Annotated in this window: 55 protein-coding genes and 1 pseudogene (2 of these 56 cut by a window edge); 38 read left to right on the top strand and 18 right to left on the bottom strand. The window is 67.9% G+C overall.

All coding sequences use genetic code 11. From position 1 onward, the window contains the following. The 3 genes from ACFTS5_RS27280 to ACFTS5_RS27270 all read right to left on the bottom strand — a co-directional run. Nucleotides 1-975 carry the 5' portion of a hypothetical protein gene (locus ACFTS5_RS27280; RefSeq protein WP_378636298.1) on the bottom strand. It extends 150 nt beyond the left edge of the window, so the window shows 975 of its 1,125 coding nt (coding positions 1-975); it begins with the start codon at nt 973-975; the stop codon falls past the left edge of the window. Between the two features lie 83 nt (nt 976-1,058). Next, nucleotides 1,059-1,625 (bottom strand): hypothetical protein, encoded by a 567-nt coding sequence (locus ACFTS5_RS27275; protein WP_378636297.1) that lies wholly within the window; start codon nt 1,623-1,625, stop codon nt 1,059-1,061. Nucleotides 1,626-1,654: 29 nt separating this feature from the next. Further along, nucleotides 1,655-2,434: an isoprenyl transferase gene (locus ACFTS5_RS27270; protein ID WP_378636294.1), complete on the bottom strand. Its 780-nt coding sequence runs from the start codon at nt 2,432-2,434 to the stop codon at nt 1,655-1,657. A 248-nt stretch (nt 2,435-2,682) separates the two neighbouring features. Between ACFTS5_RS27270 and ACFTS5_RS27265 the strand changes: the two genes are divergently transcribed. Together ACFTS5_RS27265 and ACFTS5_RS27260 are read left to right on the top strand one after the other, a co-directional pair. Next, entirely contained in the window at nt 2,683-3,348 is a 666-nt protein-coding gene (locus tag ACFTS5_RS27265; RefSeq protein ID WP_378636292.1) for a hemolysin III family protein, read from the top strand. Between the two features lie 115 nt (nt 3,349-3,463). Further along, a complete protein-coding gene (locus ACFTS5_RS27260; RefSeq protein ID WP_378636289.1) occupies nt 3,464-4,945 on the top strand; it encodes an adenylate/guanylate cyclase domain-containing protein in 1,482 nt (493 codons plus the stop codon). Nucleotides 4,946-4,957: 12 nt separating this feature from the next. On the opposite strand, the gene ACFTS5_RS27255 is transcribed toward ACFTS5_RS27260, so the two are convergent. Then, nucleotides 4,958-7,009, bottom strand: a complete 2,052-nt coding sequence (locus ACFTS5_RS27255) for a thioredoxin domain-containing protein (protein WP_378636286.1) — start codon at nt 7,007-7,009, stop codon at nt 4,958-4,960. A 265-nt stretch (nt 7,010-7,274) separates the two neighbouring features. Here ACFTS5_RS27255 and ACFTS5_RS27250 point away from each other — a divergent pair, with 265 nt between their 5' ends. From ACFTS5_RS27250 to ACFTS5_RS27210, 9 genes are all read left to right on the top strand, one after another. Beyond that, nucleotides 7,275-8,486, top strand: a complete 1,212-nt coding sequence (locus ACFTS5_RS27250; protein ID WP_378636359.1) for an MFS transporter — start codon at nt 7,275-7,277, stop codon at nt 8,484-8,486. Nucleotides 8,487-8,491: 5 nt separating this feature from the next. After that, nucleotides 8,492-9,727: an aminotransferase class I/II-fold pyridoxal phosphate-dependent enzyme gene (locus ACFTS5_RS27245; protein WP_378636284.1), complete on the top strand. Its 1,236-nt coding sequence runs from the start codon at nt 8,492-8,494 to the stop codon at nt 9,725-9,727. Continuing rightward, nucleotides 9,724-11,289 carry an acyl-CoA carboxylase subunit beta gene (locus tag ACFTS5_RS27240; RefSeq protein ID WP_378636281.1) on the top strand — a complete coding sequence of 522 codons (1,566 nt, stop codon included), beginning with the start codon at nt 9,724-9,726 and terminating at the stop codon, nt 11,287-11,289. Before ACFTS5_RS27245 ends, ACFTS5_RS27240 begins: the two co-directional genes overlap by 4 nt. Then, on the top strand, nt 11,286-13,283 hold the full coding sequence (locus ACFTS5_RS27235; protein WP_378636279.1) for an acetyl/propionyl/methylcrotonyl-CoA carboxylase subunit alpha: 1,998 nt from the start codon (nt 11,286-11,288) through the stop codon (nt 13,281-13,283). Before ACFTS5_RS27240 ends, ACFTS5_RS27235 begins: the two co-directional genes overlap by 4 nt. Beyond that, entirely contained in the window at nt 13,283-14,920 is a 1,638-nt protein-coding gene (locus ACFTS5_RS27230; protein WP_378636357.1) for an ABC transporter substrate-binding protein, read from the top strand. Before ACFTS5_RS27235 ends, ACFTS5_RS27230 begins: the two co-directional genes overlap by 1 nt. A 6-nt stretch (nt 14,921-14,926) precedes the next feature. After that, nucleotides 14,927-15,931, top strand: coding sequence for an ABC transporter permease (locus ACFTS5_RS27225; RefSeq protein ID WP_378636276.1), 1,005 nt, complete (start codon nt 14,927-14,929; stop codon nt 15,929-15,931). Next, nucleotides 15,928-16,794, top strand: a complete 867-nt coding sequence (locus tag ACFTS5_RS27220; protein WP_378636273.1) for an ABC transporter permease — start codon at nt 15,928-15,930, stop codon at nt 16,792-16,794. The genes ACFTS5_RS27225 and ACFTS5_RS27220 overlap by 4 nt, the downstream gene beginning before the upstream one ends. Further along, nucleotides 16,791-18,497 carry a dipeptide ABC transporter ATP-binding protein gene (locus ACFTS5_RS27215; RefSeq protein ID WP_378636271.1) on the top strand — a complete coding sequence of 569 codons (1,707 nt, stop codon included), beginning with the start codon at nt 16,791-16,793 and terminating at the stop codon, nt 18,495-18,497. Before ACFTS5_RS27220 ends, ACFTS5_RS27215 begins: the two co-directional genes overlap by 4 nt. 70 nt (nt 18,498-18,567) lie before the next feature. Beyond that, entirely contained in the window at nt 18,568-19,353 is a 786-nt protein-coding gene (locus tag ACFTS5_RS27210) for a helix-turn-helix domain-containing protein (RefSeq protein ID WP_378636268.1), read from the top strand. 24 nt (nt 19,354-19,377) lie between these two features. Here the strand turns inward: ACFTS5_RS27210 and ACFTS5_RS27205 are convergent, their stop codons facing one another. Continuing rightward, nucleotides 19,378-19,782, bottom strand: coding sequence for a type II toxin-antitoxin system VapC family toxin (locus ACFTS5_RS27205; protein WP_378636266.1), 405 nt, complete (start codon nt 19,780-19,782; stop codon nt 19,378-19,380). Next, entirely contained in the window at nt 19,779-20,051 is a 273-nt protein-coding gene (locus ACFTS5_RS27200) for a type II toxin-antitoxin system Phd/YefM family antitoxin (protein WP_378636263.1), read from the bottom strand. Before ACFTS5_RS27200 ends, ACFTS5_RS27205 begins: the two co-directional genes overlap by 4 nt. A 192-nt stretch (nt 20,052-20,243) precedes the next feature. Between ACFTS5_RS27200 and ACFTS5_RS27195 the strand changes: the two genes are divergently transcribed. The 8 genes from ACFTS5_RS27195 to ACFTS5_RS27160 all read left to right on the top strand — a co-directional run bounded on the left by ACFTS5_RS27195 (nt 20,244) and on the right by ACFTS5_RS27160 (nt 28,114). Further along, nucleotides 20,244-21,446, top strand: a complete 1,203-nt coding sequence (locus ACFTS5_RS27195; RefSeq protein ID WP_378636261.1) for a transcriptional regulator — start codon at nt 20,244-20,246, stop codon at nt 21,444-21,446. Between the two features lie 87 nt (nt 21,447-21,533). Further along, a complete protein-coding gene (adh, locus tag ACFTS5_RS27190; protein WP_378636258.1) occupies nt 21,534-23,051 on the top strand; it encodes an aldehyde dehydrogenase in 1,518 nt (505 codons plus the stop codon). Then, nucleotides 23,051-23,428: a DUF779 domain-containing protein gene (locus tag ACFTS5_RS27185; RefSeq protein WP_378636257.1), complete on the top strand. Its 378-nt coding sequence runs from the start codon at nt 23,051-23,053 to the stop codon at nt 23,426-23,428. The genes adh and ACFTS5_RS27185 overlap by 1 nt, the downstream gene beginning before the upstream one ends. Before the next feature lie 163 nt (nt 23,429-23,591). Further along, nucleotides 23,592-25,019, top strand: coding sequence for an ethanolamine permease (gene eat, locus ACFTS5_RS27180; protein ID WP_378636254.1), 1,428 nt, complete (start codon nt 23,592-23,594; stop codon nt 25,017-25,019). 46 nt (nt 25,020-25,065) lie between these two features. Further along, nucleotides 25,066-26,478, top strand: a complete 1,413-nt coding sequence (locus tag ACFTS5_RS27175) for an ethanolamine ammonia-lyase subunit EutB (protein WP_378636252.1) — start codon at nt 25,066-25,068, stop codon at nt 26,476-26,478. Nucleotides 26,479-26,537: 59 nt separating this feature from the next. Continuing rightward, nucleotides 26,538-27,374 carry an ethanolamine ammonia-lyase subunit EutC gene (gene eutC, locus ACFTS5_RS27170; RefSeq protein WP_378636249.1) on the top strand — a complete coding sequence of 279 codons (837 nt, stop codon included), beginning with the start codon at nt 26,538-26,540 and terminating at the stop codon, nt 27,372-27,374. A gap of 75 nt (nt 27,375-27,449) precedes the next feature. Continuing rightward, nucleotides 27,450-27,848, top strand: a complete 399-nt coding sequence (locus ACFTS5_RS27165) for an NUDIX domain-containing protein (protein WP_378636247.1) — start codon at nt 27,450-27,452, stop codon at nt 27,846-27,848. A 92-nt stretch (nt 27,849-27,940) separates the two neighbouring features. Next, on the top strand, nt 27,941-28,114 hold the full coding sequence (locus ACFTS5_RS27160) for a hypothetical protein (protein WP_378636244.1): 174 nt from the start codon (nt 27,941-27,943) through the stop codon (nt 28,112-28,114). On the opposite strand, the gene ACFTS5_RS27155 is transcribed toward ACFTS5_RS27160, so the two are convergent. Next, a complete protein-coding gene (locus tag ACFTS5_RS27155; protein WP_378636354.1) occupies nt 28,111-28,356 on the bottom strand; it encodes a hypothetical protein in 246 nt (81 codons plus the stop codon). The two genes, ACFTS5_RS27160 and ACFTS5_RS27155, sit on opposite strands and share 4 nt — an antisense overlap. Beyond that, nucleotides 28,356-29,222, bottom strand: a complete 867-nt coding sequence (mca, locus tag ACFTS5_RS27150) for a mycothiol conjugate amidase Mca (protein WP_378636242.1) — start codon at nt 29,220-29,222, stop codon at nt 28,356-28,358. Before mca ends, ACFTS5_RS27155 begins: the two co-directional genes overlap by 1 nt. Before the next feature lie 120 nt (nt 29,223-29,342). On the opposite strand from mca, the gene ACFTS5_RS27145 reads away from it, so the two are divergent. Continuing rightward, nucleotides 29,343-29,804 carry a DUF4307 domain-containing protein gene (locus tag ACFTS5_RS27145; protein WP_378636239.1) on the top strand — a complete coding sequence of 154 codons (462 nt, stop codon included), beginning with the start codon at nt 29,343-29,345 and terminating at the stop codon, nt 29,802-29,804. A gap of 258 nt (nt 29,805-30,062) precedes the next feature. After that, nucleotides 30,063-30,554 carry a transcription elongation factor GreA gene (gene greA / locus ACFTS5_RS27140; protein ID WP_056813695.1) on the top strand — a complete coding sequence of 164 codons (492 nt, stop codon included), beginning with the start codon at nt 30,063-30,065 and terminating at the stop codon, nt 30,552-30,554. Between the two features lie 91 nt (nt 30,555-30,645). Here the strand turns inward: greA and ACFTS5_RS27135 are convergent, their stop codons facing one another. Then, a complete protein-coding gene (locus ACFTS5_RS27135; RefSeq protein ID WP_378636236.1) occupies nt 30,646-31,788 on the bottom strand; it encodes a cystathionine gamma-synthase in 1,143 nt (380 codons plus the stop codon). A gap of 98 nt (nt 31,789-31,886) precedes the next feature. On the opposite strand from ACFTS5_RS27135, the gene ACFTS5_RS27130 reads away from it, so the two are divergent. Then, complete coding sequence (locus ACFTS5_RS27130) at nt 31,887-33,068, top strand: acyl-CoA dehydrogenase family protein (protein WP_378636234.1); 1,182 nt, start codon at nt 31,887-31,889, stop codon at nt 33,066-33,068. A gap of 1 nt (nt 33,069) precedes the next feature. Here ACFTS5_RS27130 and ACFTS5_RS27125 read toward each other — a convergent pair whose 3' ends face one another. Further along, nucleotides 33,070-33,351 (bottom strand): hypothetical protein, encoded by a 282-nt coding sequence (locus ACFTS5_RS27125; protein ID WP_378636231.1) that lies wholly within the window; start codon nt 33,349-33,351, stop codon nt 33,070-33,072. 157 nt (nt 33,352-33,508) lie between these two features. Next, a pseudogene (locus tag ACFTS5_RS27120) lies at nt 33,509-34,809 on the bottom strand (NtaA/DmoA family FMN-dependent monooxygenase). A gap of 157 nt (nt 34,810-34,966) precedes the next feature. Here ACFTS5_RS27120 and ACFTS5_RS27115 point away from each other — a divergent pair. Continuing rightward, nucleotides 34,967-35,311, top strand: coding sequence for a DUF6401 family natural product biosynthesis protein (locus tag ACFTS5_RS27115; RefSeq protein ID WP_378636229.1), 345 nt, complete (start codon nt 34,967-34,969; stop codon nt 35,309-35,311). Between the two features lie 75 nt (nt 35,312-35,386). Here the strand turns inward: ACFTS5_RS27115 and ACFTS5_RS27110 are convergent, their stop codons facing one another. Beyond that, nucleotides 35,387-36,220 carry a hypothetical protein gene (locus tag ACFTS5_RS27110; protein WP_378636226.1) on the bottom strand — a complete coding sequence of 278 codons (834 nt, stop codon included), beginning with the start codon at nt 36,218-36,220 and terminating at the stop codon, nt 35,387-35,389. A gap of 433 nt (nt 36,221-36,653) precedes the next feature. Here ACFTS5_RS27110 and erm point away from each other — a divergent pair, with 433 nt between their 5' ends. After that, nucleotides 36,654-37,478: an ErmE/ErmH/ErmO/ErmR family 23S rRNA (adenine(2058)-N(6))-methyltransferase gene (gene erm / locus ACFTS5_RS27105; protein WP_378636224.1), complete on the top strand. Its 825-nt coding sequence runs from the start codon at nt 36,654-36,656 to the stop codon at nt 37,476-37,478. 58 nt (nt 37,479-37,536) lie between these two features. Here erm and ACFTS5_RS27100 read toward each other — a convergent pair whose 3' ends face one another. Beyond that, complete coding sequence (locus tag ACFTS5_RS27100) at nt 37,537-38,787, bottom strand: Glu/Leu/Phe/Val dehydrogenase dimerization domain-containing protein (protein ID WP_378636221.1); 1,251 nt, start codon at nt 38,785-38,787, stop codon at nt 37,537-37,539. 150 nt (nt 38,788-38,937) lie between these two features. On the opposite strand from ACFTS5_RS27100, the gene ACFTS5_RS27095 reads away from it, so the two are divergent. Continuing rightward, nucleotides 38,938-39,909, top strand: a complete 972-nt coding sequence (locus tag ACFTS5_RS27095) for a LysR substrate-binding domain-containing protein (protein ID WP_378636219.1) — start codon at nt 38,938-38,940, stop codon at nt 39,907-39,909. Here the strand turns inward: ACFTS5_RS27095 and ACFTS5_RS27090 are convergent. Continuing rightward, complete coding sequence (locus ACFTS5_RS27090; RefSeq protein WP_378636216.1) at nt 39,877-41,259, bottom strand: cystathionine beta-synthase; 1,383 nt, start codon at nt 41,257-41,259, stop codon at nt 39,877-39,879. The two genes, ACFTS5_RS27095 and ACFTS5_RS27090, sit on opposite strands and share 33 nt — an antisense overlap. Nucleotides 41,260-41,372: 113 nt before the next feature. On the opposite strand from ACFTS5_RS27090, the gene ACFTS5_RS27085 reads away from it, so the two are divergent. Then, on the top strand, nt 41,373-42,242 hold the full coding sequence (locus ACFTS5_RS27085) for an SGNH/GDSL hydrolase family protein (RefSeq protein ID WP_378636213.1): 870 nt from the start codon (nt 41,373-41,375) through the stop codon (nt 42,240-42,242). Between the two features lie 61 nt (nt 42,243-42,303). Continuing rightward, nucleotides 42,304-43,524: an acetyl-CoA C-acetyltransferase gene (locus ACFTS5_RS27080; protein ID WP_378636210.1), complete on the top strand. Its 1,221-nt coding sequence runs from the start codon at nt 42,304-42,306 to the stop codon at nt 43,522-43,524. A 61-nt stretch (nt 43,525-43,585) separates the two neighbouring features. Here the strand turns inward: ACFTS5_RS27080 and ACFTS5_RS27075 are convergent, their stop codons facing one another. Continuing rightward, nucleotides 43,586-44,443: a Bax inhibitor-1/YccA family protein gene (locus tag ACFTS5_RS27075; protein WP_378636207.1), complete on the bottom strand. Its 858-nt coding sequence runs from the start codon at nt 44,441-44,443 to the stop codon at nt 43,586-43,588. A 150-nt stretch (nt 44,444-44,593) separates the two neighbouring features. Then, on the bottom strand, nt 44,594-45,742 hold the full coding sequence (locus ACFTS5_RS27070) for a class I SAM-dependent methyltransferase (protein ID WP_378636204.1): 1,149 nt from the start codon (nt 45,740-45,742) through the stop codon (nt 44,594-44,596). Nucleotides 45,743-46,144: 402 nt separating this feature from the next. Between ACFTS5_RS27070 and ACFTS5_RS27065 the strand changes: the two genes are divergently transcribed. The 9 genes from ACFTS5_RS27065 (at nt 46,145) to ACFTS5_RS27025 (ending at nt 51,818) form a co-directional block, all read left to right on the top strand. Beyond that, complete coding sequence (locus ACFTS5_RS27065) at nt 46,145-46,723, top strand: hypothetical protein (RefSeq protein WP_378636201.1); 579 nt, start codon at nt 46,145-46,147, stop codon at nt 46,721-46,723. Nucleotides 46,724-46,771: 48 nt separating this feature from the next. Next, on the top strand, nt 46,772-47,296 hold the full coding sequence (locus tag ACFTS5_RS27060) for a hypothetical protein (protein WP_378636198.1): 525 nt from the start codon (nt 46,772-46,774) through the stop codon (nt 47,294-47,296). A 64-nt stretch (nt 47,297-47,360) separates the two neighbouring features. Beyond that, on the top strand, nt 47,361-47,963 hold the full coding sequence (locus tag ACFTS5_RS27055; RefSeq protein WP_378636195.1) for a DUF305 domain-containing protein: 603 nt from the start codon (nt 47,361-47,363) through the stop codon (nt 47,961-47,963). 155 nt (nt 47,964-48,118) lie between these two features. After that, the gene (locus ACFTS5_RS27050; protein WP_378636192.1) at nt 48,119-48,658 is read left to right on the top strand and encodes a hypothetical protein; all 540 of its coding nucleotides are present in this window, start codon (nt 48,119-48,121) and stop codon (nt 48,656-48,658) included. Between the two features lie 110 nt (nt 48,659-48,768). Beyond that, nucleotides 48,769-50,055 (top strand): serine hydrolase domain-containing protein, encoded by a 1,287-nt coding sequence (locus tag ACFTS5_RS27045; protein WP_378636189.1) that lies wholly within the window; start codon nt 48,769-48,771, stop codon nt 50,053-50,055. A gap of 108 nt (nt 50,056-50,163) precedes the next feature. Beyond that, nucleotides 50,164-50,895, top strand: a complete 732-nt coding sequence (locus ACFTS5_RS27040; protein ID WP_378636186.1) for a GntR family transcriptional regulator — start codon at nt 50,164-50,166, stop codon at nt 50,893-50,895. A gap of 85 nt (nt 50,896-50,980) precedes the next feature. Then, on the top strand, nt 50,981-51,256 hold the full coding sequence (locus ACFTS5_RS27035) for a hypothetical protein (RefSeq protein WP_378636183.1): 276 nt from the start codon (nt 50,981-50,983) through the stop codon (nt 51,254-51,256). A gap of 158 nt (nt 51,257-51,414) precedes the next feature. Then, nucleotides 51,415-51,570, top strand: a complete 156-nt coding sequence (locus tag ACFTS5_RS27030) for a DUF6131 family protein (RefSeq protein ID WP_378636181.1) — start codon at nt 51,415-51,417, stop codon at nt 51,568-51,570. A gap of 35 nt (nt 51,571-51,605) precedes the next feature. Then, nucleotides 51,606-51,818, top strand: coding sequence for a hypothetical protein (locus ACFTS5_RS27025; protein WP_378636178.1), 213 nt, complete (start codon nt 51,606-51,608; stop codon nt 51,816-51,818). Nucleotides 51,819-51,854: 36 nt separating this feature from the next. Here ACFTS5_RS27025 and ACFTS5_RS27020 read toward each other — a convergent pair whose 3' ends face one another. Both ACFTS5_RS27020 and ACFTS5_RS27015 read right to left on the bottom strand, forming a co-directional pair. Continuing rightward, nucleotides 51,855-52,652: an MHYT domain-containing protein gene (locus ACFTS5_RS27020; RefSeq protein ID WP_378636176.1), complete on the bottom strand. Its 798-nt coding sequence runs from the start codon at nt 52,650-52,652 to the stop codon at nt 51,855-51,857. Nucleotides 52,653-52,839: 187 nt separating this feature from the next. Then, a complete protein-coding gene (locus tag ACFTS5_RS27015) occupies nt 52,840-53,286 on the bottom strand; it encodes an SRPBCC family protein (RefSeq protein ID WP_378636173.1) in 447 nt (148 codons plus the stop codon). A gap of 163 nt (nt 53,287-53,449) precedes the next feature. Here ACFTS5_RS27015 and ACFTS5_RS27010 point away from each other — a divergent pair, with 163 nt between their 5' ends. Together ACFTS5_RS27010 and ACFTS5_RS27005 are read left to right on the top strand one after the other, a co-directional pair. Further along, nucleotides 53,450-54,937, top strand: coding sequence for a peptide MFS transporter (locus ACFTS5_RS27010; RefSeq protein WP_378636171.1), 1,488 nt, complete (start codon nt 53,450-53,452; stop codon nt 54,935-54,937). Between the two features lie 51 nt (nt 54,938-54,988). Then, nucleotides 54,989-56,127, top strand: the 5' portion of a protein-coding gene (locus tag ACFTS5_RS27005; protein ID WP_378636168.1) for an APC family permease. 373 nt of this gene lie beyond the right edge of the window; the window shows 1,139 of its 1,512 coding nt (coding positions 1-1,139); the start codon lies at nt 54,989-54,991; its stop codon lies beyond the right edge, outside the window.

Here is a 56,127-nt window from a genome sequence, read left to right as displayed (position 1 = left end):
GTGCGGGAGCATGTCGACCACCGGGTACTCCCCGACCGGCGCCCACCCCTGCGCCGCCGACTGCAACCGGTCGACCATGCTGGGCGCGCCCAGGACATCGGCCCACTTGCGGGTGGCGATCGTGATCGAGCCGTCGGCGGTCCAGCGCGGGCTGTAGGCCGCCGAGCACTCACCCGGCAGCGTGGGCAGGGCCCGGACGCCGTTGGTGGCGGCGTCGATGGTCGCCACATTGCCACTGCCGCAGGTCGCGCTGCGCGCTGTCGCCCCGGCCAGCACGAAGGTGTGCCCATCGGGGCCGGCCGCGGCCGAGAGTCCGGCGTCGATGCCCGGCACGCGACCCAGCGGCAGGATGACATCGGCGCCGATCGCGTAGAGGTGGCTCTTCTCCCACCACAGGCCGCGCGATTCGACCCGGGCCAGCAGCACGAATTCGTCGGTGGCCGCTACCAGCTTGGCCCCGTCCCACGCGCCACCGGTCAGCGGGCTCGGCGAATCCGGCAGGACGATCTCCCGTTCGGCCGCGGCGGGTTCGGCACCGGCCAGGTCCATGCTCATGATCTCGCCCGGCTCCCGCCACCAGCCGACCACCGACCCACGCAGTGCCACCGCGTCGGTGCAGTCACACGGTATGCGCGTCACCGACCGGTCCCGCACCCCCAACGCGACGAGCGTCTTGCTGCTGGTCTCCACCGCGAAGGCGTATCGCCCGTCCCTGGTGAACATCACCGCGGCCGACGAATAGCCGAAACTGCCCGGTGCCCGCACGGTTTCGGCGCCGCGCACCACCGCCAGCTCGGCGTCGGTGCGATAGGCGAACACCGCACCCTTCGCGGCCTGCTCCTCGGCGGGCGTCAGTCGCGGCGGCGCGGGCTGGTCGACCCCACCGCAGCCAGCGACGACCGCCACGGCACCGCACACGGCGCCGAGCACCACGATCCGCGCCCGCCACCCGCTCGCCTTCGTCGCAATTCCCACAGCTCACACCCCTGCAATGTGTCGTCGGGCCCGGTCTCGCGCAGCAGCCTAGCGGGGGGTGGCGCCGGATCGGGTCTACTCCGCTACAACTTCCAGGCCGCGTCGAGCCTGGTCGCCACGTCGATATTGCGGACCGCCGCGATCTCGGGCTTGCGGATCTCCTGTGCGACGTACCGGGCGACGAACCGGCGGATCTCGTGGTCGACGCTGGCCAGCACCCGCAGCAACTCACCGCGCTTGGAGCTGCTGGCGACATTGACCCGCACATCGCCCGGACGCGGCTCGGCGATATCGATGACCACCCGCAACGGGTCGGCGGTGCGCGCGGTGAGATGCAGATGCACGGTGCCGTCGACCCGGAAACGCGACCGGTCGACCGCCAGATCGAGAACCAGATCCACGCGCAACGGGATGGTCAGTTCGAAGGAGATGAACGCGTCGACGAAACGCAGGATTCGTGGCTGCCCGAGCTCCACCTGCGCGGTGACCTTCGCCAGCCGACCGGGCCCCACCCCGATGGGCCCGAAATCGAAAGCGGCACCGGTGAGTTGGCCGAACGCGTCGGCGATGCGCTGCTCGGAGACGGCGTATTCCAGGAAACGCCTGCCGAATTCCTCATAGCTGATGTAAGAAGGCTGGTCGGGTTCCACTGACCGCAGAGTACGCGACGGTTACGACATCACACGCCGAAACGGCGGTGGCGCGCGGCGTAATCCCTTAGTGCGCGCAGGAAGTCGACACGCCGGAATTCCGGCCAATACGCCTCGGTGAACCAGATCTCCGAATAGGCGCTCTGCCACAACAGGAACCCCGAAAGTCGCTGCTCACCAGAGGTTCTGATCACCAGGTCCGGGTCGGGCTGACCGGAGGTGTAGAGATGCTGGCCGATCGCGTCGACCGTAATCGACTGCACCAGATCCTCACCCGACTCGCCCGAGGCGATCTCCTGGCGCACCAGCGACCGCACCGCGTCGGTGATCTCCTGACGGCCGCCGTAACCCACCGCGACATTCACGTGCACGCCGTCGCGCCCGCTCGTTCGCTCGGCGGCCACCCGCAGCCGCTTGGCGATCAACTCGGGGAAACCCTCGAGCGACCCGACGATCCGCACACTCCAGTTCTGCTCCGGGGCGGACAGTTCCTCGACGACATCGGTGATGACCTCGAACAGGGTCTCGAGCTCGTCGGGGTCGCGGCGCAGATTCTCGGTGGAGAGCAGGTAGACGGTGACCATCTCGATGCCCTGATCGGAACACCAGCCGACGAGCTCGGCGATCTTCAGGGCGCCGACGCGATGGCCGTGGCTCACATCGGTGAACCCGTTCTCACGCGCCCAGCGTCGATTGCCGTCGCACATGACGGCGACGTGGCGAGGGTGCTGCTTGTCTGCCAGCTGCTGCGACAGCCTGGCTTCGTAGATGCGGTACGGCAATCCACGCACCCGACCAAGAAACTCCACGCCCGCACCCTACGCTTGCCCGCCTCCCCGAGTATTTTGCCGGTCGTGAGTAGGGGGTGAGATCCGTCCCGGGCCGGCGGCACGGGCAAGGCCGGGTTTCGGGGTGGCCGGGAAGTTACCCATGTCCTCCCGAGATCAGCCGGTCGGGTTTTGTGTGGCCAGGGGCACGTTTGTGGTGTCGAGATGGGCGTTTGACGTACGGTTGGGGCACAACCTACGGTACCGTAGGTTCCGGCTCGGGAGGTTACGTGGACGATGTCCTGACTGAGATCGCCACGGTGATCAAGCCCCGTTTTCGTGGCTGGATCCATACGTGGGCGGTCGGCGTCGCCGCTGTCGCGGTGACGGTGCTCGTGGTGTTCGGGTTCCTCACGTCGTTGACCGCGGGGTGGTCGACGCTGCTCTACGGGATCTCGGTGTGCGCGCTGTTCGGGGTGAGCGCGGTGTATCACCGGGTCACCTGGGCCAGCGTGCGGACGCGGGTGCGGATGAAGCGGGCCGACCATTCGATGATCTTCCTGTTCATCGCCGGCAGTTACACGCCGTTCGCGCTGCTCGGGTTGCCCGGGCGGACCGGGCAGATCCTGCTGGCCGTGGTGTGGGCGGGGGCCGTCGCCGGGGTCGCGTTGAAGTTGCTGTGGCCTACCGCGCCCGCGTGGGTGGGGGTGCCGCTGTACCTGTTGCTCGGGTGGGCGATCGTGCCGGTGGTCCCCGAGCTGCTGCACAACGTCGGAGTGGCGCCGCTGGTGCTGCTCGCGGTCGGTGGCGTGATCTACAGCGTGGGGGCTGTTCTCTACGCGACCAAGTGGCCCAACCCCTGGCCCGACTTCGGGCACCACGAGTTCTTCCACGCCGCGACGGTGGTCGCGGCACTGTGTCACTACATCGCGATCTGGCTGGTCGTGCTCGGCTGAACGGCGCGTGCGCGTGGCCGCTACCCGCGCGCCTTCTATGCTCGGTAGTTGTGTCACCCGTCAGCGCAGCACGTGATGCCCGGGCGTCCTCGGGCGCCGGGCTCGGGCGTGCGCGGTGAACCGGCTGGTCCGGTGGGCGCTGCAGTCCTACTGGGGACTCGCGCTGGTGGTCATCACCGCCAACATGGTCGGGGTCGCGGCCATCTTCCTGGTCAGCTGGGCGGGTGGCGTGTTCACCCGGATCGGCGACGACTGGAGTGACGCGGCGGTACTGATCCTGATCTACCCGGTGCTCGCCTTCTCCCTCGGGATCGGGATCGCGCTCTACGACCGGCGCCGATATATGCGCTGGCTCGACGACAACCGCAAACCGACGCCGGAGGAAGCGCGGGTCCTGATCCGGCTGCCCGCCGCGATCACCCTGCGCGCGATCATCCTGTGGACACCGGGCGTCGCGTTGACCGTGTGGCTGGTCGACCGGTTCACCGACTATCACAACATCACCGTGCTGCTGGCCGGATTCACGCTCGGCGGGCTGGAGGCGGCGGGCGCGATCTACCTGATCCTGGACCGCCTGATCCGCCCGGCCGTGCCGATCATCACCGCGGTGCTCGGGCCGACGGTGCATCCCAGCTCGACCGTGCTGGTGCGGGTGCTCGTCACCTGGGCGGTATCCAGTGCGCTGCCGGGGCTGATCATCATCGTCGTCCTCAGTGACACGACCACACCGGCATCCGACCGGGTGCGTGCGGCGTGGTTGTTCTCCATCGTCGCGCTCGGGGTGGGCGCCCTGGCCACCGCGCTGCTCGCGCGCTCGGTGGCCACGCCGATGCGCACGATGTACCGGGCGCTGGACCGGATCACCCGCGGCGAACTCGATGTGCGGGTGCCCGTCAGCAGCGCGAGCGAGATCGGCCGCCTCGAACACTCGGTCAACGAACTCGCCGCCACCCTGCGCGACCAGATGCACACCGAGGACGTCTTCGGCAGGCACGTCGGATCCACGGTGGCCGAACGCGCCCTGTCGGGCAGCTCCGACCTCACCGGCGATGTGCGCATCGTCTCGGCGCTGTTCGTCGACGTCACCGGCTCGGTGCAGCTCTCCGCCGAAATGGCCCCCGAGGATTTCGTCCACAAACTCAACCGGCTGCTCGCCACCGTCGTAGCGGCCACCGAGGACAACGGCGGCCTGGTGAACAAGTTCGCCGGCGACGCCGCGCTGTGCATCTTCGGCGCGCCGTCCGCACTCCAGGACAACGCCACCCCTGCCCTGCGCGCCGCCCGCCGCATCCGCGACGAAGTAGTGGCCACCGGCGAGCTCGACGTCGGCATCGGCGTCGCCCGTGGCCAGGTCTTCGCCGGCGACGTCGGCGCCGACACCCGCCTCGAATTCACCGTCATCGGCGACGCGGTCAACGAAGCGGCCCGCCTCACGACAGTGGCGAAGGAAGCACCGCGGCGGGTGTTGGTCAGCGATGCGATCTGGCAGGCCGCGACCCCGGCCGAACGAGCCAAGTGGAAGCGCTACAAGGACTTACGGCTGCGCGGTATCCCCGGCCGGACCCGGACCTGGACAGACATCTCACCGAGAAAGTGAGACCCGGGTCCGTTACCGCCGCAGCGAAGCCGTCAGCGCGGCGGGATCGGTGACCGGGAGGTCGCAGACCGAGCCACGGCAGACATAGGCGGCGGGGGCGCCGTTGACGAGGGGGCGGTCGTTCAGAAGAGGTGCGGTGTTCGGCGGGGCCGCGAGGACGATCGAGCCGCCAGGGGCGCAGGCACGGGCAGCGGCCAGGAGTTCCATTGCCGTGGAAGACTTCTCGGTGGCCGCGATGGCCACCTGGTACGGGCCGCGGACCGATGCTTCGGCGACGGAGAGCCAGTTGCCCGCGGTGCGTGGTGCGCGGGCCAGCAGGATCGCGCCGAGGGCGAGGGTCTGGTCGGCGAGTTCGCGATAGCGGATGGCACGGTCGGGGTCGGCGACCGCCGAGGCAGTGAGGAGCGCCTCGGCCAACGCGGAAGCGCCGGACGGGGTGGCGCCGTCGACGGGGTCGCGGGGGCGGGCGACCAGGGTTTCGGCGTCGTCGGCGGTGTCGAACCAGCTGCCGGGGCGTTCGGGGTCGGCGAAGTGGTCGATCGTGTTGTCCAGCAGCAGCTGTGCGGCGGCGAGCCAGTCGGGTTCGCCGGTGGCCTGGTAGAGGGCGAGCAGGCCGGTGACGAACCAGGCGTAGTCCTCGAGGACGCCGGGCGGGGTGCCCGCGACACCGTCGAGGGAGGCGCGGCGCAGTCGGCCGTCGACGAGGTGGACGTCGAGCAGGTAGCGGGCGCATCGCACGGCAGCGGCGATCCACGACGGTTCTTCCAGTGCCGCACCGGCTTCCGCGAGTGCGGTGATGGTCATGCCGTTCCAGGCGGTGACCACTTTGTCGTCACGGGCGGGCTGTGGGCGCCGGGTACGAGCCTCGAACAACTGGGCGCGCAGTCGATCGAAACGTGACGACTGCTCGGCGTCGACGGGATCGCTGTGGCGGGTGAGCACCGAGGTGCCCTGTTCGAAATTGCCGCCGGTGCTGACGCCGAAAGCGTCGGCGGCCCACATGCCGTCGAGCGGGCCGAGTTCGCCGATCAGCTCGGCCGGCGTCCACACATAGGTCGCGCCTTCGACGCCGGGCCCGTCCGGTTCGAGGTGGGTGTCGGCGTCGAGCGCGGAGGCGAAACCGCCCTGCGCCGTGCCGAGATCACCGAGCAGGAATTCGACCGTCTCCCGGGTCACCCTGTGCGGCAACGACTCCAGCGGGGTCACGGGCGCGCGACGCGCGAGATGGGCGTAGGCGCGCAGCAGCAGGGCATTGTCGTAGAGCATCTTCTCGAAGTGCGGCACGAGCCACCCGGCGTCGACCGAGTAGCGCGCGAACCCGCCGCGCAACTGGTCGTAGATCCCGCCACGCGCCATCGCCTCGGCCGTGCGCTCGACCACGTCGAACACCGACTGGTCGCCGGTCCGCTCCCAGTGCCGCAGCAGCCCTTCCAGCAACGCCGACGGCGGAAACTTCGGCGCCCCACCGAATCCACCGTGCGTCGCGTCCTCGTCGGCGACGACGGCGGGCACGGCCTTGTCGAGAAGATCAGGGGCAATGGCGAATTCGGCGTCGGGCAGACCCGATGCCTGCGCCTGGAGCGCATCGGTCACCTGCCGCGCGGCCTTGTCCACATCGTCGCGCCGGTTGCGCCAGGTCTCGGTCACCGCGCTGAGCAACTGCGTGAACGACGGCATGCCGCCGCGCGGCTGCTTCGGGTAGTAGGTACCGCAGTAGAACGGTGCGCCGTCGGGGGTGAGAAAGCACGTCATGGGCCAGCCGCCCTGCCCGGTCATGGCCACGGTGGCGTTCATGTACACCGCGTCCAGATCGGGACGCTCCTCCCGGTCCACCTTCACGCAGACGAAGTCGGCGTTCATCTGCTCGGCCGTGGCGAGGTCCTCGAAGGACTCGTGGGCCATCACATGGCACCAGTGGCAGCTCGCATAACCGATCGACAGCAGGATCGGCACATTGCGCTCGGCGGCCTCGGCTAGCGCGTCGGCATCCCACTCCCGCCAGTGGACGGGGTTGTCGGCGTGTTGACGCAGATAGGGCGAGGTCGCACCGGCCAATCGGTTCACGAGTTCCACCCTGCCATACGCGACGAGCGCGGGGTTCGCCCCATGTGGTGGACGCGCCCTTCGCCCGGCCTGCGGTGCTCAGGCAATTTCTTCGCATCCCCCACGCGGCCCACCGCGCGGCCACGAATCCGCCATCGATTATTAACCTTTCCCGCTGAAATCAACGCGATCGCAACGGTGTTCGACCGCTTCGCCTGGCCGTATACCTAGAACTCGGATCCAGCATCCTGCGTGATTCGCTCGGCCATAGGGGAGTGCATTGTCTGTGCAAGCGGAAACCGGCGAAATTCCGGCTTCCGCGGCAACACGCCGAGCAGTTGTCACAACGGCATGTGTCGCGGTCGCGGTCGCCCAAATGGCGACCACCATCTACCTGCCGAGCATGCCGGCGCTGGGCGCCGACATCGGCGCCGGCGACAGCGTCCTGCAGCTGTCGGTGGCCGTGTTCGTGGTGTTCGCCGCGCTCCCGGTCGTCGCCTGGGGCAGAGCGGCGGAACGGTTCGGCCGGGTACCGGCCTTCGTCGCGGCCGGGCTGTGCTTCGTCCTCGCCAGCGCGGGCCTCGCGCTGATCACCAACGCGCCCGAGTTGCTCGGGCTGCGCGTGGTCCAGGCGATCGGGGCGGGCGGGATCGCGGTGGTCGGCCGGATGATGATCAAGGATCTGTTCACCGGCGCGGAGCTCGCGCGCCAGCTCGCGCTGCTGTCGATGGCGTTCGTCGTCGCGCTCGGTGGCGGGCAGGTGATCGGCGGCATCGTCACCTCGACGGTCGGGTGGCGATACGGGTTCGTCGTGCTGGCTGTGCTGGCCGCGGTGCCGGTCGCCTTCGCCCTGCGCATCTCGCTGCCCCGACGCGAACCGGGGCCGAGAGCCAAAGGCACAGCAAGACGCCTGTTCACCGACCGGATCTTCGTCGTCAGCGCGGTAGCGGGCGGCATCGGATTCGCCGTCATCGTGATGATCCAGCAGAAGTCCGCGTTCATCTTCACCGACCGATTCGCGCTCTCACCGTGGGTGTTCGGCCTGTTCGGCGTCTTCTACGGTGCCGCCTACCTCGGCGGCGCGACCTACGTCCGCCGGCGTGTGCGACAGGTGGGAGCGCACGCCATGATGCGGCAGGGCGCCGCGATCATGCTCGCGGGCTGCGTGCTCGTCACCGTCGTGTGGGCCGTCGATCTGCCCCGGGCGATCGCGCTGCCGGTCTTCCTCGCCGGGTACGTCACCACGACCTTCGGCCAGGCGACGCTGTTCCCCAACAGCGCCGCGCACGCTGTCAGCCACCTCGCCACCGGCGCCGCCATCGCCGTCTCGTGGTGCGCGCTGGTGCAGCAGGGCCTAGCGGGCATCGCCTCGCTGGCAGGCCCCACCCTGTCCGGGCTCCTCGCCTGGTCCATCGCCATCACCCTGCTCGCCGCGGTGAACGTACTCGTCGTCGCGGCGCCCGAGAAAACTGACGCACCCTCGCCAACAAAGGAATGAACGGAATGGCCAGAAACCAATTCGCAAATATCCGCAGGCAGTTGCAACTGAGCAACACATTCTGGGACGACAGCACCACGCACGGACTGGTCGACATCATCGCCGATGATATGCGCGAGGGAATTGTCCATTCCCGCGACGGTCGAACGATCGTCAACTTCTCGTCCTATTCCTATCTCGGTTTGGACAGCGATCCACGAATCATCGAGGGCGCCCATCGCGGGCTCGACGAAACCGCGACGATCAATTCTTCTATTTCCCGGATGCGCATCCGGCTCGGTCTGCTGGAGGAGGCCGAACAGCGGCTCTCCCGGACCTTCGACGCGCAGGCGGTCACCGTGTCGTCGTGCGCGGCCGCCGCGTGGGCGACCTTGCCGCTGCTCGCCTCCGGTGAGCTCACCGACGGGCACCCGCCGCTGGTGGTCTTCGACAAGAACGCACACTTCTGCCTGAACGCGATGAAGCCGCTGGTCGCCGACGAGACCGAGTTGGTCACGATCGAGCACAACGACATCGCCGCCTTGGAAGAGTTGTGCCGCAAGCATTCCCACGTGGCCTACGTGGCGGACGGGGTCTACAGCACCGGCGGTGGCGCACCACTGGCCGAGCTGCACCGGCTCCAGGATCGCTACGGCTTGTTCCTGTATTTCGATGAGGCGCACGGCATTTCGACATTGGGTAGCCACGGCCGCGGATACGTTCTCGGAGCCTACGAGGGCTGGCGCGAACGGACCCTCGTGATCGCCTCGCTCAACAAGGGTTTCGGCGCCAGCGGTGGCGTGATCTTCTTCGGCGCGGCGGGCGACGCGTCCCGCACACCCACCCTGTTGCGCACGAGCGGCCCGCTGATGTGGTCGCAGCGCGTCAACACCGCCGGACTCGGCGCGATCATCGCCGCCTGCGACCTCCACGACGACGGCACCGTCGACCGGCTCCAGGTCGCGCTCCAGGAGCGGGTCCGCCTGTTCGACTCGCTGGTCGACACCGACCTCGCCGGTGACGGCCTGCCGATCAGATTCGTGAGCATCGGCCAGGAGGACGTCACCGTCGCCGTGGCCAGGGACATGCTCGACGCCGGTTTCTACACCTCGCCGGTGTTCTTCCCGATCATCCGCCGCGGCAGCGCGGGCCTGCGCCTGATGCTGCGGGCCGACCTCGACCCCGACACGATCCGCCGCTTCGCCGACACCCTGAGCTCGAGTCTCGCCGCGCATCAGGACCGGGAGGAACTACCAGCATGACCGCCGTCATCGAGAACACCCTCGGATTCGAAGCCCAACGCGCTCTGCTGCGTGACCACACCGCCGAGATCGTGGCGCCGCGCCGGCGCCCAGGCGACGCGAAACTTCCGGTGCGCGAACGGGTCAACCGCATCCTGGATCCGGGGACGCCGTTCCTGGAGATCGGTCGCCTCGCCGCGCACGAGGTCTACGACACCGATCTGCCCGCGGCCGCGCTGATCGTCGGCATCGGCACCATCCACGGCAGGCCGTGCATGGTGTTCGCCAACGACCCGCACGTGAAGGGCGGAACCTTCTATCCGCTCACGATCAAGAAGCACCTGCGCGGGCAGAAACTGGCCAGGGAGTACCGGCTGCCGTGCGTGTATCTGGCGGACTCGGGCGGCATCTACCTGCCGTTGCAGGAGGAGATCTTCCCCGACGAGGAGCACCTCGGAAAGATGTTCCGCAATATCGCGGAGATGTCGGCCCTCGGCTTGCCGCAGATCTCGGCCGTGCTCGGCATCTGCACGGCGGGTGGCGCCTACATCCCGGCGATGAGCGACGAGACCGTGATGGTCAAGGATCTGAGCACCGTCTTCCTCGGCGGGCCGCAGCTGGTGGAGGCCGCCACGGGCGTGGTGGTCGACGCGCAGACTCTCGGCGGCGCCGATCTGCACGTCCGCGAAACCGCGGTGGCCGATCATCTCGCGGCGAACGAACTGGAAGCGCTGGCGATGGTGCGCGACATCGTGTCCCGTACCCCCGGTGACCGCGTGCATCCGCCGGCATTCGAAGTGCTCGAGCCCGCCGACGATCCGGCGCGGCTCCCGGATCTGATTCCGGCGACCACCAAGAAGGAGATGGACGTCCGCGCGATTCTGCGCTGCGTGGTCGATGCGGGCTCGTGGGTCGAATACCGCAAGGACTACGGCATCACGATCGTGTGCGCGACCGCCCGGATCGCGGGTTACGAGGTCGGGATCATCGCCAATCAGGGCGTGATCTTCCCCGACAGCGCGCTCAAGGCCACCAACTTCATCCAGATCTGCGAACAGCGCCGCATCCCACTGTTGTTCGTGCACAACGTGAGTGGGTTCATGGTCGGCGAGGAGTACGAACGGGCCGGGATCGCCAAACACGGCGCGAAGATGGTGAACGCGGTCTCGTGCGCCACGGTGCCGAAGATCTCGCTGGTGATCGGCGGCAGTTTCGGCGCCGCCAATTTCGCGATGTCGGGGCGGTCGATGGGCGGCCAGTTCATGGCGATGTGGCCGAATGCCCGCTCCACCGGGGTCGGTGGCGAGCAGGCCGCGGCGGTGATGGCGATCCTCAAGCGTGACCGGCTGCGCCGCGAGGGCAAGGAGCTCAGCGCCGCCGAGGAAGCCGCCATCAAGCAGCCGATCATCGACAGCTTCGAGCGCCAATCGCTGCCGACCTACATCGCGGCCCGCATGTGGATCGACGCCGTGGTCGAACCGGAGGACACCCGCTCGTGGCTGGCGCGCTGCCTGTCGCTGGCGCACGAGCGCTGGGACCGGCCGCAGCCCGCGGGTTCGAACTTCGGGGTGTTCCGGCTGTGATCTCTCGACTACTCATCGCGAACCGGGGCGAGATCGCCGCCCGGATCGCCCGTACCTGCGATCGCCTCGGCATCGAGTACGTGACGGTGAGCGTGGCGGCGGACCGGTCGCTCACCTATCACGCGGCGGCGGTGTCGACCGTCACGCTGCCCGAGGGGTATCTCGATATCGGCGCACTGGTGCACGCCGCCACCGAAACCGGTTGCGACGCAGTACATCCCGGATACGGATTCCTGTCCGAGAACGCCGATTTCGCGCGGGCGGTCCGTGCGGCCGGATTGGTGTTCGTCGGCCCGAGTTCGCGGGTGATCGAGACGATGGCCGACAAGTCCTCCGCGCGCCAGATCATGGCCGAGGCGGGTGTGCCCGTGCTGCCCGGCACCGTGCGGGCGAGCGAGGATCTCGATGCCCTGGTGGGCGCGGCGGCCGACATCGGGTACCCGCTGATCGTCAAGCCGGCGGGCGGTGGTGGCGGCAAGGGCATGTCGGTGGTGCGCGCGGCCGCCGGACTGCGCGAGGCGCTGGCGTCTGCTTCCCGCACCGCGACAGCGGCTTTCGCCGACGGCCGACTGCACCTGGAACGGTACGTCGAGCGCGCACGTCACATCGAGGTACAGGTCTTCGGCGACGAATTCGGCCACGCTGTCCACCTTTTCGATCGCGACTGCTCGCTGCAACGGCGGCATCAGAAGGTGATCGAGGAAGCGCCTGCCCCGCGGATTCCCGCCGCGGTGCGCGCGGCCATGTTCGCCGCCGCGGTCCAGGGCACGAAGGCTTTGCAGTACGTGGGCGCGGGCACTTTCGAGTTCCTGCTGGTCGGGGACGAGTTCTTCTTCATCGAGATGAACACCCGGCTGCAGGTGGAGCACACCGTCACCGAGGAGATCACCGGCCTGGACCTGGTGGAGTGGCAATTGCTGGTCGCCGCGGGCGAACCGCTGCCCGCCGACCAGGCGGCTATCGGGTACTCGGGCGCTTCGGTGCAGGTGCGGATGTACGCCGAGGACCCCTTCCGGTCGTTCCTGCCGTGCCCGGGCGAGCTCGAGGTCACCCACTGGCCGGATGTTCGCGTCGAACGCGCCTTCGCCCGCCACCTCGATGTCACCGGCGGGTTCGATCCGATGATCGCCAAACTCGTCGCCACCGGCGCCACCCGCGACGACGCGCTCGCCGCCGCCCGTCTGGCCTGCGAAGACCTTCGCTGGCAGGGCATTTCGACCAACCTCGGCTTCGTCTCACGTGTCCTGGCCGCCCCGATCGTCGCGGCGGCCGAGCACGACACCGCCTATCTGGACCGGATCGATCCGGTCGCCGAGTTCGGCGATCCCGACGAGCTCAGCGCCCTCGCGGTGGCCGCGGCGCTCACCGCCCCCGACCGCGCGACACCCTGGTCGACCGGCGCGCCCGGCGGTGATCGGTCCTGGCTCGATCCCACCGATCGCGACCTCGGCGGTCTCGACCTGTCGGTCGACGGGCGCGCGGTGACGGTGCGAGTCGGCGGCTACGAGGGCGACGCGGTGCTCGTGCGCGCCGACAACACCGCCGACCCGAGCAGCCCCGCTGTGCAGACCACCGGCCGCAGCGCCACCACCCGGCGCACGACCGAGGTGGGCGTCACCGCTCGACGAACCGACCGCGACACGATCACAGTCGGCTCGACCCCCTGCGTCGTACAACGCGTAGGCGAGGGCTGGATCTGCCAGGTAGCCGGGGTTTCCCGGCAGGTGCGCTACGCCGAATACCGCTCGCTCGGCACGACCGCGACGGATCCCGAGATCCGATCGCCCATGCCGGGCACCCTCGTGCAGCTCCACGTCGAATCGGGCAACCCGGTCGAGAAGGGACAGCTGCTCGGCGTGGTCGAGGCCATGAAGCTCGAACACGAACTGACCGCCACCCATGCGGGGATCGTCACCGTGACCGCGGCCGAAGGCGCCGTGGTCACCACAGCTCAATCATTGTTTCTCATCGAAGAGAGGGGCGCCGCGCTGTGATGCGACATCGGCGACTACTTGCCACAGCTCTGGTATCGGCGGTGGCCGTGCTGGCGACCGCGTGCGGTGGAACGGACACCGCGGCACGCGAATCGGCGCAACCGGTCAGCGGCGGCTCGTTGACGTGGGGGGTGGAGACCGAACCGACGACGTTGAACCCGCACCTCAACGGGCAGAGCAATACGCACCTGATGTTGCGCAACGTCTTCGAGTCGCTCCTCGCGCGCACCACCGAGGGCGGTTTCGTCTCGTGGCTGGCCACCGGCCACGAGATCTCGCCCGACGGGCTCACCTATACCTTCCCCCTGCGCGAGGGCGTGAAGTTCACCGACGGCAATCCGCTCACCGCGACCGCCGTGGCCCGCAACTTCACCACGATGCAGGACGTGTCCTATTCCGGCGGCTGGTCCGCCGGGCCGCTGTCACATCTGGCCGCGGTCACCGCCCGCGACGAGCGCACCGTGGTGTTCACCCTGAAGGACCCGTACGCGCCGTTCCTCGACTTCGCCGCCGGTTTCCCCATCATCTCCTCGGCCGCGTGGGACAAGCCGCAGCTCAAGGCCGGTGGGCCGGAGATCGCCGGTACCGGTCCGTTCATCCTCGACCGCTACGTGAAGGGTCAGGAACTGCACTTCCGCAAGAACCCCGACTACAACTGGGCGCCACAGAGCGCCAAGCATCAGGGTCCGGCCTACCTCGACGAGGTGACCTACCGTTTCCTGCCCGAGTCGTCGGTGCGCACCGGCGCGCTCACCTCCGGTCAGGTCGACCTCATCGAAGGCGTCTCCGGCAACGACGCCTCGCTGTTCCGGGACAACCCCGACTTCACCTATACGACCGGGCTGAACAACGGCAGCCCGTACACGCTGTACTGGAACGCGACCTTCGGCCCGGCCACCGATCAACGAGTCCGCAAGGCGCTCAACAACTCCGTCGACGTGAACGCGGTGCTGCAGTCGATCTATCGCGGTGAGCGCACCCGAGGCTGGGGCATCGCCTCCAGCGTCGACACCCTGTTCTACGACAAGAGCATCGAGGGCACCTACGGCGCCGACAAAGCCGCCTCGAACCGGCTGCTCGACGAAGCGGGCTGGACGGCAAAGGATTCCGAAGGGTTCCGGACCAAGGACGGCCAGCGGCTGACCGTCGAACTGGTGCAGGCCCAGTCGACGGTGCGCGACCAGCGTGAGGTGCTGTTGCAGGCGGTGCAGGCACAGGCCAAGCAGAACGCGGGCATCGATCTGAAGCTGTCCTACGTCGACCTCGGCACCTACAGCGAGCTCCGCAAGAAGAACGCCTTCGGGTCGATCGCCAACTCCGACACCATCACCGGCGGCATCGACATCGAGAACCACTGGTACCCGCCGACGCCGCTGGGCACCCTGAACTACAGCCGCGCCACCGATCCCGAACTGTCCACCTGGCTGCGGGCCGCCGCCTCGACCACCGACTCCGCCGAGCGGGCGAAGCAGTACGCGCAATTGCAGCGCTTCGCGATCGTCGACAAGGCCTACGGGCTGCCGCTCTACATTCCCGAGAACCAGATCGCGACGGGAGCCCACGTGTACGGCGCGGGATACCGTCCGTACAAGCAGCTCGCGGAGAACGCGTACGACATCTGGGTCGATCGTGGATAGCCACCGATGACGACGGAAGCGATCGCACCGGAGGTCGTGACCACCACAGTGGACAGCGAGGCTCGCGCCGGCACAGCCACACGGATCGCGCTGCGGGTGATCACGGGTCTCGGCGTGCTCTGGGGCGCGACCACGCTGTCGTTCCTCGGTGTGCGGCTGGCGCCGGGCGACACGGTCGACGTGTTGCTCGGCGAACAGCAGCGCACCCCGGAGGTCGAGGCGGCCATCCGTGCCGAATGGGGACTCGACAGCCCGGCCGTTGTCCAGTACGCCCGCTACCTGTGGAATGTGGCGCACGGGGATTTCGGGCGTTCCTACGTGTTGCAGCGGCCGGTATCGGAAGTCATCGGCTCGCAGGCCGGTCCCACCTTGGCGCTGACCGGTGCCGCGTTGGTGGTGGCGCTGGTGTTCGCGGTCGTCGTCGCGACGAGCACGGCGCAGCGGCGGCGATCACGCGCCATCGCGAATGCGGTGGAACTGGCTCTTGTCTCGACGCCCTCCTTCTGGCTCGGCATCGTGTTGCTGTCGGTGTTCAGCTTCCAGCTGAAGATCTTTCCGGTGGCGGCGAACAAGGGGCTGCCGGCCTTGGTTCTGCCCGCACTCGCCCTCGGTCTGTCGCTGGGCGCGGTGATCTCCCAGGTGCTGCGCGACGGGCTGGAGCGGGCGCTGGACGAACCGTTCGCGGTGACGGTGCGGTCGTGGTCGGTGAGCGAGAGTGTGTTGCGGCTGCGACACGGTCTGCGGCACGCGGCCCTGCCCGCGGTGACGCTGACCGGCTGGCTGGTCGGCGGATTGCTCGGCGGGGCGGTGATCATCGAAGAGGTCTTCGGACGACCCGGACTCGGACGGGTGACCGTCGACGCTGTACTGGCGCAGGACCTTCCCGTGGTGCTCGCGGTCGCGATCCTCTCCGCCTTCGTCTACGTCGTGATCAGCACGCTGGTCGATCTGCTCTACCTGTGGCTCGACCCGCGTCTGCGCCGCGACTCACGCAATGGAGGGAAACGATGACTGTCACCGCGACGCCGCGCGCGGCCGGTCGACTCGGTCTACGCGCACAGGGTTTCGCTGTAGCGCCGGGCGTAGCGGTGGCAGCGCTGACGGTGGGGCTGGTCGCGATCGCGGTGGTCGCCCCGGCCCTGCTGACCGGTGCCGACCCGCTCGCCGCCGATCCCCTTGCCGCCCAGCTGCCGCCGAGTGCGCAGCACTGGTTCGGCACCGACCACCTGGGCCGCGACGTTCTCACCCGGGTCATCCACGGCGCGCGCTACTCGCTGCTCATCGGCATCACCGCTGTCGCGATCGCGGTGGTCGCGGGCACGGCGCTGGGTTTGCTGTCCGGGTTGGCGCGCGGTCCGCTCGACGAGCTGATCACCCGGTTCCTCGACGTGGTCTCGGCGTTCCCCGATCTGCTGCTCGCGCTGGTCCTGATCGCGTTCACCGGCCCCGGCACCACGAACCTGATCTTCGCGCTCGGCATCGCCTCGATCCCCCGGTTCGCCCGGGTGGTGCGCGCGCAGACCCTCGTCGTGCAGGAGTCCGGGTATGTCGAACAGGCGAGGACTTTCGGGCTCACCAGGGCAACGCTGGTGCGGCGGCACGTCCTGCCGCACGCGGTCGCGCAGGTCCCGATCCTGGCCACCATCGGTCTCGGCACCGCCATTCTCGGCGCGGCCGGTCTGAGCTTTCTCGGGATGGGCCCGCAACCGCCGGAACCGGAATGGGGCGCGATGCTGGCCGAGGGACGCAACTATCTGCGCAATGCCTGGTGGATCGCGGTGCTGCCCGGCGTGGCGGTGACCGCCACGGTCATCGCGGTGAGCTCGCTCGGTCGGCACTGGCAGCGGCACTACGACGGAAGGCCATCGGTATGAGTCTGATCGCGGTCGAGAATCTGCGAGTCGGGTTCGCGGGCAAGGAGGTGGTGCACGGCATCGATCTGCGGATCGAGCCGGGCCAGGCCGTCGCCCTGGTCGGTGAATCCGGGTCGGGCAAATCGGTGACGGCACGCGCGCTGGTCGGCCTGGCCGGTCCGGGCGCGGGGGTGCGCGCCGACCGTCTCGAACTCTTCGGGCAGGACGCGCGCGGCCATCGCGATCGGCAGTGGCGGCGAATCCGGGGCAGCGACATCGGATTCGTCCTCCAGGACGCGTTGGTCTCCCTCGACCCGCTGTACTCGATCGGTAGCCAGCTCGCCGAAGCGCAACGCGCGCTGACCGACCTGCGCGGGCAGGCGCTCACCGCCCGCAGCGTGCGACTGCTCACCGATGTCGGCGTCCCCGAACCCGAACTGCGCCTGCGTCAGTATCCCCATGAGCTGTCCGGCGGGTTGCGTCAGCGTGTGTTGATCGCGACGGCGCTCGCCGGCGATCCTCGGCTCATCGTCGCCGACGAGCCGACCACCGCACTCGATGTGACTGTCCAGCAACAGATTCTGGAACTCCTTCGCGCCCGCAAGGCCGACGGCACGGCACTGCTCCTGATCAGCCACGACCTGGCAGTGGTCGCCGAGGTGGCGGACCGGGTGCTGGTGATGCGCGACGGGGAGGTCGTCGAGGAGGGCAGCACGCGCGACGTGCTGACCCGTCCGGAGCACCCGTACACGAAGAAGCTGCTCGCGGCCGTTCCGTCCGCCGCCTCGCGCGGTTCGAAGCTGACGGTTTCCGACCAGCTCGCCGAACCACGCCAGCCCACCGATCCGCCGATTTCATCGCCGGCTCCGGCATCGTCGCGATCGGAGCCGCTGGTTCGCGCCGAACTCCGCGAGCAGTCGCCACCGCGCTCGGTGGACAACACCCGGGTCGTGCTCTCGGTCCGCAACCTGCGCAAGACCTACGGCTCCGGATCGGCCGCCCGCACCGTGGTCGACAATGTCGACTTCGACCTGTTCGGCGGCGAGACTCTGGGCATCGTCGGCGAATCGGGTTCGGGCAAAACCACCACGGCCCGCCTCGCGCTGCGGCTCGTCACACCGTCGTCCGGACGGGTGGTCGTCGACGGCGAACCATGGAGTGAGCTCTCCGACAAGGCATTACGCCCATTGCGTGGCGCGGCGCAACTGATCGCCCAGGACCCCCTCAGCTCCTTCGACCCCCGCTACACCGTGGAGCGCGTCATCGGCGAAAGCCTCGACACCGTCGATCTGCGGGGCAAAGCCCGCACCCGGCGCGTCCGCGAAATCCTCGACGCGGTCGGCCTCGCCCGCGACCTGCTCGCCCGCCACCCCCGCACCCTCTCCGGCGGCCAACGCCAGCGCGTAGCCATCGCCCGCGCCCTCGCCCCCAACCCCGCCCTCCTGGTCGCCGACGAGCCGCTGTCCGCCCTCGACGTCTCCGTGCAAGCTCAGATCCTCGACCTCCTCGCCGAACTCCGATCCGAGTTCGGCACCGCCCTTCTGCTCATCTCCCACGACCTCGGCGTCGTGCACCACCTCGCCGACCGCGTCCTGGTCATGAAAGACGGCAGGATCGTCGAATCCGGCGAAGCGGATTCCGTCCTGCGCTCACCCCAGCACGAATACACCCGCCAACTCGTCGCCTCGGTCCCCCGCCTCCCCGAGGCCGCCGATCGCCGATGACCACCGCAGAGGCGCCGACCCGAATCCCCGGTCGCGGCGCACCCGGCGACACGTCGATACCCTGGTACGGGTGAGCGTCGATACCCGTTCGAAGGTCCGCGGTTCCGCGCGGATACCGACCGCGTGGGCACGGCCGGGCCACATCGGGTACATCGGGCCGGATCTGCGGCCCGATACGCACTCGCCGCCGGTCGCGATGCTCACCGTGGGCCTGGACGGACCGCTGATCGTGCACACCACCCGCGGTCTGATTCGCACGGGTAGTTCCTTCGCGCCTGCCCGCACCGCCCACCGCGTGGTTGCCACGCAGGGGTGGATCCTGGTGTTGTTCATCGACCCGTCGAGTGCGCCCGCGACCATGATTGCCGACGAGATGACTTCCGCGGCAGGTACTTTCGGTCTCAGCCACCGCCGCGAGCGCGAACTCGTCGAGCTGTGTGGCCAACCCGGCGTCGACCCGGATCTGCTCTACAACCGCGCCATCGCGGGCCCGGCCCTCGGCACGGACGCGCGCATCGCCAGGCTCGCCGCCGCGATCCGCGACCAGCCCGCCAACGCGCTGCGCGCCGACCAGATCGCCGCGAACCTCGGCCTGTCCACCGGCCATTTCCTGCATCTGTTCACCCAGCACTGCGGCACCACGTTCCGCGGCTATCAACGCTGGAACCGCATGGTCACCGCGATCGCCAACGCCGTCAACGGCCACGACCTCACCCGCTCCGCCATCGACGCGGGCTTCGCCACCCCCTCCCATTTCAGCGAATCCTTCCGCGCCATGATCGGCCTGCCCGCCACCACGATGCTCGGAGCAGGCATCCACTTCGACCTCGGCACCAGGGCCGTCCAGCGCGGGTGAGCAGATCGGCCGTCCGCGTTCGCGTCAGAGCGCAATGATCTCGAGCATCGACTCCAAGCCCTTGAAATCAGCCGAGTTGCGCGTGTAGAGCGGCAGATCATTCGCGGAGGCGATCGCGGCGATGAGTAGATCCATTCGCCGCGGACGCGGGTCACGGTTGGCGGCGATCGTCAAGGCGACCAGGGTTCCGTAGCGTGTCGCGGCCGCCTCGTCGAACGGCAGTGGATCGAACTCGACGATCGCGGCGCCGAGCTGCTCGGAACGTTCCGCACGCGAGACCGGATTCTTCGCCATAGCAACGCCTTGGTTCAGCTCCGCCAGGGTGATCGCTGTGATTTCCGGTGTTTCGGGCAATTTCTGAGGGTCGAGCACACCGAGATCGAGATAGGTGCAGGTATCGAGCACGCCTACCGGGTGACGACCGCTCATCGCCCACCCCACGGGTCGTTGTCGCCGATCCGATCCTCCGAGCCGAAGAATTCATCTACTTCCCGGCGCATCGACGCATAGTCCACGCGCGGTAGTGCGCGATGGCGCGCGACCAACTCGGCGGCGCTGCGCCGCCGTCGGCGGTTCACCGGCCGAACCTCCGCGATCTCGACGCCGTTTCGCGTGACCCGAATAATCTCGCCGGCCTCAACCGCGTCCATGATCGCCGCAGAATTGTTCCGTAGCTCGCGCTGGCTGATTTGCCTCATGCCCAAAGTGTAGCCCTGCGTGCTACACCGGACTACAGCTTGCGGGCAGGGACTGGAAATGGAGCCCTCCTGACCGCTCGGATCAAGGCCGGTGGCGACCGTCTCGGACTGACGAAAGGGCTGTTCAGCGAGCGTAGGTGGGGCATGATGGATGAAATCTCGTTTCGGTCGGTCGAATAGGAAGTCCCGTCGATGGTGCAGCTCACGCTTTCCGCGCAGCGGGCTGCGCTGGAGCGGGAGTGGGCGATGTGGGTACCGGGTGGGGTGGGAGTCTCGGGGGCGGGAGTACGCACCGAGGTGGCGCAGTCCTGGTCGCGCTCGTTGCGGACCGTCGATCCGGGGCGCGATCACGCGCCGGTCAGTGAGACCGATATCGGGCCACGGTGGGCGGAGTCGCCGCTGCGGGGGCCGGTGACCGAGCTGAAAGAGCAGTTGCACAGTGTCGCCGATGACGCGGGCTACGTCGCGGCGGTCACCGATGCTTCGGGGACGATTCTGTGGACGTATGGCGGACCCGTGATGCGCAGGCGGGCCGAGCAGGTGAACTTCGCGCCGGGTGGCCGATGGGACGAGGCCCACATGGGGACCAACGCCCTGTCGTTGGCGTTGCGCACCGACCAACCGCACACCGTGTTCTCGGCCGAGCATCTCGTCGCGGCCCTGCACGGCTGGGTCTGTTATTGCGCGCCGATCCGCGCCGCCGACGGAACCCTGCTCGGCGTGCTCGACCTGTCGACCACCTGGAAACGCTCACATCCGCTGGCCATGGCCACCGTGCGCACCATGACCAGCGCCATCGAATCGAAGTTGCACGCCGCCGTGCCCGCGCCCGCCGGGATGCGGCTGACCTGCCTGGGCACCGGCCGGTTGATGCGTGACGGTCAGCAGATCCGGTTGCGGCCACGCCATCTCGAGATCCTGACCCTGCTCGCCCTCGACGACGACGGCTACAGCCACGAGCGCCTGCACTACGCCGTCTACGGTGATCGCGCGGTCGGCGCGAGCACGCTCAAATCGGAGATGTCGTACCTGCGCCGCGCCACCGGCGGCGACATCACCAGTCGCGTCTACCGCTTCACCACTCCCCTGTCCTGCGACGCCGTCGACGTGCTGCGCGCCATCGAACGAGGCGACCTGGACACGGCCGTTCGCCTGTATCACGGCCCGCTGCTTCCCGATTCGGATACACCGGGCATCAGCGAATGGCGCGACTACCTCGAAGTCGCCATGCGTAACGCGGTTCTGAACAGCCCGGACGCGAATCACGCGCTGGCATACGGCGACTCCGCCCCCGACGACATCGCCGTCCACGAACACGCCCTCGCTCTGCTCCCCGCCCGCGACGCGCGCCGCGCCGTCGCCACCGCACGCTTGCACAGCGCCCTTCGCGCCTGATCGGTCCGGCTTCAACGTTTCATCAACCCTGAACAGGGATAGTGATGGGCGTCACGATTCACCGGAATCAGCGAGGAGCCACCGCACATGATCTACGCCAAGCCGGGCACCGAGGGCAGCGTCGTTAGCTACGCGCCGCGATACGACAATTTCATCGACGGCAAGTGGATTCCGCCGGTCGAAGGCCGCTATTTCGAGAACACCTCGCCGGTGGACGGGCAGCCGTTCTGCGAGATCGCCCGCTCGAGCGCCGCCGATGTGGAACTGGCGCTCGACGCCGCCCACCGCGCCGCCCCCGCCTGGGGTGAGACCTCGGCCGCCGAGCGCGCCAACATCCTCAACAAGATCGCCGACCGGATCGAGGCCAACCTCGAGGCCCTCGCCGTCGCCGAGACCTGGGACAACGGCAAGCCGGTCCGCGAAACCCTGGCCGCCGACCTCCCCCTCGCGGTCGACCACTTCCGCTACTTCGCCGGAGTGCTGCGCGCGCAGGAAGGGGGCATCAGCGAAGTCGACAAGGACACCATCGCCTACCACTTCCACGAGCCGCTCGGCGTTGTCGCGCAGATCATTCCGTGGAACTTCCCGATCCTGATGGCCACCTGGAAGCTGGCGCCCGCGCTGGCCGCCGGAAACGCGGTGGTGCTCAAGCCCGCCGAGCAGACCCCGGCCTCGATCATGAAGGTCGTCGAACTCGTCGCGGATCTGCTGCCGCCGGGAGTTCTCAACGTGGTCAACGGTTTCGGCGTCGAAGCGGGCAAGCCGCTGGCCTCGAGCCCGCGCGTGGCGAAGGTCGCGTTCACCGGCGAGACCACCACCGGCCGGCTGATCATGCAGTACGCCAGCGAGAACATCATTCCGGTCACCCTCGAGCTGGGCGGCAAGAGCCCCAACATCTTCCTGCCCGATGTGATGGCCGCCGACGACGACTACCTGGACAAGGCGATCGAGGGGTTCGTCATGTTCGCCCTCAACCAGGGCGAGGTGTGCACCTGTCCGTCGCGCGCGCTGATCGCCTCGTCGATCTACGACGAGTTCATGGCCCGCTGCGTCGAACGCACCAAGGCGATCATCAGCGGCAACCCGCTCGACGAGGCGACCATGATCGGCGCCCAGGCCAGCAACGATCAGTTCGAGAAGATCCTGTCCTACATCGACATCGGCAAGAAGGAGGGCGCCGAGGTACTCACCGGCGGCGCGGTCCGCAGCGTCGACGGGCTGTCCGACGGCTTCTACATCGAGCCGACGATCTTCAAGGGCAGCAACGACATGCGCGTGTTCCAGGAGGAGATCTTCGGCCCCGTCGTCGCGGTCACCACCTTCGACACCACCGAGGAGGCACTGTCGATCGCCAACGACACCCTCTACGGTCTCGGCGCCGGCGTGTGGACGCGCGATATGAACACCGCCTACCGCCTCGGCCGCGGCATCAAGGCGGGCCGGGTCTGGACCAACTGCTACCACGCCTACCCCGCGCACGCGGCGTTCGGCGGCTACAAGAAGTCCGGCATCGGGCGCGAGAACCACAAGATGATGCTCGATCACTACCAGCAGACCAAGAACATCCTGGTCAGCTACTCGGCGACGAAGCTCGGCTTCTTCTGATGGTGCAGCGCGTCGACCTCACCGAACAGGCGGCGGCGTTGCTGCGGGACTTGACCGGGCAGCACGGCCCGGTCATGTTCCACCAGTCCGGCGGGTGCTGCGATGGCAGCTCGCCGATGTGTTACCCGCGTGGGGAATTCCGGGTGGGCGGTTCGGACGTGCTGCTCGGGTACCTGCCGGGCGACACCCCGTTCTGGATGAGCGCCGACCAATTCGAGTACTGGAAACACACCCACCTCACCGTCGACGTGGTGCCGGGCCGCGGCGGCGGATTCTCGCTCGAGGCTCCCGAGGGCGTGCGGTTCCTGATCCGCTCACGCCTGTTCACCGACGAGGAAGCGGCCGCGCTCGAATCTGCGCCGCCGCGAACCGGGTGATCTGAAACACCCGTAATCAGTTCGTTTCCGCAGGTCAGCGGTGATCGATACGCACCGCTGACCTGACGGATCCACGGCCGTAACAGTCGTCAATCATTCTTCAACCTTCGACGAGCACCGTGGCCGGTCGAACGCGCATCTGTTTGTTGATGAGGAGCTCGAAGTGAGTACAGAAATCAGCCCCGCCACCGGCGAGGGCGCACCGGTCGACGACTATCTCGCCAAACGCACCCTGCGCAAGGGCTCGGCGGGCTGGGTGCTGCTCGCGGGCCTCGGCGTGAGCTACGTGATCTCCGGCGACTTCTCCGGCTGGAACTTCGGTCTCGCCGAGGGCGGATTCGGCGGTCTGCTGATCGCCACGATCGTCATCGCCGCGATGTATCTGGCGATGGTGCTCGGCATGGCCGAACTGTCCTCGGCACTGCCCGCGGCGGGCGGCGGCTACACCTTCGCCCGGCGAGCGCTCGGACCGTGGGGTGGATTCGCCACCGGCACAGCGATTCTCATCGAGTACGCGATCGCGCCCGCGGCCATCGCCACCTTCATCGGCGCCTATGTGGAATCGCTGAACCTGTTCGGGATCACCGACGGCTGGTGGGTGTATCTGGCGGTCTACGCGCTGTTCATCGGCATCCATCTGGCCGGGGCGGGCGAGGCGCTCAAGGCGATGTTCGTGATCACCGCGATCGCGCTGGTGGGTCTGGCGATCTTCGCCTTCGCGGCCGTGGGCAAGTTCGACGCGGCCAACCTGACCAACATCGCGGCCGATCCCGAGGCCACCGGATCATCGTCGTTCCTGCCCTTCGGCTACCTGGGCATCTGGGCCGCCATCCCGTTCGCGATCTGGTTCTTCCTCGCCGTCGAAGGCGTACCGCTGGCCGCCGAGGAAGCCAGCGAGCCGGAGAAGAACGTGCCCAAGGGCATCATCGTCGCGATGCTGCTGCTGTGCGTCACCGGCGCGGTGGTGCTGTTCCTGGTCACCGGCGCGCTCGGTGCCCAGAGCGCGTCCGCCTCGGGCAACCCCCTCGTGGAAGCGCTGGGCGACAGCTCGGCGGCCAAGGTGGTCAACTACATCGGCCTTGCCGGTCTGGTCGCCAGCTTCTTCTCGATCATCTACGCCTACTCCCGCCAGACCTTCGCGCTCTCCCGCGCCGGCTACCTGCCGACGGTCCTGTCGGTGACCAACTCCCGCAAGGCCCCGATGCTGGCGCTGATCGTGCCCGGCATCATCGGCTTCGCTCTCTCGCTCACCGGCAAGGGCGCGATGCTGCTGAACATGGCGGTGTTCGGCGCGGCCGTGAGCTACGTGCTGATGATGGTGAGCCACATCGTGCTCCGCCGGCGCGAACCGAACATGCCGCGCCCGTATCGCACCCCCGGCGGCATCGCCACCACGGGGTTCGCACTGGTCATCGCGGCCGCGTCGGTAGCCGCGACCTTCCTGGTCGATCCGACGGCCGCCCTGTGGACCCTCGGTGTGTTCGTGGCCTTCATGGCCTACTTCGGGCTCTACAGTCGCAAACACCTGGTCGCCAAGTCGCCGGATGAGGAGTTCGCGGCGATCGCCGAGGCGGAATCCGAACTGGAGTAGCACGCCCTGGATACACAGGCCGGCACATTCTTTCGAAAGGGACCCGATGACCGTGTACCGCAGCACAATCGGCGTCACGACCCACACCTTCGACGGTCTGATCGACCTGATGGCGAAGGCCACGCCCCTGCGCAGCGGCGACGAACTCGCCGGCTGCGCGGCCGCCACCGACGCCGAACGTGCCGCGGCGCAGTGGGCCTTGGCGGAGGTACCGCTGACCACGTTCCTGAACGAGGCCCTGGTGCCGTACGAAACCGACGAGGTCACCCGGCTGATCATCGACAGTCACGACCGGGTGGCCTTCGGGCCGATCGCGCACCTGACGGTCGGCGGGCTGCGGGACTGGTTGCTCGCCGTCGCCGCCACCGAGGATTCGGCGGCGACCCTGGCCGCGGTGTCGCCGGGGCTGACGCCGGAGATGGTGGCCGCGGCGAGCAAGATCATGCGCAATCAGGACCTGATCGCGGTGGCCAAGGCGGCCGAGGTGACCGCGGGATTCCGCACCACCATCGGCCTGCCCGGCCGGCTGAGCACACGGCTGCAACCCAATCATCCGACCGACGATCCGCGCGGGATCGCCGCCGCCACCCTGGACGGGCTGCTGCTCGGCTGTGGCGACGCGGTGATCGGGATCAACCCGGCCACCGATTCGCCGCAGGCCACCGCGGATCTGCTGCATCTGCTCGACGAGGTGCGATCGCGCTTCGACATCCCGACGCAGTCGTGCGTGCTCTCCCATGTCACCACGACCATCGGGTTGATCGAGGCCGGTGCGCCGGTGGACCTGGTGTTCCAGTCCGTCGCGGGCACCGAGGGTGCCAATACCGGCTTCGGCGTGAACATTTCGCTGTTGCGGGAGGGGAACGAGGCGGGACGATCGCTACAGCGCGGCACTGTCGGCGACAACGTGATGTACCTCGAAACCGGCCAGGGGTCGGCGCTGAGCGCGAATGCCCATCTGGGCGTCGGCGATCGGCCCGTGGACCAGCAGACCCTGGAAGCGCGCGCCTACGCCGTGGCCCGGGATCTGCGACCGCTGCTGGTGAACACGGTCGTCGGCTTCATCGGACCGGAGTACCTCTACGACGGCAAGCAGATCATCAGGGCCGGACTCGAAGACCACTTCTGCGGCAAACTGCTCGGCCTGCCGATGGGCGTGGATGTCTGCTACACCAATCACGCCGAGGCCGACCAGGACGACATGGACACCCTGCTCACCCTTTTGGGCGCTGCCGGTTGCGCCTTCGTCATCGCGGTGCCCGGCGCCGACGACGTGATGCTCGGCTACCAGAGCCTGTCGTTCCACGATGCCCTGTATGCCCGCCAGGTCCTGAACCTGCGGCCCGCACCGGAATTCGAGGCCTGGCTGTCGGGCCTCGGCATGCTCGACGCGAACGGCCGTGTGCGACAGGTGGAACCGCTGTCCTCACCCCTGCGAGCCCTGACAGCCACTCGATGAGCGCACCGCGTCAGCCGGACGAACCGCTCACGAACATCGACGCAGAAACGGAACCGCCTGTGACCCCACCTGTTCCGGCCCCACCGGTCGCTGCCGCGCACGAGACGCGATCGCCTGTCGCCGAAGACTTCTGGCGAGATCTCCGGGGCAGTACGCAAGCCAGAATCGGGCTCGGCCGCACGGGCGACGCGTTGCCGACGACCGACGTCCTCGCCTTGCGCGCCGCACACGCCGCGGCCCGTGACGCCGTGCACCTTCCTCTCGATGTCGCGACGTTCACCGAGCACATCGCCGCACTCGGCCTCGGCACTCCGGTCACCGTAGCCAGCAGGGCGGCCGATCGCGCCGAGTACCTGCGCCGCCCCGATCTCGGCCGGGTGCCCGACGATCTCACCCCCGTCACCGCCACCGGCGCGGACATCGGCTTCGTTCTCGCCGACGGGCTGTCCCCCTTGGCACTGTCCGAGCACGCCCCCGATCTCCTCGCCGCCCTGGCAACCGAACTCGGCGACCGCTACACCATGGCCCCACCGGTGATCGCCACCCAGGCCAGAGTGGCGCTGGGTGACCACATCGGCGAAGCCATGGGCGTGCGCACTGTTCTGGTCCTGATCGGCGAGCGCCCGGGCCTCTCGGTCGCCGACAGCCTCGGCATCTACCTGACCCACCTACCGCGCCCCGGCCGCGCGGACGCCGAACGCAACTGCGTCTCCAACATCCACCCACCAGACGGCCTCACCTACGCCGACGCCGCCCGCGTGGTGGCAGGGCTGGTCGCGGGGGCCCGCGCACTCGGCCGCTCGGGAGTCGACCTCAAAGACACCTCGCGTACCGACTCGCTGGCCGCGGCCGAAACGCTGACCGTCGACGCGCCGCCGCGGGCATCGTCTCGGTGAGCTGACCCAGACACCAGCGTGACGCGGAGCACGTTCGGCACGAGACGGGGCCGAACGCTCCCTAGAGTGATCCCCATGATCCGCACCGCCGCCCTCGCCCATGTCCGCGACCGCAGGCTGATTCAGACGCGTCCCGAAGGCAAAGATGTCTTCTACATGGCAGGCGGCAAGATCGACCCCGGCGAGACCCCTTTACAGGCGCTACATCGCGAGATCGAGGAAGAACTGGGCGTCGGCCTGGCCGGGGTCGCCGAGTTCGGCGTCTTCGAGGCCGAGGCTTTCGGGCACCGTCGCAACACCGGCCTGCACATGACCTGTTTCCGTGCCGAACTCACCGGCGAACCCCACGCCACCGGCGAAATCGCCGAATTCCGCTACTTCACCGTGAGTGAATACGCCGCGATGGAGCACGTCGCGCCCGGTTCGATGATGGTGTTCCGGCGCCTGCACGAACTCGACCTGATCGACTGGTAGTTCGCGCACGGCGTCGATTGGGTATCGGCAGAAACGAACCTGTGAACAGTGACGATCCCATAGTCGTGAACCTGCCGATAACCACCGCGCCGATGACAGTGTCCGAACGCCGCGCCGCCCTACGTCAGCTCGTCGCGCTGTTCGGCCTGCTGAACACGATGATCGAGTTGAGTGCCGGCGGCGCGCCGCGGTCGGTGGCCGAACACGCCGCCACCGCGCGCGACCTGGTCGGCGAACTCGTCGCCGACCTCGCCGCGGCGCGCTAGGAGTTCTGCTTCGGCTCGGATTCCTCGACGGCGATCACACCGGGCTCGGTGCCGTCGTCGGCCTTCTGATCCGGTTCCGGGTGCTCGGGTTCGAACGTTTCCGGCAGCCCCTTGAGATGCTTGTTCATCGAGCGGACCAGCAGCACCGTGCCTGCCAGCAGGATCAGGATGACCAGCAGGCCGAGCGGGGAGGCCTTGCCGAACTCGGGGCCCGTCGGTTGCTGTGCGAGGTAGACCAACATCACCGGTCGTTGTCCTCGATGCCGGCGAACAGGTCGGTCTCCGGGATGGCGGTGGACACGCGCGTCTTGGCCAATTCGAACTCCTCGGTCGGCCAGAGCCGCTGCTGCATCTCCAACGGGATCGCGAAGAACGCGCCGTTGGGATCGATCTGGGTCGCGTGCGCGCGCAGGGCGTCGTCACGCTGGGGGAAGTATTTCGAGCATTCGATCTGGGTGGTGACGCGGCCCATGATGTCGCCGCGCTCCGACATGTACTGCTTCATCCGGTCCAGCCACTCCTGCAGCGGGAACGGTTCACCGATGCGCTCGTACTCCTCGGCGAAGGCTTCCAGGCGCTTCATGCTGAAGCCGTGGTCGTAGTAGAGCTTGAGCGGCGTCCACGGCTCGCCCGCCTCGGGGAACTTCGTGGGATCGCCCGCCGCCTCGTACGCGGCCATCGAGACCTCGTGGCAGCGGATGTGGTCCGGGTGCGGGTAGCCACCGTTCTCGTCGTAGGTGGTGATCACCTGCGGCTTGAACTCGCGGATCACGCGCACCAGCGCCTCGGTGGATTCCTCCAGCGGCACCAGCGCGAAGCAGCCCTCCGGCAGCGGCGGCAGTGGGTCGCCCTCGGGTAGGCCCGAGTCGACGAATCCCAGCCAGTGCTGACGCACGCCGAGCGCGTGCGCGGCCGCGGCCATCTCCTCGCGCCGGACCTCGTTGATCCGGTCCAGCACGCCGGGGGTGTCCATGGCCGGGTTCAGAATGCTGCCGCGCTCGCCGCCGGTCAACGTCACGACGAGCACCTCGACGCCCTCCGCGGCGTACCTGGCGGTCGTCGCGGCGCCCTTGCTCGATTCGTCGTCGGGGTGGGCGTGCACTGCCATGAGGCGAAGGCCACTCACTTCTCGTTCACCGTCGCTCTCGCTCGCGGGTGTCAGATGTCGTTACCTATAGTTCCATCCGACCCCCTGTTTGTTCCGACCACCCCCGGGAGCGCGAAAACGATGACCGAGCCCGCACCGGACTCCGCCGCGGCCTCGGCCGCCGCAGCAGCGCGACACGCCGATCGATATGGCACGAAACCACCTGCGCGTCGCCTGTGGCTGATGGTTTTGCTCGGTGTCGGCGTGGTGGCGGCCGGCTTCGCGGTGGCCTATCTCGGCTTCCAGAAATATGGCCCGAAGGCGATCGAGACCGAGCAGCTGGGTTACGTGGTCGTCGACGACGCCACGCTGGACATGCGGATCAAGGTCACCCGCGACGACCCACAGCAGGCCGTGGTCTGCTTCGTGCGGGCGATGGACCGCGACGGCACCGAGGTGGGCCGGCGCGAAGTACTCGTACCGGGCTCGGACTCGACCAGCGTGCAGGTGAGCACTACGGTGAAGTCGTCGACACGCGCTTCGGCGGGCGATATTTATGGTTGCAGCGACCAGATTCCTGGGTATTTGCGCACCAGCGAATAGTGAGCCAGCACCGCGAATAGCCCGCCTGACTAGGCTGACCTGCATTTTTGTGAGACATGCTAAAATGGGCTGATACACGGTTCCGGGGTTCGGAGCCGTGTTTGCTGCATTGGCGGCCAGCGGTGCTGTTTGCGGGTATCGGGTTCACCCCCAGGATCGCTCCAGCCGTCGGGCTGGTGCATGCCCTCCTCCGGGAGGTTTCGCGCTGGTTTCAGGGAATCCCGGTGCGCCGGGAACAACTACTAGGGAGTGATCGAGATGACCGAGAATGTGACCTGGCTTACCCAGGAGTCGCACGACAGGCTCAAGGGCGAGTTGGACTCGCTCATTGCCAATCGTCCGGTCATTGCCGCCGAGATCAACGAGCGCCGCGAAGAGGGCGACCTCAAGGAGAACGGTGGCTACCACGCCGCGCGTGAAGAGCAGGGTCAGCAGGAGGCGCGTATCCGCCAGCTGCAGGAACTGCTGAACAACGCCAAGGTCGGCGTCGCCCCCACCAAATCCGGTGTGGCGCTGCCGGGCTCGGTCGTCACCGTCTACTACGACGGCGACGAGGGCGATACCGAGACCTTCCTGATCGCGACCCGCGAAGAGGGACTCGGCGCCACCGGCCTCGAGGCCTACTCGCCGAACTCGCCGCTGGGCGGGGCGCTGATCGACGCCAAGGTGGGCGAGACCCGCGAGTACACACTCCCCAACGGCAACACCATGAAGGTGACGCTGGTCAGCGCGGAGCCGTACCACAGCTGATCTCGCTGAACCCGTACGTTCAGAACCCGAACGCAAGCGGCCGCATCCGGATACCGGATGCGGCCGCTTCGTCATGTGTGTCGGGTCCCGCTCAGCTCAGCGCCTGTTCGACATCGGCGAGGAGATCGCTGATGTCTTCGATGCCGACCGAGAGCCGGACCAGGTCGGCGGGGACTTCCAGCGCCGAACCCTCGGTGCTGGCGTGGGTCATGGCACCGGGGTGTTCGATGAGCGATTCGACACCGCCCAGCGATTCGGCCAGCGTGAAGATCTCGGTCCGCGAGCAGAACTTCAGCGCCGCTTCCCGGCCACCGGCCAGGCGCACCGAGATCATGCCGCCGCTGCGGCGCATCTGCTTCTGCGCGATCTCGTAGCCGGGGTGCGTGGGCAGACCGGGGTAGATGACCTGCGAGATGGCCGGATGGTTGGTCAGGAACTCCGCGATCACCTCGGCGTTGTCGCAGTGCTTCTCCATGCGCACGGCCAGGGTCTTGATGCCGCGCATCGTGAGGAAGGCGTCGAACGGGCCGGGGACCGCGCCCGCGCCGTTCTGCAGGAACGCGAAGTCCTTGTCGAGGTCGGCGCTGTTGGTGATCAGCGCGCCGCCGACGACGTCGGAGTGTCCGCCGAGGTACTTGGTAGTCGAGTGCAGCACCACGTCGGCGCCGAGCAGCAGCGGCTGCTGCAGGTACGGCGTGGCGAACGTGTTGTCCACCACCAGCTTCGCGTCGGCCTCGTGGGCGATATCGGCCAGCGCGGGGATGTCGCCGATGCTCAGCAGCGGGTTGGTCGGCGTCTCGATCCACACCAGCTTGGTGTTGGGGCGGATGGCCGCGCGCACCGCGTCGAGGTCGGCGATGTGGGCGGGCGAGTGCTCGATGCCCCACTGGCTGAAGACCTTGTCGATGAGCCGGAAGGTGCCGCCGTAGGCGTCGTCGGGGATCACGATGTGATCGCCGGGGCGCAGCATGGCGCGCAGCGCACAGTCGGTGGCCGCCATGCCCGAGGCGAAGGCACGCCCGTAGCTGCCCGATTCGAGGGCCGCGAGGTTGGCTTCCAGCGCCGTGCGGGTGGGGTTGCCGGTGCGCGCGTACTCGTAGCCACCGCGCATGCCGCCGACGCCGTCCTGGGCGAAGGTGGAGCTCGCGTAGATGGGCACGTTGACCGCACCGGTCTGAGGATCGGGTTCGTATCCGGCGTGCACGGCCCTGGTGGAGAATCCCAGCTCACTCATCACCTCAGACTAGTTGGCCTGCTCCGGGTGCGATCGCGGGGGTATCGGGCTGGTCGAAGTGTCGGTTTCGGGGCTGGTACTGCGGTTAAGCTCACGCCATGGTCACTGTCGAAGAGTTGTTCGCCATCGATCCGTTGCTGTCGTCGGAGGAGCGCGAAATCCGCGACACAGTGGCGCGATTCGGGGAACGCAGGCTGCGACCGCACCTGGCCGACTGGTTCGAGGAGGGCACGTTCCCGGTCCGCGAGATCGCACCGGAACTGGGCAAGCTCGGGCTGCTCGGCATGCACCTCGACGGCTACGGCTGCGCGGGCGCGTCGGCCACCGCGTACGGCCTCGCGTGCATGGAACTCGAAGCCATCGACTCCGGCGTGCGCAGCATGGTGTCGGTGCAGGGCTCGCTGGCGATGGCGGCCATTCATTTCTTCGGTTCCGAAGAGCAGAAGCAGCAGTATCTGCCCGCGATGGCGGCCGGTGAGGTGATCGGGTGCTTCGGGCTCACCGAACCCGATTTCGGGTCCAACCCCGGCGGCATGCGCACGCGGGCGCGCCACGACGGTGACGACTGGGTCCTGAACGGGTCGAAGATGTGGATCACCAACGGGTCGGTGGCCGACGTCGCCGTCGTCTGGGCGTATGCGGAGGAGCCCGGCGCGGACAAGCCGCGGGTGCGCGGCTTCCTGGTGCCCGCTGGCACACCGGGTTTCACCACCCGTGAGATCCATCGCAAGCTGTCGCTGCGCGCATCGATCACCGCCGCACTGGATTTCGACGACGTGCGCCTGCCCGCCGATGCCGTGCTGCCCGAATCACGGGGGCTCAGTTCGCCGCTGGCGTGCTTGAGCGAGGCGCGATTCGGCATCATCTTCGGTGCGCTCGGCGCAGCGCGCGACTGCCTGAGCTCCGCGATCGATTACGCCCGCACCCGCGAGGTGTTCGACAAGCCGCTCGCGGGCTATCAGCTCACCCAGGCCAAACTGGCCGATATGGCGCTCGAACTCGGCAAGGGACAGTTGCTCGCCCTGCACCTGGGCCGATTGAAGGATCGGCACGAGATCACCGGCGAGCAGATCAGCGCGGGCAAGCTGAACAGCACGCGCGAGGCCATCGCGATTGCTCGCGAATGCCGGACCATCCTGGGCGCCAACGGGATCACCCTCGACTACCCGGTGCTCCGGCACGCCAACAACCTGGAGTCCGTGCTGACCTACGAGGGCACCGCCGAGGTGCACCAGCTGGTCATCGGCAAGGCGCTCACCGACGCCAACGCGTTCCGGTAGCTCAGGGTCGGGCCGACAGGCTCGGCCTCGGCGCGGGCCTGATCATGCCGCCGGCGAAAGCCGCGGCGAGCATCACGATCACCACGGTGAGCACCGTCAGCGCGATCGGCACGGTGATCGCTGTGGGAATGCCGAGCACGGTCAGCCCGGCCACACTGCCGCAACCCCAGAAGATCGCGGCGGCGAGACGACCGAGCAACGGCGCGTAGGGTGAGCGGCGCCAGGCGCAGGAAATCCTCGACTGCGCCGAATACCCTGCGCTAGCAGCGATTACCGTGCTCATGCCGAACAGGTGAACGGCCGGGTCGGTGACCTGCACTGCGGATCCCTTCGCTCGCCGAGCTGGTTTGCCGAAAGTTGTCTCGGAACGGTTATACCCATTCAGAGTCCATCGGACGCCCGGTTCACGCAAGTCCGCGATCTCGATCACATCTCGCCGGCTACGCCCTCGTCGCCGAGGTCGGCGCGGGCAGTTCCAGATTCTCGCGGTAGGTCGCGCCCAGATAATCGGTGTCGAGCAGCTTCCGGCGACGCAGCTCGGGCAGCAGACCGTTGACGACGAAATCGTGGGTGCGCTCGTCGGTGAATCCGCCGAGGGAGATCACGTCGAGCACATTCGCCCGATAGCGCTCCTCGATCGCGTCGGCCAGCTGTTCGGGCGTGCCCGCCGCCGCCCAGTGGCCGGTGTCCTTGGCGGCGATGACGAGTTCCCGCAGCGTCGCGCCGGAGGCGGCGAGCTTGGCGAATATCTCGACCCGCCCACGGCGCCGGTGCACCGAATCCAGTTGCGGCAGCAGCGTTTCCGGAATGGGTTTGTCCAGCGGCAGCTCGGACAGGTCGATGCCGCCACCCAGCATGTCGGCCAGTTGCCGGCGCCCCGCCTCGAAATCGGTGGCTTCCGCGGCCTCGCGAACCAATCTGCGGGCTTCTTCCTCCGTCGCTCCGTAGGTGGCGTGGAAGGAACTGAAGATGAGCGGAAGCCCGTCCGGCCTGCCCAACTCGGTGGCGCGGGTGCGGATCTTCTTCGTATAGGTGATCGCGTCCTCGAGCGTCGAGAGCGAGGTGAACACCACCTCCGCGAATCGTGCGCCGAGTTCGACGCCGCCCGCGGATTGACCGGCCTGGAACTGCACCGGCCTGCCTTGGGGCAGCGGCGGGATGTTCAGCGGGCCGCGGACGGAGAAATGCTGTCCGGCGAAGTCGATCGGCCGCACGAGCGTTTCGTCCAGGATCGCGCCCCCGCGCCGTCCGGCCGCAGCGCGCCCGGTCGCCAGCTGTCGAACAGCGCGTTGACCACCTCGATGGATTCCGTGGCGCGCGCGTAGCGCTGCTCCGGGCTCGGTAGATCGCGGTCGCCGTAGTTCTCCTCGCCCAGCGACGAGGTCACCGCGTTCCAGGCCGCGCGGCCATTGCTGATGTGGTCGAGCGTGCCGAAGAGCCGGGCCAGGTTATAGGGATGATGGAAGGTCGTGGACACGGTGGCGATCAGGCCGACATCGGTGGTCACCGCGCCGAGGGCGGCGAGCTGGATCAGTGGTTCCTGCGCGCCGATCGCCCCCTGGGCGCCGAAACCGAGCAGGTCCGCCGCGAAGATCGCACCGATCTTGTTCTGCTGTGCGATCCGCGCGATCCGGATACCTTCCTCGAGCGTGGAACGGGTCGGGTCCAGTGCCGCGGCGTACACATCGCGCGATCCGCTGACCCCGGTGACGGTCTTCAATTTCCGACGTTCGCTGCCCATGCTCGACAGTCCAGCAGGGTACTGGGCGAGCGACCATGGTTGCGCTCAACCGAATTCGATCGACCGCGGAAATGTTGCGCCCTATTCGCCTGGTCACGCTATTGATCTTGAATCGATCCAATTTCATCAGCGACGGAGAGATTGCTACCATATTGCAATGTTTGCGCCAGGTCCCGCGTTGCTCGAACTCTCGGCGCAACGACAATTACAGCAGTTGAACACCGAGTTCGGAGCACCCGCGGCTGCCGTCGCCGCGGTGGTACCCAGACTGTCCGCCCAGCTCGACCAGCATGCCGCCGCGGTGCGCGACATTCTCGATCTCGGCGTCGACGATTCGGCCCGGGTGCCGCTCATCATTCTGCTCGCCGGTTATGTCCGCGGACTGCTCGACCATTTCGCCGAGCGGGCCGACGGGTTCTTCGCGGGTGCGCCGGACAACTGGCACGACGCCGACTGGCTGCAGTTACGCCTGGCCGCGGTGTGCGCGTACGCCGCCGACTGATACCCCACCGACGACATCGGCGCACCGCCACCCGAAGGTGACGGTGCGCCGATGGCCGTTGATTACCGCACGTGATTACCGCACGGTTTCGCCGCCCCAGCCCGGCTCTCCTCCGGGGTAGGGCGCGCCGGGCGTGACCCGCGCCTGCTCGGCCGCACTCGGCGCCACCTGCTCGCCCTGCCGCAGGGCGTCCTCACGGCCACGCTGGTAGGCCTGGGCATGCCCCTTCATCGCGGGCATCTCCGATTCCAGGTTGCCGAGCCAATTGCTCCAGCGCTGTTCCATGGGCCTGACCAGGCCGCCACCGACGCCGACCACCAGGATGCCGCCGATGGTGGCGAGCACGGCGATCAGGACCGGGGTGGTCACCGAGGTCGCCACACCGATCTGGTTCAGCGCGGCGATGATGCCGATACCCCAGATGAACACCGCCGCGATCCGGCCGAGCATGTGCCCATAGGACAGCCCACCGAGCGCGTTGGAGACGAGATCGCTCACCGCGTGAGCGATCGCCGCGGCGATCACCACGATGACGATCGCGACCACAGCCTTGGGCAGCCACGCCACGATGCTGGTGAGCAGCGCACTGACCGGGTTCGGCCCGAACACCGCGAAACCGATCTGCAACGCGATCAACAGAATCGCGTAATAGGCGATCTTGGCGATGATGTCGGAGGCGTCATATTTACTGCGGGACATCATTTTCCGCAGTTCGCCACGTTCGACGAGCTTGTCGAATCCGACACGTTCCAGCACCGCGTTCACGATCTTGGCGACCACCTTCGCGATGATCCAGCCGACGAGAAGAATGGCGACGAATGCCACCGCTTTGGGGACGAACTGCGCGACCGAACTCCATGCGTCGGTCAAGCCCTGCTGGAAATCTATCGCAATGACGGAGGTATCCACGGCCTATCCTTTCGCTCATTCCGATCAGTGCGGCTGAATTGCCGATGCACCTGTTTTTGCTGTTTACCCAGGTAATTCTCATCGAATCCGCACAGTTGCGATAAATTTGCTCACGGCCGGTCAGAGCCACTGTGACCCACGGATCTCGGTGGGGGCTCGCGCTCGGCATGCCGGCGGCCGCACAGTTGCGCCGGACAGGGAGGCCACCGCGGCGGTGCTGGTCGGCGTGCCGATCGGCGCCGGTCCGAAATTCGGTTGCCCGGTTCTCGACCGCTTCCTAGAGTCGGTCGCATGTCGTGCCACTACTTCATTCGTCTCCGCTACAACCGGGCTCTGGCCCGCTAGCGGACGCGGATAACTTCATCGGCGTCCACCGGCGCGCCCAGGGCCCTTCGAGACTCATTCGACTCGAAGACCCGAAGGGGCAACTGCCGTGGCGCAGGATTTCGCACATCGAAACTACTCACACACTCAGCGCAAGGTCACCGGCAAGAGTGGCGGTCGGACCGCCCGTGACCACGCGAGAAGAACACTGTCCCAGAACTTTCTGGTGGATCGTGCCGCCGTCGACTCGATAGTGGCGGTGGCCGATCCGGCGGGAACAGTTCTCGAGCCCGGTGCGGGCGAAGGCGTTCTCACGCACGCACTGGCTCGCCGGGGCGCTCAGGTCACCGCGTACGAGATCGATCCACTGCTCGCGGCCAAGCTCTCGGCACGAACCCGGTCCGAGGACGGAATCCGCGTCGTCCGTGGCGATTTCACCAAGGCCAGGGCTCCCCGTGAGCCGTTCGCCGTGGTGGGCAACATCCCGTTCTCCGTGACCGCCGAGATCGTCGACTGGTGTCTGACCGCACCGGCCCTGACCTCGGCGACACTGCTCACCCAGCGCGAATACGCCCGCAAACGCACCGGCGACTACGGCCGCTGGAGCCTACTGACCGCGACGACCTGGCCGTGGTTTTGCTGGGAACTCCACGGGCAGGTACCTCGCCACAGCTTTCGCCCGGTCCCGTCGGTCGATTCGGCGATCTTGCGGATCACCAGGAGACCGGAACCACTTGTGCGACAACAGGATTCCTACACCGAGCTGGTGCGAACCGGCTACTCCGGTATCGGTGGCACGGTGCGCGCTTCGCTGCGTACCCGCTACCGAGGCGTCGACGAAGCGCTGACCGCCGCCGGCATCGACCACAACGCTGTCGTCGCCTATGTCCACCCGGACCAGTGGGTGGATCTGCACTCGATGCTCACCTGCTGACGGGAGTCGGTGCTGCCTTCACTGGTGCGGGCAGCACCGCTTTCCGCACGCCGCGCTGTCAGGGGATGACGACCGGTCCGGTGAGCGGTGACGGGTCGTCGGCCCAGCGGTGGCCGATCTCGCGGGGGGTGATGTGCTCGTCGGTCCATGCGATCAGCAGCTGTGCGACCTTGTCGTGCATGGTGGTGCGGAGCCGGTCGAAGGAGGTGTCCGGGGCGTCGTCCACTTCGCCGAGCAGTAACCACCACGCCCAGGCCACCGCACCGGCGTTGGCGACGAAATCGGGCAGTACCGGGACGCCGCGGGCGGCGAGCATCGCTTCGGCTTCCGGGGTGGTGGCGGCGTTCGCGGCTTCGACGACGACGCGGGCCCGGATGTCGTAGGAGTTGTCCGGCGTGATCGCATACGAGATCGCCGCGGGCACAAGGATATCGACGTCGGTGGACATCACGGCGCCGCGCGGCATCTCCTCGATGCCCGCGGGCAGGCGGGACCGGTCGATCTCGCCGTAGCCGTCGCGCAGTTCCAGCAGCGCCGGAATGTCGAGACCCTCGGCGCAGTACAGGGTGCCCGCGGCATCGGCCACCGCGGTGATCTTCATCCCGGCCTCGTGCAGGTAGTACGCCGCCGCCCCGCCCATGGTGCCCACGCCTTGGATCGCGGCCGTCGTGTCGGCAGGCGCCTGCCCCCACTGCACCGCCGCGGCCAGACAGGCGTGCGCGACACCGAAACCACCGATGACGTCACCGAGCAGGAAGCCGCCGTCGACCGCGGCGTTGAGCCCGCTGCGGACCCGCGCCAGCGTCGCCGCCGGGTCGGCGGAGCGCCGGATCGCGGCGTGGAAGCTCTGGTCGAGGTCGAGCTTGTCGAAGACCGTGTCGATCAGGTGCTGCGGAACCCCCAGGTCCTCGGCGGTCACCCAGTGCGTGTCTAGCCACGGGCGCATCGCCTCACAGAACCGCTCCAGCACGTCCACCGCACGCGGATCCTTCGGATCGAAGTCGATCCCGCCCTTGGCGCCGCCGATCGGGAGGTCGAAGGTGGCGGTCTTGTTCGCCATGCCGCGTGCCAGATCCTCGACCTCACGCAGCGTGCAACCGGCGCGCATCCGGGTGCCGCCGGTGGCCAGGCCGCCGCGCAGGGTGTGGACGACAAGGTAGCCGACCGCGTCGGTGAGCGAATCCGTCCAGTGCAGACGCAGGTACGGCTCGCAACGACGGTTCGCGGGAGTGATGGCCGGGTCCGCCGATGTGCCCGCAACGCCGTGCGTCACCTGCGGCGTACCTGTGGCCGGGTCCAGCATCGTCATGGTGCCCACCTCCTCATTCGTCGTGATCGCCCGTGGCGGACCTCGTCGTCCCCGGTAGCACCAAGCCTGCGCGGCCCCTGGCCGCGCGTCTATTTACGGTTCGTTCACGGCACCCTTCACGGTTCCTGCACAGTGCATACGCTCGGTGCTATGGACCTGTCTCTGGCCCGCTTGCGAATGCTGCGCGAACTACACCGCCGCGGCACCATCACGGCCGCCGCGGCCGCTCTGCACTACACCGCGTCGGCGGTCTCCCAACAGCTCGCGCAGCTCGAACGCGACGCGGGCACCCGGCTGTTCGAACGACGAGGGCGCCGAGTGCAGCTCACCGACCTCGGGATCGTGCTGGCCGAGCACGCCGAAGAGATCCTGGCCGCGGTCGAGCGCGCGACTCAGGCGCTCGAGGAAGCGGGCGGATCGGTGACGGCGAAGATCACCGCCGGAGTGTGGGCGTCGGTGGCCTCCGGCCTGCTCCCCGACGCGCTCACCACCCTCGCCGCCTCACACCCGGGCATTCTGGTGCGCACCACCGAACTCGCGCCGGAGTCGACGGCGGCCGCGGTCCGTGACGGCACGCTGGACCTGTCGTTCGTGCTCGACTACTCGAACTATCCGATGACCTGGGACCGTGGCCTGGAGCGGGCGATCATCGGCGTCGAACGGATCCACGCCGCCGTCCCGGCCGGCGCGGTGCCCGCCGCAGGCGTGACCCTGGCCGAGTTGTCCGAGCATCCGTGGATCATCGCGCCCGCCCGATCGCACTTCGGGCACGCGGCGCGGCTGGCGTTCCAGTCCGCCGGGCTGCGGCCGCGCATCGACCACGAGCTGGAAGAGCAGGCGACCTCGATGGCGATGGTCGCGGCCGGACTCGGTGTGACGCTGGTGTCGGATCTGGGTCTGGCGTTGCGCCCACCCGGGGTGGACATCGTCGCGCTCGGCGACGCCCTCACCCGCACGGTGTCGCTGGCCTACCGCACCAACTCGGCGGGCCGGGCAGCGCTGCTGCTGGTGGTGGACGCGATCCGGACCGCCGCGGCGAAGAAGGGACTCGCCCCCGATATCCGCACCGCACCCACCGTGCGCCGGACCTCAGATGCTGCCGGTGCTCAGGAAACCGAGTAGATCGTGGCGGGTGATGACGCCGACGGGCTTACCGTCTTCGACGACCATCAGCGCGTCGGAATCCGACAGTGCCTTGGTGGCGGTCGAGAGGGGCTCGCCCGAGCCGATCAGCGGGAACGACGGGCTCATGTGCTGGGCAACGGAGTCGGTGAGATTGGCGCGGCCTTCGAAAACCGCCGAGAGCAGGTCGCGTTCGGTGACGCTGCCCGCGACCTCGCCGGCCATGACCGGCGGCTCGGCGCCGACGACGGGCATCTGGGAGACGCCGTATTCGCGCAGGATCTCGATGGCGTCGCGCAGGGTTTCCGACGGGTGGGTGTGCACCAGGTCGGGCAGGGCGCCGGACTTGCCGCGCAGCACGTCGCCGACCAGCGGTTCCGGGCCGGCTTCCAGCGGAGTCTGGAGGAAGCCGTAGGAGCTCATCCACTTGTCGTTGAAGATCTTCGACAGGTAGCCGCGGCCACCGTCGGGCAGCAGCACGACCACCACGGCGTCGGGATCACGGCGGGCGACCTCGATCGCGGCGACCACGGCCATGCCGCAGGAACCACCGACCAGCAGACCTTCCTCACGAGCCAGGCGCCGGGTCATCTCGAAGGAGTCCGCGTCGGAGACGGCGATGATCTCGTCGGGGATCGACGCGTCGTAGGCAGTGGGCCAGAAGTCCTCGCCGACACCTTCGACCAGGTAGGGGCGGCCGGTGCCGCCGGAGTACACCGAGCCCTCTGGATCGGCGCCGATGATCTTGACCTTGCCGCCGGACACTTCCTTGAGATAGCGGCCGGTGCCCGAGATGGTGCCGCCGGTGCCGACGCCCGCGACGAAGTGGGTGACCTTGCCTTCGGTGTCGGCCCAGATCTCGGGACCGGTGGTCTCGTAGTGGCTGTCGGGGCCGCCCGGGTTCGAGTACTGGTTGGGCTTCCAGGCGCCCTCGATCTCCCTGACCAGGCGATCGGAAACGTTGTAATAGCTGTCGGGGTGCTCCGGCGGCACGGCGGTCGGGCAGACCACGACCTCGGCGCCGTAGGCACGCAACACGTTGCGCTTGTCCTCGCTGACCTTGTCCGGGCACACGAACACGCACTTGTACCCGCGCTGCTGGGCGACCAGCGCCAGGCCGACACCGGTATTCCCCGAGGTCGGCTCGACGATGGTGCCGCCCGGTTTCAGCAGTCCGTCCTGCTCGGCGGCGTCGATCATCTTGACCGCGATCCGGTCCTTGGAGCTGCCGCCCGGGTTCAGGTATTCGACCTTCGCGGCCACCAGGCCCGCGTTGGGGCCGACCACCGAGTTCAGCCGAACAAGGGGGGTGTTGCCGATGAGATCGACGACATGATCCGCGATGCGCATGGTGCCGAGGGTAGCCGAGCACTTGCGCCCGACGCCGAGCGGAGGGGCGCCCACCAGGCCGCAAGTGGCCGACATCTCCGTTCATCGCGATCTCCGTCGTAGAATTTTCGAATGTGAGCGCACCTCGAATCAGCTGGCGAACGGCGGCCGTGACCGGAGCGACTACGGTGCTCGCCGGATCGAGCGCCGGAACTGTCTCCTGGGCGACGTATCGATTGCTGATGACGCAGGCGGGTGCGGCGCGCGCGGTGATCGGCCGCGATACCTCCAAGCCGCCCGAGGCCGATGGCGTGTACGCGCCGGGCGCGAGCCTGCCGGAACCGTGGCGTAAGACGACGCCGGTCGACCTGCACCTGATGATCTTCGGCGACTCCACCGCGGCCGGGCTCGGCTGCCTCGGCGCCGCCGATGTGCCGGGGGTGCGGTTGGCCCGCGGGCTGGCCGAGGCCACCGGCCTGCGTATCCGGTTGAGCACCAAGGCCATCTCCGGCGCCACCTCGAAGGGCTTGGCCGGACAGGTCGACGCGATGTTCGTCGCGGGGCCGCCGCCGGACGCGGCGGTGATCCTGGTCGGCGCCAACGACATCACCAAGAAGCACTCCATCCGGGCCTCGGCGCGCAGGCTGGCCGCCGCGGTGTCGCGGCTGCGCGAGGCCGACGCGCTGGTGGTGGTCGGCACCTGCCCGAACCTGGGCACCGTCACCGCGATCCAGCAACCGCTGCGCACGATCGTCGCGAACTGGAGTGTGCGGCTGGCCAAGGCGCAGACGGTCGCGACCACCATCGCGGGCGGCATCGCGGTGCCGATGGGCTCGCCGCTGGTCGCCTCGGAGTTCCGCGCCGCGCCCGAAATCCTCTTCGCCACCGACGGATTCCACCCGTCCGCGGCAGGCTACGAACTGGCCGCCGCGCAGCTGCTTCCCGTGCTGATCGCCCAGGTGCGCGACCGCCCTGCTCTTCCCGTCGCGCAGCTGGAGACGTAGATTCGAGAATGACCGGCATGTAAACAGCCGTTCACGTCGAACAACGCGAAAAGGAGTCCTCATGCCCGAGGCCGTCATCGTCAGCACCGCCCGTTCCCCCATCGGCCGTGCCGTCAAGGGGTCACTGGCGGGAATGCGCCCGGACGACCTGACCACGCAGATGATTCGTGCCGCGCTGGCCAAGGTGCCTTCGCTCGACCCGACGCAGATCGACGACATCATCCTCGGCACCGGCTCTCCCGCCGGTGAGGGCGGCTTCGGCATGGGCCGCATCCTCGCCATCCAGCTCGGCCTCGACGTCGTCCCCGGCACCACCGTGCAGCGCTACTGTGCGTCGTCGGTGCAGACCACCCGGATGGCCTTCCACGCCATCAAGGCAGGCGAGGGTGACGTGTTCATCTCCGCCGGCGTGGAGACCGTCTCGCGCTACGCCCGTGGCTCCGCCGACAGCTCCCCCGACACCAAGAACCCCGAGTTCGCCGAGGCCGAGGCCCGCACCGCCGAGACCGCCCAGGGCGGCAAGGGCGCATGGCACGACCCGCGTGAAGACGGCCTGCTCCCCGACGCCTACATCGCGATGGGCCAGACCGCCGAGAACGTCGCGTCGCTGACCGGCATCTCGCGCGAGGACCAGGACCACTGGGGCGTGCGCTCGCAGAACCGCGCCGAAGAGGCCATCAAGGCCGGTTTCTTCGAGCGGGAGATCACCCCGGTGACCCTGCCCGACGGCTCGATCGTGAGCAAGGACGACGGCCCGCGCGCCGGCGTCACCTACGAGGCGGTCAGCCAGCTCAAGCCGGTGTTCCGTCCCGACGGCACCGTCACCGCCGGTAACTGCTGCGCGCTCAACGACGGCGCCGCGGCGCTGGTGATCATGAGCAACACCAAGGCCAAGGAGCTGGGCCTGACCCCGCTGGCCCGCATCGTCTCCACCGGTGTCTCCGGCCTGTCGCCCGAGATCATGGGCCTCGGCCCGGTCGAGGCCGTCAAGCGCGCGCTGGCGATCGCGGGCAAGTCGGTCTCCGACATCGACCTGTTCGAGATCAACGAGGCCTTCGCCGTGCAGGTGCTCGGTTCGGCACGTGAGCTGAAGATCGACGAGGACAAGCTCAATGTCTCCGGCGGCGCGATCGCGCTGGGCCACCCGTTCGGCATGACCGGTGCCCGCATCACCACCACCCTGCTGAACAACCTGCAGACCTACGACAAGCAGTTCGGCGTGGAGACCATGTGCGTCGGCGGCGGCCAAGGCATGGCGCTGGTCATCGAGCGTCTCAGCTGAGACAGCAGACCCAAAAAAAAGCGGCCCACCTCATTGAGGTGGGCCGCTTTCGTGTCGTCGATCAGTCGCGCTGGAAGTAGCTCAGCAGGCGCAGGATCTCGACGTAGAGCCAGACCAGGGTGATGGTGAGGCCGAGGGCGACACCCCAGGCGGCCTTCTCGGGGGCCTGGGCGCGGATCAGCTGGTCGGCGGCGTCGAAGTCGAGCAGGAAGCTGAACGCGGCGATGGCGATGCAGACCAGGCTGAACACGATCGCCAGGGCGCCACCGTCGCGCAGGCCGAAGCCGCCGTCGGTGAAGAAACTCGCGATCAGGTTGCCGACCATCAGCACCAGCACGCCGACCATCGCACCGATCAGCATGCGGGTGAAGCGGGGGGTCACGCGGATGGCGCCGGTCTTGTAGACGACGAGCATGCCGAAGAACACGCCGAACGTGCCGAGCACCGCCTGGCCGATCAGGGCGCTACCGCCCACACCGCCGAATTCGGTATCGGTGAACATCAGCGACAGCGCGCCGAGGAACAGGCCCTCGAAGGCCGCGTAGGACAGCACGATGGCCGGGTTGTCCATCTTGCGGCCGAAGGTCGCGATCAGCACGAGCACCAGGCCGACGATGGCGCCGCCGATGACGAACAGTGGCGCCAGCGACGGGTTCGCGCTGGACAGCGCGAAGGAGATGATCGCCGAGACGGTCAGCACCGCGAGGGTGATGCCGGTCTTGGTGACCACGTCGTCGATGGTCATCGCGCGGGTGGCAGGGGCCTGCTGGAATTGCTGGCCGTACTGCTGCCCGTATTCGCCGTACTGCTGGTTGCCCAGCTGGCCCGCGCCGGCTACGCCCGAACCGAAGTTCGCGTAACCGCCGACACCCTCCTGGCGGGGAAGGTTCTTGAACACCGGATTCGATGAGGTACGCACCGTGCGCCTTTCTTGGAGTTACGAGTCGCTGTACAAGCTCCAACTGCCCTGTTCAACGCGCCACGATCGGACAAAGTTCCCAGCGATCCGGTCCAGGACCACACCGCCCGCCCGATCGGACAAATCGGACTCTACCGCTTTCGGGTCGCCCTATCGTTGTACGTCGCGCAGACCACGAACGGACCGCGTGACGGTGAACTTCTGGTTCCGGCCGATCACATCGGTGCGCCCGACCATCCGCTCCACCACGCCGCGATAGTTCAGGTGCGAGTTGTATACCGTCCACAGTTCTCCGCCGGGCCGCAGCACGCGGCCGGTCTCCACGAACATCTTGATGGCCGAACCGGTGTGCACGGCCGCGCCGACATGGAAGGGCGGATTGCACAGCACCAGGTCGGCGCTGTTGTCGGCCGCCGAGGACATGGCGTCGTCGCGGACCACCGTCACCCGATCGCCGACGCCGTTGGCCTCGGCGGTGGCCCTCGCCGAGGCGACGGCGGCGGCGGACTGATCGGTGCCGACCACCCGGATGTGCGGGCGCGACTTGGCCAGCGCGACCGCGAGAATGCCGGTGCCACAGCCGAGATCGACGGCATCGCGCGCGTCGGGCTTCATCCGGTCCATGTGCTCGAGCAGGAAGCGGGTGCCGATGTCGAGGCGCGAGCCCGAGAAGGCCGCACCGAACGCGACGACATCGCCGTCGATCTCGATGACGTGCTCGCGCACCGGGAACCGGGGTTCGCCCACCGGCAGTGGTTCGCCGACCACGAGCACGCGCGACTTCTGCCGACCCCGACCCGCGCGGACCTGCGCGAAGAATTCGGCGAGTATCTCGTTCATGGCCGGAGTGAGGTACTTGTCGCGACCGCCCGCGAACACCACCACATCGTCGGCGGCGTAGCGGGCGATGGCCTCGGCGATCTCGGCGACACCCGACAGCATCCGCGGCAACCGCATCACGACCACGCGCGCCCCGGACAGCAGGTCGGCGTCGAGGGCGTGGGCGGTGTAGCGATCGGTGAGACCGAGGGTCTTGGCATTGGCCGCCAGCGCCGATTCGCCGGTGATCAGGTCCTGGTGCACGCGAATACCGGCGAGTCCGTGCTGCGCGGCGATCCCGAGGGTGAGCGCGCCGTAGGCGTCGCCGATCACCGCAACCTCACCGCTACCCGCGGCTGCGAGGGCATCGGCGGCTGTGTCGAGGATCAGTCGGTCGGCGGCGTCGACGGCATAGAGGTTCGGCGCCTCCACATCCGGATACCGGCGTAGTCGGTCGAATACGTCCTCAACACTGTCCACCCGGCAAGTGTGCTAGATCGTTGCCCCACCGTCACATCCGGCCCCGGTATCGACCGACGAGGTAGCTCCGGACGGGTCGTCGTGGGATGTATTTCACTGAGCACTAACAGGTTCCATCGATTCGCGACGGCCTGGCAGATCGCTCCGGATTCGCCGGCCTCACGAATTTCGTTGTTTCCCAATGCTTCGCCGAAGGCCACCACCCGGCCCGCGCCGGAACCGATCACCGCAGGTCGCGCTAACCGCGGAACTGGTACGCGTTCACCGAAAATCCCGGCCCCGACCTGCGCGCATCAACAGCAACAGCTCCTATTTCGAAGTAATCAGCAAACTTTCGGTAGCCCGAACACGCCCCGTGTTACTTCGCCCACCACGCCGCTGTCCCTGCGTAGCATCAGCCTCATGCGCAACGCCCTCGTGTTCGTGCTGATCGCCGCGGCCGCGGTGTCGGTATCCGGCTGCGGCACCGACGACGCACCGGCCGCCGCGCCGCCGACAACAAGCACCACCAGTACGTTCGCCGATGCCACCGGCGAAGTGCCGGCCGACGCGAGCCCGAAGTCCGGCGCGGCCTCCCCGGGCGCGGCACTGACCGTCACCGATATCCGGATCGGCAGGCAGCCCGGCTTCGACCGCGTGGTCTACGAGCTCGGCGGCACGGGGTCCCCCGGCTGGCAGGTGGCCTACACCGACAGCGCGGTGCAGGACGGCAGCGGCAAGACCGTCGACGTGGCAGGACGCGCGATTCTCGAGGTGCGCATTCTCGGCTCGGCGTATCCGTTCGACTCGACCGTCCCCCCGTTCGCCGGGCCCGATCCGGTGACCGATCCGGGCGCGCCGACCATCACCGGTGTCTACAAGAAGCTGGTCTACGAGGGCGTCACCCAGTCGTTCATCGGCCTCGACGCCGACCAGCCACCGTTCTCCGTCACCGCTCTCGCCGATCCCCCGCGCCTGGTCGTCGACATCGCCACCCCGTGATTCCTACCCCTACCGGGTATCACGCCGGCGATCGCTAGACTGGTCGGCGTGATGGACCAGCAGCCCGCGCGCGCACCCGGCATTGCCAGGGCGCTCGCCGTGCTGATGCTGCTCGCCGGGATCGTCGCCATGCACTCAGCGGTCTTCGGCACCGCGCACGCGAGCGACAGTGCGCACGGCCCGCAGGCTCCGGTCGCCACCGACCACTCGGATCCGCGTCCGGCGGCGGCTCCGACCGGCGAGCACGCCGGGGTCCTCGCGATCGACCACTCCGCGCAGGACATCGCGGTTCTCGCCGGAGCACCGTCGACGGACTCGACGGTGCTCATCGCCGCCCCCGCCGACCCGCACACAGGCTGCGGCGCGGCGGGCTGTGATGAGCACGCCGCCGTCCACGCCTGCGTTTTCGTCCTGGCCGCACTCGCCATCGCACTGACCCTGGTCCTGCTCTACCGCCTCGGCGACACCTCTGAAGCCGCTCGGCAACCGTCGAGGGCATGGCGCGGCCGACGCGAACGCCCACCACCATGGACCGTCCTCACCCTGTCCCAACTGGCGATTCTGCGGATCTGACAGGCACGGCACCCACGTGCCCTGCCAGTTTCGACACCTCACCCGAATCCCCAGGAGGATCACCATGTCCATCAGCCGTACCCACGTCCTCATCGCCGCTGCCGCCACCGTCTTGTTCGCGGCGGGTTGTAGCGACGACAGCACCACCACGCACACCACCCAGCACTCCACCACCACCACCGCGACCAGCGCGGCCGCGAGTACCGACTTCAACGATGCCGACGTCACCTTCTTGCAGATGATGTACCCGCATCACGCGCAGGCCGTCGAGATGGCGAAGATGGTGCCGAGCCACACCCAGAACCAGCAGCTCATCGCACTGGCCGCCCAGGTGGAGAAGGCACAGGCGCCGGAGATGCAGCAGATCACCGATCTGCTCGCCGGTTTCGGCAAGCCCGCGCCGAGCGCGACCGAAGGGCACGGCGGGCACGATATGCCCGGCATGATGACCGACGCGCAGATGAGCAGTCTGCAGGCCGCGAACGGCGCCGATTTCGACCGGCAGTGGCTGGAGATGATGATCGAGCACCACGAGGGCGCGGTCGGGATGGCCCAGACCGAGCTGAACGCCGGCGTGAATCCGCAAACACGCCAGCTCGCGACGGCGATCGTGGCCGATCAAGAGGCTGAGATCGCCACCATGCGCGGCATGCTCGGACAGAACTGACCGGGTGCGGCGCCGGGCCCGACACCCCGGCGCCGCGTCTCGGTTCGTCATCGAAATCGTCACCGCGACCTGACGTCACCCGGAAGTTGCCAGTACGGTCGATATGTTCGGCTCCGGCCCAACCGGTGCCTGCAATCTCGAGGCAGGAGAGAGAAATGCGAGTACTGGAACGGCTGGGGCTCGGAACCGCGTTCGCGGCCACCGCGACCGGAGTGATCTTCCTCGGCGCCTGCTCCCAGCAGGTGCCGGGCACCGCCGAGGTGAACCAGAGCGAGCTCGCCTCGTACACCTCCGAGGTGGCGGCGTCCTCCGCGGCGGCGTCGTCGTCGAAAGCGGCGAAGATCGAGGCGGCCAACGACACAGCGTGCGACGGCCTGCGCTCGGCCAACAAGACCTCGGTGACCTCGTTCAACGCCTACATCGCGGCGTCCAACGATCAGGCACCCGATGCCGACGCCAAGGCCACGGACGCGGTCACCACCCTGCGCAACAGCGCCAAGGACCTCGACCGCAAGATCACCGCCGATGTGATCACCGATCTGTCCGTGCCGCTGCGCGCCTACATCGAGAAGACCAATACCCTCGCCGACACCCTCGAACGCCGGGCGCCCACCGACGAACTCAACGGCGTGATCGATATTTTCAACACGTCCAAGGACGAAGCGATCGCGGTGTGCACGCCGTACGGCAGCTGAGTTCCCTCGTAACAAGAACGCGATCGTTCACGATTCCCCTCCGGACACACCATCTGGAGGGTTGCGTGCAGGGCTATCTGAAATACGTTGTGGCAGCGACGATTACCGCGATGACCCTGATTTCGGGGGCATGGCTCCCGAGTCCGGCGACGGCCGACCCGGTCACCGCGAAGCAGTGTGAGGTCACCACCGGCCGCACCCCGCAGTCCGCGACACCGGCCGAAGCCGCGCTCGACCCCGCCGTGCTGGCCGCCGCCATGGCGCGGGCCACCGACGTGACCCGCTTCAACATCCAGCTGTACCGCAACAACTGCCTGATCGCGACGGGCCCGCGCAACGCCGAATCCGGTGGGGTGGCGTGGAATCTGTGGAGCGGGACCAAGAGTGTCGTGGCACTCGTCGCCGGGGCCGCCGTCGACGAGGGGCTGCTGCGGATCGACGAGCCGATCGGCCGCTATCTGCCGCCGGGTCTCGGCGACGCCGCGCACCGGGAGATCACCGTGCGCAATCTGCTCACCGAGTCCTCCGGCATGGAAGTCGCCGTGGCGGCGGAGGGCGCGACAGGGCTGGCGCAACTCGATCCCAATGTCGTCGCCCAGGCACTCGCGATGCCGATCGAACGCCCGCAGGGCACGATGTTCCGCTACAGCCAGCGCGCGGTGGACCTGCTGGTCTACGTGGTGCAGCAGGCGGTCGGCGAGGATTTCCAGACCTTCGCGCAGCGAAAGCTGTTCGACCCGTTGGGCATCGCCCGCAGCGACTACTACTGGGCCCGTGACCGTGCCGGAAATACCTACGGCCACGCGCATTTGATCCTGCCGCCGGACGACTTCGCGAAACTCGGCCTGCTCGTGGGCAATCGGGGCCGCTGGAACGACCGGCAGGTGATCTCCGAGGACTACATGCGCGCGGCCGTGTCACCGTCGCCGAGCATGCCCTGCTACGGCTTCCTGTTCGTGATCAACGGCGCACCGTGCCGGCTCGAGTTCCCCGGACTGCCCGACGACGCCGTGAAGATGTCGGGCATGCTGCGCAACGACAGCTTCATCGTGCCCAGCCTCGGCCTGGTGCTGAATTGGACCGGTGTCGCGACGGTGGGCAGTTCGACCACCTACACCCACGACGTGATGCGCACGCTCGTCTCCGCGTTCCGCGACCAGCAGATCCCCGATCCCGGCGAGTATCGGGAACGTCCCGATGTGAGCGTGACCGATCCGATGATCGCCCGGCCCGATGCCTTCTTCGGCACGCTCGGCGTCGGCCCGTACGCCTACCCCGGTTGCAACTTCCTCGACTGCCTCGGCGAAACTCCGAAGGCCCCGTTCGCGGATTCGCCACCGGGATGCGTCATCCTGGGATGCGTCGGCACCGACCCGCGCACACCGGGAATCCGCTGATCCGGGTGTAGATCTCTGGGCACCTCGGCGCCGGTCGCGTATTCTCGTTTCCACCGGATAGGACCAGTAGGGACCGGTCGGCCTACCAGGAAAAAGGAGCCACTGGCGATGCCCGCACCGCTGCGCGACAGCGCAGTGCCCAAACACGAACAGCTGCGCGCGATCCTGCTGCAGAAGTGCACGCGCGAGCTGCAGCCGGGCGACCTGCTGACCAGCGAGCGCAATCTGATGCAGGACTACGGCGTCAGCCGGATCACCGTGCGCGAGGCGGTCGGTCAGCTGGTGAACGAGGGATATCTGGTCCGGGTTCGCGGCAAGGGGACTTTCGTCGCGCACCGGCCCGTGCAGTCGCGGCTGCACCTGGCCTCGTTCACCGAGGAGATGCGCGCGCTCGGCCACCATCCGACCACCCTGGTGCTCGTCGCCGAGGAGGCGATAGCGCCCGAGGCCACCGCCCGCGCGCTGCGTCTGCCGCAGGGCGTGCTCGCCTATCACGTGCGCCGATTGCGCCTGGCCGACGACGATCCGGTCAGTGTCGACGACGCCTGGTTCAACCCCGAACTGGTGCCCGGCCTGATCTCGCACGACCTCACCGGCTCGATCTACCGGACCACGGCAGACCGCTACGGCAGACCGATCGAACGCGCCGTGCAGACGGTCGACGCCCAAGCCGCCGAAGCCGGTATCGCGGCGCTGCTCGGTGTCAAGAAGGGCGCTCCCGTACTGCATTTCGACCGGGTGTCGTTCAGCGCGGAGGTGCCGATCGAGCACACCCAGAGCTGGTACCGCGCCGACCGCTACCGCGTTCAGATGGAAGTGGGCCAGCGGCCACAGGCGTAGCGGACCACGCCGATCTGGTGTGAAATCAGCGTATTTCAGTTACCGTCTGGGAGCTATCACAGCGAAGCTCTCGGAGGTATCACCCATGTCCATCCGTCAAACCACCGCCGCCAGGGCAGGCCTGCTGGCCGCGCTCGCCGCGGGAACCCTGCTCGGCGCCGCCGGCACCGCCAACGCGGTCGGCAGCGCCGACTGGGATCTGCTCCCCTCCGGTTCGGTCGTGATCGGCCCGCCCACCGGCAGCTCGATGGGCTCGGTCGACGTCGGTAGCGGCACCGGCTCGTTCGACGCCGACCTCGGCTCCAGCGCCCCGCCGCCGCCTTCGACGGGCTCGGCCGCGCTGCCGATCTTCGGACGCTGACCCGTCCCCGCGCCGCCGTGGCCGACTGATCGGTCACGGCGGCCGGTGCCCCGGTCGCTTGGGGCACAGCCTGTTTCGAATCGGGAAAACCGGGCATGCGGCTATTGTGGGTGCCCGCCGGCATTCCACAGTCCCGACACCGAACAAGGTGAGATCTGATGATTATTCTCGGCGCAATTCTTCTCATAGCTGGACTCGTTTTCGGCATCCCCCTCCTCACCACGGTGGGAGTCATCCTCCTCGTGGTCGGCTTGGTCCTGGCATTGGTCGGTAGCACCGGGCGTGTTATCGGCGGCCGTCGGCACTACTACTGACCATGCGCAGAATCCGTCGAACCAGAGGACCAGTCATGGCAGGCAGTAGTTCACGCATCATTTCGATCGTTGTGCTGGTGTGGTTACTGATCGGAATCCTGGCCGCGGGCCAACGCGGCTACTACACCGAACGCGATCAGAACTGCGCGACCCTCGGCACCATCGCGGTGACGATCATCGCGGGCCCCTTGAACTATGTGGGCGCCAATCCGAAGGTCGATAACTGCGACCTACCTCAGCCGAGCTGATGGATGCCGCCGTGGCCGAACACTCGGCCACGGCGGTCAATCCGGCTGACGCGGCCAGTGCTTTCCGCTGTCGGAGAGCGTGGCCGGATCCGTGCTGTACATACCACCCGCGCTCGGTCGCACCGGTGTGAATTCCGACCGGCTGTCGCCGGCTTCCACTTCGGCCAGCCCGACCACGATCACCAATCCGGTGACCACCAGCGACACCGTCGCGATCAACGGCAGCAGCAATTGCACCGGCGTGACACCGTCCACCACGGTCATCGGTTCACCATGGTGTACGCGCATCGCCGCCATCGCCGTGTAGTGCATGCCGCACACCGCGATTCCCATGACCAGCGCGGCGCCCGCCGTCATCAGCAGGCCACGCACGTGCAGCATGAACCACAGCGCCGCCGTGGCCGCTACCACCGCGATCACGAGCGACAACGCCATCAGCGCCGGCTCGTATTCGATGACAGCCTGGGTGCGCATCGCCCACATCCCCAGATAGTGCATGGCAGCCACCCCGAGCCCGGTGATGGCGCCACCCATCGGCAGCGTCACCCACTCGTTGCCGCCCCCCGTGACGACGGTGAGCCCGATCAGCACCACCACGATCGCGATGACCGCGCTGAGCAGCGTCAACGGCACGTCGTAGCGGATGACCGCACCGTCGATGCCGAACCCGAGCATGGCCGTGAAGTGCATGACCCAGATGGCCGCGCCGCCCAGCGCGACCGACGCCGCGATGAGCCACCCGAGCGGTGCGGACGACGCTTTGGCGTGCACCGCGCACCGTAGCCCCAATACCGAACCGATGAACGACAGGCCGAAGGCCAGTACCGGATTCATCCAGCCATTGTTGAAGTGCTCGATATGAAGCACACGCGTTCCCCTGATCTACCCAACGCATTTCGACAGTGGGCTAGAGACTAATCCACAAGCGCAGACAGAACGCGGAGACAGAGAATTCCACGAAACCATTGCAATGCGAAATACTCGCTATCGAGAAATACGAACCGGTCGGAATTCCTGCGAGTCATTCATTCTGCGAACGCGCACGGATCAAAGCAGCCAGCCGATCCAGGGATTCCTGGTTGCGTGCCGAGAAGAGCAGATCTTGCGCCAGGCCGGGGATCAACTGCGCGGGTCCGCGGGCGGCGCGTTCGACCATCCGGATCGTGGTGTGCCCCGGGGATTGTTCGACGAGCGTGAGCGTGATCCATGCCGAGCCGACCGACCACAGCCGCGCCTCCAGCTCCAGCCGGTGCGGCGGGTCGATCGCCCGCACCACCGTCGTATCGCTGATCAGCACCGGCCACAGCCCGAATCGGTAGTGGATGCGGCTGCCGATGGCGGGCCAGCCGGGGTCGACCTCGCCGATGTGCGAGGCGCCGACCACCCAGCTCGCGTAGAGCCAGCCGTCGGCCAGGGTCGCGAACGCCCGCTCCGGCCGCACGGGCACGGTCACCTGGGCTGTCAGCACGTCTGATTTCCTCGTCCGTCGCGGGAGTCCGGTCACCACAGCCTAATTGGTGTCGGGGTCCGCCGCCGGACGTGTTCGCACCGGCCCGGCGGGCACGGCACGCCGAACCCGCGACGATGCGGGAAAATTGCTGTCCGCCGTTTCGACGTGGGATCGTTCCCTTATGTCCACGGAAGAAGCACGGCTCGGCGACCCGCCGAGCCCCGCCGACACGGCGGCCGAACGCACCCTGTTCGGTCACCCCATCGGTTTGACCAACCTGTTCGGCGTCGAGCTGTGGGAGCGTTTCTCCTTCTACGGCATGCTCACCATCCTGGGCTACTACCTCTACTACTCCACCACCGAGGGCGGCCTCGGGATCGCGCAGAGCACCGCGCTCGGCATCGTCGGCGCGTACGGCGGCTTGGTATACCTGTCCACCGTGCTCGGCGGCTGGATTGCCGACCGGGTGCTGGGGATGGAGCGAACGGTCTTCTACGGCGGTGTCGTGGTCGTGGCCGGGCATCTCGCGCTGGCGGTGCTGCCCGGGCTCACCGGTGTCGGCGTGGGTCTGGTGCTGGTCGCGCTGGGCAGTGGCGGGTTGAAGGCGAACGCGTCGTCGTTGCTCGGCACGCTCTACGCGCCGACGGACGCGCGAGTCGACGGCGGGTTCACGCTGTTCTATCTGGGCATCAATATCGGCGCGTTCTGCGGCCCGCTGCTGACCGGCCTGTTGCAGCGCGAGTGGGGTTTCCACGTCGCCTTCGGCGCGGCGGCCATCGGCATGGCGCTCGGCCTGGCCCAGTACGTGATCTTCCGCCGCAATCTCGGCACCCACGGGCGCGAAGTGCCCAATCCCATCACCCGCCGCGAACTGACCCCGGTGCTGATCGGTGTCGCCGTCGCCGCGGTCGTGGTGCTGGTCGCCGTGCTGACGAAGCTGATCACCCTCGAGAATCTGTCCGACGTCACCACCGGCGTCATCGTGGTCGCCTCGGTCGTCTACTTCGCGGTGATGCTGCGCAGCGCCAAGGTGACCCAGGTCGAACGAACGAGGGTGGTCGCGTTCATCCCGCTGTTCATCGCCAACGCGGTGTTCTGGTCGCTGTTCCAGCAGATGTTCACCATGCTCGCGGTGTATTCCGACGAGCGCGTCGACTGGCGGATCTTCGGCTGGGAGGCGCCGGCCAGCTGGATCGGTTCGGTCGAGCCGGTGTGGATCATCGTGCTCTCGCCGCTGTTCGCGCTGATGTGGACCAAGCTCGGCAATCGCGCGCCCAGCACGCCGATCAAGTTCGCGCTCGGCGTCATCGGGATGGGCATCGCGTTCTGGTTGTTCGCGCTGCTCAGCGGGTTCGACGGTAAGACCGTGCCGGTGCTCGCGGTCTTCGCGATCCTCGGCGGCTTCGCGGTCTCGGAATTGCTGCTCTCGCCGATCGGTCTCGCGGTCACCACGCATCTCGCGCCCGCCGCGTTCCGCTCGCAGATGATGGCCCTGTACTTCTTCTCCGTCGGTATCGGCACGTCGATGGCGGGCACGCTGGCCCGCTTCTACAGCCCTGAGAGCGAAACCGCCTACTTCGGGTTCAGCGGTGCCGCGGCCATCGTGGCCGGTCTCGTCGTCGTCGCGTGCGCGCCCTGGATCAAGCGCCGCATGCAGGGCGTGCACTGACCTGGTTACGGGTAATCCCCGATTACGTTCGTGAGAAGAAGGAGAAATACCGTGCCGACACCGCAAGACGCTCCAGACGTGGGCCGATCGCCCGGCCGAGGGAGCGGGTTGTTCCGCACCAAATCCGTCGAGCAGTCGATTCTCGACACCGACGATCCCGATTCCAAACTCCGCAAAGATCTGACGGCCTGGGATCTCACGGTCTTCGGTGTCGCCGTCGTCGTCGGCGCGGGCATCTTCACACTGACCGCGCGCACCGCGGGCAATGTGGCCGGGCCGTCGGTGTCGCTGGCATTCGTTTTCGCGGCGATCGCGTGTGGGCTCACCGCGGTCTGTTATGCGGAATTCGCGTCGACCGTGCCGGTGGCCGGTAGCGCCTATACCTATTCCTACGCCACTTTCGGTGAATTGGTGGCGTGGATCATCGGCTGGGACCTGATCTTGGAATTCGCGCTCGCCGCGTCGGTGGTCGCGAAGGGCTGGTCGCAATATCTCGGCACGGTATTCGGATTCGATTCCGCCACTGTGCAATTGGGGTCGATCACCTTCGACTGGGGCGCGGTGTTACTGCTCGCTGTGCTCGGCGTGCTGCTCGCCGTCGGCACCAAGGTGTCCTCACGGGTGTCGGCCGTCGCGGTGGCGATCAAACTCGCCGTCATCGCGCTGGTGCTCGTGCTCGGTATCACCTATTTCAAGGCGTCCAACCTGAGCCCGTACATCCCGCCGTCGCAGCCCGCCGAGGAAAGCGCCAGCGGACTGCACCAGACGCTGTTCCAGTTCATCACCGGCGCGGGTGACACCAACTTCGGCTGGTACGGCCTGCTCGCCGCGGCCAGCATCGTGTTCTTCGCGTTCATCGGTTTCGACGTGGTGGCGACCGCCGCCGAGGAGACCAAGAACCCGCAGAAGGCGGTGCCGCGCGGCATTCTCGGTTCGCTGCTGATCGTCACCGTGCTCTACGTGGCGGTGACGCTGGTGCTCACCGGCATGGTGCCCTACACCGAGCTGTCCGGTGAGAACGCCACGCTGGCAACGGCGTTCCAGATCCACGGCGTGGACTGGGCCAAGAACGTCATCTCGATCGGCGCCCTGGCCGGCCTCACCACCGTGGTGATGGTGCTGTTCCTCGGGCAGACCCGCGTGCTGTTCGCGATGTCGCGCGACGGTCTGCTGCCCCGCGGGCTTGCCCA

Source organism: Nocardia sp. NPDC056952, assembly GCF_042674185.1.
Lineage (GTDB): Bacteria > Actinomycetota > Actinomycetes > Mycobacteriales > Mycobacteriaceae > Nocardia.
This window is presented reverse-complemented; position numbering and strand designations above follow the sequence as displayed.

Excerpts from the sequence above, each read along its gene's own strand:
- ACFTS5_RS27225 (WP_378636276.1), top strand. The coding sequence starts at position 14,927 with ATGACGACGGAAGCGATCGCACCGGAGGTCGTGACCACCACAGTGGAC.
- ACFTS5_RS27155 (WP_378636354.1), bottom strand. The coding sequence starts at position 28,356 with ATGTTGGTCTACCTCGCACAGCAACCGACGGGCCCCGAGTTCGGCAAG.
- ACFTS5_RS27185 (WP_378636257.1), top strand. The coding sequence starts at position 23,051 with ATGGTGCAGCGCGTCGACCTCACCGAACAGGCGGCGGCGTTGCTGCGG.
- ACFTS5_RS27245 (WP_378636284.1), top strand. The coding sequence starts at position 8,492 with ATGGCCAGAAACCAATTCGCAAATATCCGCAGGCAGTTGCAACTGAGC.
- mca (WP_378636242.1), bottom strand. The coding sequence starts at position 29,222 with ATGGCAGTGCACGCCCACCCCGACGACGAATCGAGCAAGGGCGCCGCG.
- ACFTS5_RS27215 (WP_378636271.1), top strand. The coding sequence starts at position 16,791 with ATGAGTCTGATCGCGGTCGAGAATCTGCGAGTCGGGTTCGCGGGCAAG.
- ACFTS5_RS27020 (WP_378636176.1), bottom strand. The coding sequence starts at position 52,652 with ATGAATCCGGTACTGGCCTTCGGCCTGTCGTTCATCGGTTCGGTATTG.
- ACFTS5_RS27195 (WP_378636261.1), top strand. The coding sequence starts at position 20,244 with ATGGTGCAGCTCACGCTTTCCGCGCAGCGGGCTGCGCTGGAGCGGGAG.
- adh (WP_378636258.1), top strand. The coding sequence starts at position 21,534 with ATGATCTACGCCAAGCCGGGCACCGAGGGCAGCGTCGTTAGCTACGCG.
- ACFTS5_RS27205 (WP_378636266.1), bottom strand. The coding sequence starts at position 19,782 with ATGAGCGGTCGTCACCCGGTAGGCGTGCTCGATACCTGCACCTATCTC.
- ACFTS5_RS27240 (WP_378636281.1), top strand. The coding sequence starts at position 9,724 with ATGACCGCCGTCATCGAGAACACCCTCGGATTCGAAGCCCAACGCGCT.
- ACFTS5_RS27095 (WP_378636219.1), top strand. The coding sequence starts at position 38,938 with ATGGACCTGTCTCTGGCCCGCTTGCGAATGCTGCGCGAACTACACCGC.
- ACFTS5_RS27135 (WP_378636236.1), bottom strand. The coding sequence starts at position 31,788 with ATGAGTGAGCTGGGATTCTCCACCAGGGCCGTGCACGCCGGATACGAA.
- ACFTS5_RS27130 (WP_378636234.1), top strand. The coding sequence starts at position 31,887 with ATGGTCACTGTCGAAGAGTTGTTCGCCATCGATCCGTTGCTGTCGTCG.
- ACFTS5_RS27080 (WP_378636210.1), top strand. The coding sequence starts at position 42,304 with ATGCCCGAGGCCGTCATCGTCAGCACCGCCCGTTCCCCCATCGGCCGT.
- ACFTS5_RS27090 (WP_378636216.1), bottom strand. The coding sequence starts at position 41,259 with ATGCGCATCGCGGATCATGTCGTCGATCTCATCGGCAACACCCCCCTT.
- ACFTS5_RS27145 (WP_378636239.1), top strand. The coding sequence starts at position 29,343 with ATGACCGAGCCCGCACCGGACTCCGCCGCGGCCTCGGCCGCCGCAGCA.
- ACFTS5_RS27160 (WP_378636244.1), top strand. The coding sequence starts at position 27,941 with ATGACAGTGTCCGAACGCCGCGCCGCCCTACGTCAGCTCGTCGCGCTG.
- ACFTS5_RS27100 (WP_378636221.1), bottom strand. The coding sequence starts at position 38,787 with ATGACGATGCTGGACCCGGCCACAGGTACGCCGCAGGTGACGCACGGC.
- ACFTS5_RS27230 (WP_378636357.1), top strand. The coding sequence starts at position 13,283 with ATGCGACATCGGCGACTACTTGCCACAGCTCTGGTATCGGCGGTGGCC.
- ACFTS5_RS27200 (WP_378636263.1), bottom strand. The coding sequence starts at position 20,051 with ATGAGGCAAATCAGCCAGCGCGAGCTACGGAACAATTCTGCGGCGATC.
- ACFTS5_RS27125 (WP_378636231.1), bottom strand. The coding sequence starts at position 33,351 with ATGAGCACGGTAATCGCTGCTAGCGCAGGGTATTCGGCGCAGTCGAGG.
- ACFTS5_RS27115 (WP_378636229.1), top strand. The coding sequence starts at position 34,967 with ATGTTTGCGCCAGGTCCCGCGTTGCTCGAACTCTCGGCGCAACGACAA.
- ACFTS5_RS27010 (WP_378636171.1), top strand. The coding sequence starts at position 53,450 with ATGTCCACGGAAGAAGCACGGCTCGGCGACCCGCCGAGCCCCGCCGAC.
- ACFTS5_RS27165 (WP_378636247.1), top strand. The coding sequence starts at position 27,450 with ATGATCCGCACCGCCGCCCTCGCCCATGTCCGCGACCGCAGGCTGATT.
- ACFTS5_RS27040 (WP_378636186.1), top strand. The coding sequence starts at position 50,164 with ATGCCCGCACCGCTGCGCGACAGCGCAGTGCCCAAACACGAACAGCTG.
- greA (WP_056813695.1), top strand. The coding sequence starts at position 30,063 with ATGACCGAGAATGTGACCTGGCTTACCCAGGAGTCGCACGACAGGCTC.
- ACFTS5_RS27055 (WP_378636195.1), top strand. The coding sequence starts at position 47,361 with ATGTCCATCAGCCGTACCCACGTCCTCATCGCCGCTGCCGCCACCGTC.
- ACFTS5_RS27025 (WP_378636178.1), top strand. The coding sequence starts at position 51,606 with ATGGCAGGCAGTAGTTCACGCATCATTTCGATCGTTGTGCTGGTGTGG.
- ACFTS5_RS27065 (WP_378636201.1), top strand. The coding sequence starts at position 46,145 with ATGCGCAACGCCCTCGTGTTCGTGCTGATCGCCGCGGCCGCGGTGTCG.
- ACFTS5_RS27030 (WP_378636181.1), top strand. The coding sequence starts at position 51,415 with ATGATTATTCTCGGCGCAATTCTTCTCATAGCTGGACTCGTTTTCGGC.
- ACFTS5_RS27045 (WP_378636189.1), top strand. The coding sequence starts at position 48,769 with ATGACCCTGATTTCGGGGGCATGGCTCCCGAGTCCGGCGACGGCCGAC.
- ACFTS5_RS27220 (WP_378636273.1), top strand. The coding sequence starts at position 15,928 with ATGACTGTCACCGCGACGCCGCGCGCGGCCGGTCGACTCGGTCTACGC.
- ACFTS5_RS27175 (WP_378636252.1), top strand. The coding sequence starts at position 25,066 with ATGACCGTGTACCGCAGCACAATCGGCGTCACGACCCACACCTTCGAC.
- ACFTS5_RS27050 (WP_378636192.1), top strand. The coding sequence starts at position 48,119 with ATGCGAGTACTGGAACGGCTGGGGCTCGGAACCGCGTTCGCGGCCACC.
- ACFTS5_RS27035 (WP_378636183.1), top strand. The coding sequence starts at position 50,981 with ATGTCCATCCGTCAAACCACCGCCGCCAGGGCAGGCCTGCTGGCCGCG.